Source organism: Prauserella sp. PE36, assembly GCF_003311655.1.
In the GTDB taxonomy this organism is placed as follows: Bacteria; Actinomycetota; Actinomycetes; order Mycobacteriales; family Pseudonocardiaceae; genus Prauserella_A; species Prauserella_A endophytica.
This window is the reverse complement of sequence record NZ_QEQT01000100.1, coordinates 1-54,523: the sequence shown is the minus strand read 5'-3', so window position 1 is coordinate 54,523 and position 54,523 is coordinate 1. Positions and strand designations below refer to the sequence as shown.

Below are 54,523 nucleotides of genomic sequence, written 5' to 3'. Positions count from 1 at the left end.
GCTGACGTTCGCGCAGCTGATGGTGGTCTCGGTGGTGGTCGCCTCGGCCGACATCGCGTTCCGGGCGGCGAGCGGCGCCTACCTGAAGACCCTCCTGCCATCGGAGCACCTGCTCGTCGCGAACGGGCGGTTCGAGGCGACGACGTGGACGGCGACCGCGCTCGGCCCTCCGCTCGGTGGCGCCTCACTCGGGCTGTTCGGCCCGATCACCACCGTGGTCGTCGACGCGGTCACCTACCTGCTCTCCGCAGCGGGGATCAGCGCGATCGGCGGGCGGGAGCCTCGCCCCGGGCGGCCGGTGTCGCGGCCGGGCGCGGGCGAGGTTCTCGAAGGGTGGCGGCACATCTTTCGCCACCCCGTGCTCCGCCCGCTGTTCTGCAACACGGTGCTCTTCAACGGCCTGCTGCTGGCGACCTCACCGCTGCTGGCGGTGCTCATGCTGGGAGAGCTGGGTTTCCCGCCGTGGCAGTACGCCCTCGCGCTCGCGGGGCCCTGCCTCGGCGGGCTCGTCGGCTCGTGGCTGGCCCCGCCCCTGGTCGCGCGGTTCGGGCGGCGCCCCGTCCTACTCGCCGCGGGGACGCTTCGCGTGTGCTGGCCCATCGGCCTCGCCTTCGCAGGCCCAGGGCTCGGAGGACTCGTGCTCGTGCTGACGCTCCAGCTCGTGATGATCACGTGCATCGGCGTGTTCAACCCGGTGTTCGCCACCTTCCGGCTCGACCACACCCCGGCGGATCGCGTGGCCCGCACGCTGTCCGCGTGGACGATCACGAGCAACGCCACCGTCGCCGCGCTGACCGCGCTCTGGGGTCTGCTGGCCGCGGCGACGAGCGTCCGCGCCGCCATCGCGATCGCGGGCGCCCTACTGCTGGCGACGCCGCTGCTGCTGCCGCGGCGCGCTACCACGCCTTCGACAGATCGGCGTGCTGCCGTATCCACGCGTGCATGACGATCCCGGCGGCGACGCCCGCGTTGATCGAGCGCGTGGTGCCGAACTGCGCGATGGACACCACGAGGTCGGCGGCCTCCTGCGCCTCCGGCGAGAGGCCCGGTCCCTCCTGGCCGAACAGCAGCACGCACTCGCGCGGCAGCTCGGCCGTCTCGACGGGCCGCGCCCCTGGGGTGTTGTCCACGGCCACGATCGCGAGCCCGTGCTCGACGGCGAACGCGGCCAGCTCGCCGACGCCCACGTGGTGGTGCAGGTGCTGGTAGCGGTCGGTCACCATCGCGCCACGCCGGTTCCACCGCCGCTTGCCCACGATGTGCACGGCGGCGGCCGCGAACGCGTTGGCGGTGCGCACGACCGTGCCGATGTTGTGGTCGTGCTGGAAGTTCTCGATCGCGACATGGAAGGGGAACCGACGGGCGTCGACGTCGGCCACGATCGCCTCGCGCCGCCAGTACCGGTAGGGGTCGACGACGTTGCGCCGGTCACCGTGTTCGAGCAGGTCCGGGTCGTAGCGATCGTCGTCGGGCCACGGACCCTGCCACGGGCCGACGCCGACCTCGTGCCTTCCGACCCACTCGGTCGGCCCGGTCTCCTCGATCACGCCTCCATTGTCGCCCGGCTCAGCCCAGCCTCACCGGACGCCCCGGCACGCCGCTCGGCTGCTGCTGGCGGTGCCGCCACAGCACGTACGCGCCGACGTAGGACCCGATCACTAGCAGGAGCGCGAGGATGCCGACCACCGGCAGGATCTCGCGCGGCACGAGGGTGTCGTAGATGTAGTGCTCGTTGAAGCCGCCGGGCAGCGGGCCTAGCCCGCGCTGCTCACGCAGGTAGTCCTCGGCCACGGTCAGCGGGCAGGGCAGCGGCAGGGCGTTGACGGCCACACCCCACAGCGCGAAGAAGATGTGCACGAAGATCGACTTCGGCCAGATCCACGCGAGAAAACCGCCGAGTCCGATATAAACCAACGCCAGGAAATGGACTGCTGTCGTGAGACCGGTCAGCAACCCCAGCATCGCCCCACCTACCCCGGTTACAACCCCCTGATCACTGACAACGGTACTCCCAAATACCTCATCCGTCGTCTTCGAAATGATCTGTCGGAAATCGCGAACGGCCCGTTACGAAGCCGAGACTTCGTAACGGGCCGCCGCTCACTCAGCGCGCCGGGTAAGTGGCCTGGACCTCCACCTCGATCAGCCATCCCGGTACCGCGAGCCCGGCCACCTCCGTCGTCGCGCGGGCGGGCCGCGCCGGGTTGACGACGTACGGCCGCACAGGCGGGGCGGTGCCGATCGGCATCGGGATCGGCTTGCCGGTGTCGAGGTCAGCGTTGGCGAAGAAGTGCCGGTACGCCCGGTTCCAGCCCGCGTAGTCGGCGTCGCTCGCCCCCGGGAGGCGTTTGAGGTAGCACTTCATGGTGATCACGTCCTGCGGCCTCGCCTGCATCGCCGTGAGGTTGTCGACGATGCGCTTGAGGGTGTTCCACGCCTGCGCCTCGGTGATCGTGACCCCGGCGGGCAGTGTGCCGCCGGGGAACAGCGAGAGGTCGACGTACCGCTCCGGCGATCCCGCCTGCGCCGAAGGGTTCGCTGCGGCGGGGCCGAGGCCGCTGCTGGTGTAGACCGCGACCGCGCAGCCGACGGCGACACCGTTCGCGATCGACGGGTTGTTGCCGCTGGGCATGTTGAAGCGGACCTCGGTGGGCCTCGGGCCCTTGCCGAGGCGGCCGCCTGCCGATGCCGTGCCCGCGCCCAGGCCGAACGCGACCGCCGTGCCGCCCGCGATGGCGCCGAGTGCGCGCCGGGAGAACCTGCTCATGTGGCTACCCTTCCGCCATGACGCGCTGGTGGATGTTGGTGACGGCGTGGCGGGCGGAGTCGAACGCGCCCGCCTGCCACGCGATGAAGTAGCTCAGCCAGTCGCCCGCGAAGTAGACGTGCCCGGCCGGTTCGTTGAGCAGCGCGTACTGCCCGCTCGTGCGAGAGGGCCAGCCGACCCAGGCGCCCTCGAGGAACGGCGTCCGCTGCCACGCGACGGAGAACGCCGACGCGAGTTCCGAGCGGTACTTCTCGCCGTGGATCTTCACGCCCTGCGCGAGGGCTCGCTCCGTTCGCGCCGAGGGGGCCAGGGCGCCGTAGGTGTTCGCGCTGCCGCCCGTGTTGTAGTAGCCGACCACGACCCCGCGTTTGCCGTGGAAACCCGCCGACGGGTACCAGATGTGCTGGAGGTCCATGTCGGTCTCGGTGATGCCGCCGTAGATCCGCTCGTCCGTCTCCCACCAGCGGCGCCGGTACTCCAGGCCGATCTTGCCCGCCGACGTGACGGTGGGGAAGCGCAGCGCAGCGGTGACGGCCGGGTCGAGGTTGGTGGGGATCTTCGCCATCAGGTGCGGTGGCAGCGTCGCGACGCAGTAGTCCGCGGTGACGAGCACCTCCTTGCCGCGCCGGTCGGTGTAGGTCACCTCGACGCCACGATCGGTGTCGGTGACCCCGGTGACGCGGGCGCCGAGCCGCACCTTGTCCCTGCCGACGGCGTCGTGGAGCGCCCTCGGAATCGCGTCCATGCCGCCCACCGGCTGCAACATGGTCATGGCCTGGTCGTAGCCGAACTCGAACGAGAAGTACCTGCCCACCTGGCTGGCCAGTACGGCCGAGAGCGAGGGTGGCGGGCCGAGCACCGTGCCGGCCTGGTCGGCCGCGCCCGGCTCGACCGAGTAGCCGCGCCTGCTCGTACCGGTGTAGGCGTACCCGGTGGCCTTGTTGCCGATGGCGCCGAAGCCGGAGAGGAACGTCAGCAGGGCGTCCTTGTCGGAGGCGGTAAGGCTCGCGTCGAGCGAACCCTGGTCCACGGCCTTGGCCAGCAGCTCGGAGACGTAGCCGTACATGTCGGCCTTGGCGGTGCGGTACTGCTGCGGCGCGACGCCGCTCCGCTCGTTGTAGATGAGCGCGTTGGCGTTGGCGTTGAGGAACACCTCCAGCGGGACGCCCAGTTCGCGGCAGTAGTCGAGAGTGATGTGCGACTGGGGCAGTCGCGCCGGTCCCGCGTTGAGGTAGACGTCCGGGTCCCGGCCGAACCGGGCCGTCTGGGTGTGCCCGTCGAGATCGGTCTCCGTGGTCCCCGCCCTGACAGTCCAATTGCGACCGCCGACACGGTCCTTGGCTTCGAGGATCGTGCATCGGTACCCGGCCTTGCCGAGCTCGTACGCGGCGGTGAGACCGGCGACGCCCGCGCCGAGCACCACCACCTTCTTGCCGCGTTTGCGGTCGTCGAGATCGCCGGTTCGGGGCGGGCGGAAGTCGGGGACGGCGAGCGCCTGGGGCGAGGCCATCAGGCCGAGCGCCCGCATCGACTCGAACATCACTCCGGCCCCGCCCGCGACGCCGATGGATCTGAGCAGGGTTCGACGTGTCACGTTGGATGCCATTCAAGCTCCCTTCGCCACGTGGCGAAGCAGAGCTTGATCGACGTGGTCACTCAGACGAGTGACGGCGTGATGTCGTTCTCGTTAGCAGACCTGAGCAGCGACTTTCGCCGGGGTAACCGGCCGTTGATCAGGCGAGGCCGAGGTCGTCGAGATCGAGCAGGTACCGGTACGGCAGGCCCTCCTTCTCGATGGCCTCCTTGGCGCCGGTGCCGCGATCGACCACTGTGGCCACGCCGACCACCGTGGCACCCGCCTCGCCAAGCGCCTCCACCGCCGTGAGCACGCTGCCCCCGGTGGTGGAGGTGTCCTCGACCGCGAGCACGCGCTGGCCGGCCACCCCCAAGCCCTCGATGCGCCGCTGCATGCCGTGTTCCTTGACGGCCTTGCGCACCACGAACGCGTCGAGCACCATCCCGTCGGCCGCGGCCGAGTGCAGCATCGCGGTGGCGACGGGGTCGGCTCCGAGGGTGAGCCCGCCGACGGCCACGTAGTCCCAGTCGGCCGTGAGCCTGCGCAGCAGGCGGCCGATGAGCGGAGCGGCGGCGTGGTGCAGGGTCGCCCGGCGCAGGTCGACGTAGTAGTCGGCCTCCTTGCCGGAGGAAAGCGTCACCTTGCCGCGCACCACGCACAGTTCGGCGACCAGCCTGGCCAGTTCGATCTTCGCCGCTTCGTCAGTCGAGGGGTTCGCCACGACCCGCAGTTTTACACACGGGCTCCGCTCAGGTCCGGTCGCGACCCGCGAACCGGCCGCCGAGCCTGCGCACGAGACCGCGCGGCAGCATGCGTCCCACGGTGGCGATGACCTTGTACTGCGGGCTCGGGATCGAGATCACCTTGCCCTTGCGCAGATCGGTGAGCGCGTCGGAGACCACTCGGTCGGCACTCAGCCAGAACGCCTTCGGCCCGGTCTTCTCCAGGCCGGCGCGGTCGTGGAACTCGGTCTCGGTGAACCCCGGGCACAGGGCCAGCACGCGTACCCCGGAGCCGTGCAGCGCCGAGGCGAGCCCGTCGGAGAACGACGTCACCCAGCTCTTGCTCGCGGTGTAGGTGGAGCCCCTGCCGGAGAAGAACCCGGCGACGCTGGAGACGTTGATCACGTCACCGGCGCCGCGCTCCAGCATCGCGGGCAGCGCGGCCCTCGTCAGCCGCAGCACGGCGGTGACGTTGACGTCGAGCTGGTGCTGCAGCTCGTCGGCCGAGGCTGTCCAGAACTCGCCGGCCAGGCCGAGCCCCGCGTTGTTCACGAGCAGGTCGACGGGCTGCTCGCGCAGGCGCTGCTCCACAGCCTCGCGGCCCTCGGCGGTGGCGAGGTCGGCCGGCAGGACGTCCGCGGTGATGCCGTACGCGGAGGCGAGCTCCTTCGCCCTGGCGCGCAGCTTCGGTTCGTTGCGGGCGACGAGCACGAGGTCGTAGCGTTCGGCGGCGAGCCTGCGGGCGAACGCGGCGCCGATACCGACCGTAGCGCCAGTGATCAAAGCGGTAGGCATGGGAACAACCTAGCGTCGCGAAGCGACTCCGTTCAGGTGGCGGCGGAAGCGGGGCCGGCCTTGACGCACCGCCCCGCTTGGGTCACGGAGAGCACAGGAAGTATCTTCGGAACGCCATTAGGGGTACACACTCACCCAGACGAGGATGAGCTCCAGATGGAGGACGGCGCCATCGACTACCTGTCGTTCGTCCGAGGCTTCCTCGCGGCGACCGACCCCGAGACATCCGACGGCGACGAACCGACCGTGCCGCCGGCGAACGGTCACGCCCTCGACCCCGATTCGTTCGCGGAGGGTTACGCCGTCGCGCGGACCCGTGAGTTCCCGGTGACCTACCGCGAACTGTCGGTGCGGGACGACGGCCGGTTCACCGGCACGCTCGACCTCGGCGAGGCGTCAGGCTTCCCCGCCGACGAGCGCCCGCACCTCTCGGGGACGCTCGACCTCTAGAAGCCCTGCTGACGCGCCCGCTCCTCGGTGGTCGTGGTGGGCTGGGCCGCGGAGGGCGGAGGTGCCGCCTGCTCCTGCTGCGCCTGGGCGAGGTCGTCATCGAAGGGGTCGACGATGTCGGCGATCTCGCCGAGATCGCGGAGCAGCCGCTCCAGACGGGACGGGCCGACGTTGGGGGCCACGCTCGCGAGCACCCACTCGTTCTCCAGCCACGCGACGCCGACGTCGCCGCCCAGCGCGTCGGCGGCGTCCACCAGCTCCTGCGTGATCATCGCGCGGGCGGTGTTCACCTCGTCGGCGAACGCGTAGCGCTGGCCCACCGGCCCGAGCAGCTCCGGCATCTCCGCGCGCTGGAACGGCACGCTCGCGAGCCACAGCTCCAGCAGCACCGGGTGGATCCGGTTGCAGCGCACGGCGACGATCACGGCGGGGATCAGGCTGTCGGCTTCGATGTCGAAGACGAACACCGGGCGCCTGCCGTCGGAGGTGAACGTGGAGCCCGCGACGACGTTGACCGCCGCCTCGGCCCCGAAGTACCCGATGGCGCCGCCCGCCCACTGCTGCGGGAGGCGTTCGTCCTCCTCGACGTACTGCCAGCCGCGCAGCTCGGCCCAGCGCGCGCGCTCGCGATTGCGCGAGCTCTCCCTGGCCTTGTCGGCGGTGAGCAGTGCGAGCCCGGCCACCGCGGCGACGGCCGCGATGACGAACCAGATCCACGCTGGAATACCCACGGCGACCAGGGTATCCCTCACGGCCCGCCGACCAAGATCAGCGGGCCGTGTCGCGGGTACCCGTTTGGTTACTGGACCGGTTGCCCGGCTCGGGTGACCACCAGGGAGCCGTTGCCGGAGTCCAGCTCCGGCACGTCGACGTTCACGGTGTCGCCGTCCCGGATGTCGCCGGCCAGCAGCTTGCGGGCCAGCTCGTCGCCGATCGCCGACTGCACGAGCCGCCGCAGCGGCCGGGCGCCGTAGATCGGGTCGTAGCCGTTGAGCGCCAGCCACTCGCGGGCCGCCGGCGACACCTCGAGCGTGAGCCTGCGCTGCGAGAGCCGCTGCGCCAGCCGCCCCACCTGGATGTCCACAATGGAGGCCAGCTGCTCGGTGTCGAGCGCGTGGAACACCACGATGTCGTCGAGCCGGTTCAGGAACTCCGGCTTGAAGTGCCGCTGCACCACCGAGAGCACGGCGTCGGTGCGCTGCCGCTCGTCCAGCGCGGCGGCGTCACTGGCGATCTCGTGCGAGCCGAGGTTCGACGTGAGCACCAGGATCGTGTTGCGGAAGTCGACCGTGCGGCCCTGGCCGTCGGTCAGCCTGCCGTCGTCGAGCACCTGCAGCAGCACGTCGAACACGTCGGGGTGGGCCTTCTCCACCTCGTCGAGCAGCACCACCGAGTACGGCCGCCTGCGCACCGACTCGGTGAGCTGGCCGCCCTGGTCGTAGCCCACATAGCCGGGCGGGGCGCCGACCAGCCGCGCGACGCTGTGCTTCTCGCTGTACTCGCTCATGTCGATGCGCAGCATCGCCCGCTCGTCGTCGAAGAGGAACTCGGCGAGCGCCTTCGCCAGCTCCGTCTTGCCGACCCCGGTGGGGCCGAGGAACAGGAACGAGCCCGTCGGCCGGTCGGGATCGGCGACGCCGGCCCTTGCCCTGCGCACCGCGTCGGAGACCACCTTCACGGCCTCCGACTGGCCGACGACGCGGCTGGTCAGCTCCTGCTCCATACGCAGCAGCTTGCCGGTCTCACCCTCCAGCAGGCGGCCCGCCGGGATTCCGGTCCACGCGCTCACCACGTCGGCCACGTCGTCGGCGCCGACCTCCTCCTTGAGCATCACGTCGGCCTTCGCCTCGGTGACCTCGGTGGCCTCGTCGAGCTCCTTCTCCAGCGCGGGGATGCGGCCGTAGCGCAGTTCGGCGGCGCGCCCGAGGTCGGCGTCGCGCTCGGCGCGGTCGGCCTCGCCACGCAACTGCTCCAGCTGCTCCTTGAGCTCGCGGACCTTCTCGATCGAGCCCTTCTCGTTCTGCCAGCGGGCGGTCAGCGCGGACAGCTCCTCGCGCTTCTCGGCCAGCTCGGCGCGCAGTGCGGTCAGGCGCTCGCGGGAGGCGGCGTCGTCCTCCTTCTCCAGCGCCATCTCCTCGATCTCCATGCGGCGCACGGCGCGCTCCACCTCGTCGATCTCGACGGGCCGGGAGTCGATCTCCATGCGCAGCCGCGACGCGGCCTCGTCGACGAGGTCGATGGCCTTGTCGGGCAGGAATCGCGCGGTGATGTAGCGGTCGGACAGCGTCGCGGCCGCAACCAGCGCCGCGTCGGTGATGCGCACACCGTGATGCACCTCGTAGCGCTCCTTGAGGCCACGCAGGATGCCGACGGCGTCCTCAACCGACGGCTCGCCGACGAGTACCTGCTGGAAGCGGCGCTCCAGCGCGGCGTCCTTCTCGATGTGCTTGCGGTACTCGTCGAGCGTCGTGGCGCCGACCATGCGCAGCTCGCCGCGCGCGAGCATCGGCTTGATCATGTTGCCCGCGTCCATGGCTCCACCTTCGCCGGTGCCGCCCGCGCCGACGATGGTGTGCAGCTCGTCGATGAACGTGACGACCTGGCCGTTGGACTCCTTGATCTCCTTGAGCACGGCCTTGAGCCGCTCCTCGAACTCGCCGCGGTACTTCGACCCGGCGACCATCGAGCCGAGGTCGAGCGACACGACGCGCTTGCCGCGCAACGACTCCGGCACGTCACCCGCGACGATGCGCTGGGCGAGGCCCTCGACGATGGCGGTCTTGCCGACGCCGGGCTCACCGATCAGCACCGGGTTGTTCTTGGTGCGGCGCGAGAGCACCTGCACGACGCGGCGGATCTCGGTGTCGCGGCCGATCACCGGGTCCAGTTCGCCCGCGCGCGCCGCGGCGGTGAGGTCGAGGCCGTACTTCTCGAGCGCCTGGTACGTGCCCTCTGGGTCCGGGTTGGTCACGCGGGCGGAGCCGCGGACCTTGGTGAACGCCTCGCGCAGCGCGTCCGGCGTCGCGCCGTGCCGCTTGAGCAGCCCGGCGACGGGACCTCCCTCGGCCGCGAGGCCGACGAGGACGTGCTCGGTGGAGACGTACTCGTCCCCGAGCTCGGTGGCCAGCTTCTGCGCGTGCGTCAGCGACTTGACGGCGTGGCCGTCGAACTGCGGCGTCGACACCGTCGCGCCGGTCGCGGACGGCAGGCCGGCGATGATCGGCTCCAGCTCCTTGTGCACCACGTCCGCGTCGGCCCCGACCGCGGTGAGCAGCGGCCCGGACAAGCCGTCACCCTGGGACAGCAGGGCACCGAGCAGGTGCGCGGGCGAGATCTCCGGGTTGCCCGCCATCGTGGCTGCCTGCGCCGCGGACGAGATCGCCTGCTGAGTCTTCGTGGTCGGGTTGAAAGAGTCCATCCCTCACCTCTGGTCGAAAGCTCCCTGGACCCAGCCTCTCGCAGAGGCCGTCGATATGCACAACGTCAGGAAAGTTGAGCGTGTTCCACTCAACCCATGGAATTTCGCAAAGTAACGACTACTGCGGACAGCTTGCGATCGCCCACCTGATGGGATGAACTACCGGACCATGTCAGTCATCACACCCGGGCCACTGGCCACGAGCTCACCGCCCGACATCGATGTCCTCGCCGCCGAGGGAGGCACCCTCGCCTCGATCGAGGAGTGGATCAACGACATATTCACGCCCATCTCGGATGGCCTGTCCAGTTTCGTGTTCGCCGAGCTCACGATCGGCAGCATCTCGTTCCCGTGGATCGTGGCCTGGCTCGTCCTGGCCGCCACGGTCTTCACGATCTACTTCGGCTTCGTGCAGTTCCGCAAGTTCAAGCTCGCGACAGAGATCGTCAGGGGCAAGTACACGCGGAAGGACGAGCCCGGCGAGATCAACCACTTCCAGGCGCTGAGCTCCGCCGTGTCGGGCACGGTCGGCCTCGGCAACATCGCCGGTGTCGGCGTGGCCGTCACCATCGGTGGCGCGGGCGCCACCTTCTGGATGATCCTCGCCGGACTGCTCGGCATGTGCACCAAGTTCGTCGAGTGCACGCTTGGTGTGAAGTACCGCGAGACGCACGAGGACGGCACCGTCTCCGGCGGCCCCATGCACTACCTGCGCAAGGGGCTGGCGGACCGGTTCCGTAACGGCTTCGGCAGGACGCTGGGCAAGGTGCTGGCCGTGCTCGCGGCGATCATGCTGCTGTTCTTCGCGCTGGCCGGCGGCAACATGTTCCAGGCGAACCAGACCTTCGCTCAGCTCCGCGACGTCACGGGCGGCGACGACGGCTTCCTCGGCAGTGACGGCGCCGCGTTCGTCTTCGGTGTCGTCCTCGCCGTGGTGGTCGGTGCGGTGATCATCGGTGGCATCAAGTCGATCGGCGCCGTGACCAGCCGCCTCGTCCCTTCCATGGCGATCATCTACATCGCCGCGTGCCTCATCGTGATCCTGGTGAACATCACCGACGTGCCGGGCGCGATCGGCGAGATCGTCACGGGTGCGTTCGCCCCGGAGAGCGTGGCCGGTGGAGCGATCGGCGCGCTGATCGTCGGCTTCCAGCGGGCCGCCTTCTCGAACGAGGCGGGTCTGGGCTCCGCGCCCATCGCGCACTCGGCGGTGAAGACGAAGAACCCCATCACCGAGGGATACGTCGCGCTGCTGGAGCCGTTCATCGACACGGTGATCGTCTGCACCATGACGGCGCTGACCATCGTGATCGCCAAGACTCAGTTCTGGGAGGACGCCAAGGCCACCGTGTTCGCGGGCGGGGAAACCCCGGACGGCGTCACCGTCACCTCGGAGTCGTTCGCGACGGTGCTGCCCTGGTTCCCCTACGTCCTGACCGTCGCCGTGGCACTCTTCGCCCTGTCGACGATGATCACCTGGGGCTACTACGGGCAGAAGGCCTGGACGTTCCTGTTCGGCAAGACCCAGGTCAGCGAGCGCGTCTACCAGGTGATCTTCTGCCTGTTCATCGTGGCGGGCTGCGTGCTGACGCTGGGCAGTGTGCTCAGCTTCGCCGACGCCGTGCTGTTCCTGCTCGCCCTGTTCAACATCATCGGCCTGTACCTGCTGGTGCCGGTGGTCAAGCGAGAGGTGAAGGACTTCACGGACAAGCTTCGCTCCGGCGAGGTGAAGAAGATCGAGAAGGTGCGCAGCTGATTCGCTGAGCACCACCGGCCGACGGCCCGCTACCCGGTCCCGTTCCGGGTGGCGGGCCGTTCCTGGTTCCGCGCTTGCGCGGAGACCATGGCGCGCAGGTCGTCGTTCACGGCCCGCAGCCTGTGGGCGAGGTCCTCGAGCTCCGACTCGTCCCACCCGGCGAGCGCGTTGCGGACGAAGTCGACATGCAGCCGCCGCCAGCGCTCCAGGTGGCGCTGTCCCTTCTCCGAGACCTTGACCAGCGTGACCCTGCCGTCCTCCGGCGATGGCCTGCGCTCGACGAGGTCGAACGACGCGAGCTGGCCGATCTGCCTGCTGACCACCGAGATGTCGACCATCCGGAGCTTCGCCAGCTCGGAGAGGCGCAGTTCGCCCTGCCGGTCGATCTCCGAGAGGAGCATGACGGCCGCTGGGTGCGGGCCGTCGCCGGTCTGCCAGAGCTGCATGACCCACGCCTGGTGCAACTGAGACGACGTGCGGATCTGCCGCATGAGATCGACGCAGACCTCGTCCGAGGGGTTCATGGGCCTCACCTGATCACAGTAAGTTACTTGCTCTATGCAAATTCTACTCGACCGGCGGCGACTCGAAACGGGATATCAGGTGAAATGGGGCACTAAGCGGACTGTAGTGCCACCCATCCGGAGCAACCGCAGGGGGACAACTCGCACAGTGACTACCGCCCAACTGCACGGGAACCTAATGTTGGGTGGTCGCATGCTCAGAAAGGTGGATTATTCATGGAGTCTCGGCACTGGACGTGGGTCACTGACCTGCTGGAGCAGCCGCAGCATCCACCATCACCCGTTCGTGAATAATCGCGACCACCTTTTCATTACTGTGCGTATCAATCACCCCGCTCGACGCGGACCAACTGGGGCAGACGAATGACAGCCGACGCGATCAGTCCAATACCGCGGGTGGCACCGGCCAGAGTTCCGCCACCCGCGGTGACCGCCATGGTCGAACTGATCCGGGACACCTGGCGCCAGGCCGAGCCCTACACCCCCGAGATCTCGCAGTTCTTCTACGGCATGCTCTTCACGCTCGCCCCCGCGACGCGTGACTTCTTCCCGATCAACATGGAGGCGCAGCGCGGCAGGCTCGTGCGCGCGCTGGTGCACATCGTGCAGATGGTCGACCGCCCCGACGACCTCGCGCCGTTCCTGCGCCAGCTCGGCCGCGACCACCGCAAGTTCGGCGTCATCCCCACTCACTACGAGGCCGTGGGCACCGCGCTGCTCGCCTCGCTCAAGCGCCACCTCGGTGAGGCGTGGACGCCGCAGGTCGAGCGCGCGTGGGCGGAGGCCTACACGATCATCGCCCGGTCCATGCAGGACGCGGCGGCGGCCAGCGACCACCCGCCGTCCTGGATCGGCACGGTCGCGGAGCACCGCAGACTCAGCTGGGACCTCGCGCTGATCCGGGTCGAGCCCGAGCAGCACGTGCCGTACCAGGCCGGCCAGTACCTGAGCATCGAGGTGCCACAGCGGCCCCGGCTCTGGCGCTACCTCTCACCGGCCAACGCGCCGCGCCCCGACGGCTCGCTGGAGTTCCACGTCCGCGCGGTCGAGGGCGGATGGGTGTCCCGCGCGATCGTCAGCCACACGCAGAGCGGCGACACCTGGCGCATCGGGCCGCCGATGGGCAGACTCGGCGTCAACCGCGAGTCCGGCCGGGACGTGCTGATGATCGCGGGCGGCACCGGCCTCGCCCCGCTGCGAGCCGTGCTGGACGACCTCGCCCAGTGGGGCACCAACCCGAAGGTCACGGTGTTCTACGGCGGCGCCACCCACGAGGACCTCTACGACCTCGAACAGCTGCGGGCGATGGCGTCCACCAACCCGTGGCTGACCGTGTGCCCCGTGGTGGAGCGTGCGGAGGGCCTGCCCGGTTTCGAGCACGGCACCCTCGCCGACGCCGTGACCAGGCACGGGGCCTGGCCGAACCACGACGTGCTCGTGTCCGGCTCGCCCGCGATGATCAGGGCCACCGTGTCGCGGATGCTCGTCGCGGGCACGGCACTCGACCAGATCCGCTACGACCCGTTCACCATCGACTGATGGAGACGTCGATCCCGGTCGCCGACGGCACCGTCAAGGGCTACCTCGCCCTGCCGCAACGCGAGATCTCCGGGCCGCCGCCGTGGCCGGGTGTCGTCGTGGTGCACGACGCGCTGGGACTCGGCCGCGACACATGCCGCATCGCCGACCGCTTCGCCACCGCGGGCTTCGTCGCGCTCGCGCCCGACCTGTACTCGCGCGGCGGCCTCCGCTGCGTCAAGTCGGTGTTCTCAGCGCTCATGGCCGCCAAGGGGCAGGCGTTCGACGACCTCGACGCGGCCAGGCGCACGCTGGCCGGCCGCGAGGACTGCACGGGCGATGTCGGCATCGTCGGCTTCTGCATGGGCGGCGGCTTCGCGCTCGCCGCCGCGAGCAGCGGCTTCGGCGCCGCGGCGCCGTACTACGGCCAGCTGCCGAAGGACCTCTCGGTGCTCGACGGCGCGTGCCCGATCGTGGCGAGCTTCGGCAGGAAGGACCCGTCGCTCAGGGGCAAGGCGGCGGTGCTCGAGGCCGAGCTGACCGCACGCGACATCCCGCACGACGTCAAGGAGTACCCGGCCGCCGGGCACAGCTTCGCCAACCAGCTCCCGCTCGGCCCGCTCAACCTGCTCGCCAAGGTCACCGGCTTCGGCTACCACCACGAGTCGAGCGAGGACGCCTGGCGGCGCGTCCTGGCCTTCTTCGCCGAGCACCTGAGGCGACCGGTCACCGGCGGGCGTTGAGCCGGGCGGCCTGTCGCGTCAGGTAGTCGCGTTCGGCCAGGTTGGGCGCCTTCTGTGCCGCCTCGGCGTAGAGCCGTGCCGCCGTCACCGGATCGCCGTCGCGCTCGTGGAGGTACGCCGCCACCGCCGCATGCCGGGGCAGCGAGTCGTCCAGTTCCGCGAGCGCCGCCAGCCCCGCCCGCGGCCCGTCGGCCTCGCCGACGGCCACCGCCCGGTTGAGCCGGACGACCGGGCTGTCGGTGAGACGCACGAGCTCGTCGTACCACTCGACGATCTGCACCCAGTCGGTCTCCTCGGCGGTCTGCGCGTCCGCGTGGAGCGCAGCGATAGCGGCCTGCGCCTGGAACTCGCCCAGCCGGTCACGTGCCAGCGCCGCCTGCAGGATCTCGACGCCCTCGGCGATCAACTTCGTGTCCCACCGGCTTCGGTCCTGCTCGGCGAGCGGCACCAGGCTGCCGTCGGGCGCGGTACGGGTGCCGCGTCGGGCGTGGTGGAGCAGCATGAGGGCGAGCAGCCCCGCCACTTCGGGATGGTCGATCCCGGCAGCGAGCTGCCGGGTGAGCCGGATGGCCTCGGCGGCCAGGTCGACGTCGCCGGAGTAGCCCTCGTTGAAGACCAGGTAGAGGACGCGAAGCACGGTCGCGACATCGCCGGGCTGGTCGAACCGCACACCGTTGACGGTGCGCTTGGCCCGGCTGATGCGCTGCGCCATGGTCGCCTCGGGCACGAGGTACGCCTGGGCGATCTGGCGGGTGGTGAGCCCGCCGACGGCCCGCAGCGTCAACGCGACCGCGGACGACGGCGTCAGCGAGGGGTGGGCGCACAGGAAGTAGAGCTGGAGCGTGTCGTCCACCGAGCGCGCCGGCCCCGGAGCCGGTTCCTCGTCGACGAGGTCCTCGCGCCTGCGGCGGGCCGTGTCCGACCTGGTCGCGTCGAGGAACTTGCGCCAGGCCACGGTGACCAGCCAGCCCTTGGGGTCACGGGGATGGTCGGCAGGCCAGACTCGGAGCGCCTCCACCAACGCGTCCTGCACGGCGTCCTCGGCCGCCGCGAAGTCGGCTCCGCGACGGACGAGGATCCCGAGCACATTCGGTGTGAGGCTCCTGAGCAGGGCCTCGTCCATCTCTGACGTCACTCCGTGACGGTCGGCGGCTCGGTCAGGAACGGGCGCAGCTCGAGCCACTCGTGGATCGGCTTGCCGCCCGCGCCGGGTGCGGCCGACAGCTCCCCGGCCAGCTCGACGGCGCGCTCGTAGCTGTCGACGTCGATCACCATCCAGCCTGCGATGAGGTCCTTGGTCTCGGCGAACGGGCCGTCGGTGACCGGCGGGCGCCCCTCGCCGTCGTACCGGACCCACGCCCCCTCGGGCGCGAGAGCCTGGCCATCCACGAACTCACCGGTCTCCTCGAGCCGGGCCGCGAAGTCGCTCATGTACTGCATGTGCGCCGAGATCTCCTCCGGCGTCCACTTGTCCATGGGCACGTCGTTGACGGCGGCCGGAGCGCCGCGGTAGTGCTTCAGCAGCAGGTACTTCGCCATGATGTCTCTCCTCGGTGCTGGTGACCCATTCTGGTCACGTTCACCCCGAGGACGGAGCCGTTTGCGGCTTCTCGACACGAACCCGCGAACTTTTTCGAACCAACCGCAGTGAAGGCCACCTTCACTGCAGATCGATGGGTGGGTGGCGGATGGGTGCGTGGGTCAGCCTCGGCGGCGGGGTTTCCACACCACCAGCGCGTTCTGCCTGCGAACCGGCACGAGGTCCTTGCGGTAGGAGGCGTGGACGGCGGCCGCCGCCTGCTCGGCGGCGGCGTAGGCGGCCGCCAGCTCCTCGGTCAGTTCCCGTACCCGGTGCTGCAACGCCTCGACCTGGTTCTCCAGCTCGATGATGCGCTTGATCCCGGCGAGGTTGACGCCCTCCTCCTGGGACAGCCGCTGCACCTCGCGCAGCAGCGCGATGTCCCGCATGGAGTAGCGCCTGCCACCGCCGGACGTCCGGCCGGGGCTCACGAGCCCCAACCGGTCGTACGAGCGCAACGTCTGCGCGTGCAGCCCGGACAGCTGCGCGGCGACCGAGATGACGAAGACCGGCGTGTCCTCGTCGGCGCCGTGCGGCAGCCCGCCCGGGAAACCGGAACCGAACATCATGCCCCCCTGTCTCGCAACAGCGCGGTGATCTCCGGTCGCGGATCGTGCTTCGCGACCGCCTCGGCGTAGGACTCCAGCGCGGCCTTGGCCTTGCCGTCGAGCTTGGCCGGGATCACGACCTGGAGGGTGACCAGCAGGTCGCCCTGGGTGCCGTCCCGCTTGGCGATGCCCTTGCCGCGCACCCGGAGCACCCGGCCGCTCGCGGTGCCCGAGGGCACCTTGACGGAGACCTTCGACTCCAGCGTGGGCACCGTGAGCGTGGTGCCGAGCACGAGCTCCGAGAACTCCACCGGCACCGTGATCGTCAGGTCGTTGCCCGAGCGGCCGAACACCGGGTGCGGGTTGACGTGCACGCGCACGTACAGGTCACCAGCGGCGGCGCCGCCCCGGCCGGGCTCTCCCTGGCCGGCGAGGCGGATCCGCTGGTTGTCGTCCACCCCGGCGGGGATCCGCACGGTCAGCGTCCTGGTCCTGGTGCTGATGCCCTCACCGACGCACTCCGGGCACGGGTCGTCGATGAGCGTGCCGCGGCCGCGACAGTCTCGGCACGGCTCCGAGAAGGCGAACGCGCCCTGGCTCCTGCTCACCAGACCCGAACCCGCACACGTCGGGCACGTCCTCGGCCTCGTGCCCGGCCGGGCACCGTTGCCGCCACACGTGCCGCACGTCGCGGGACTCGACAGCCGCAGCGGCAGGGTCGCGCCCTTGACCGCCTCGGCGAAGTCGATGCGGACATCGGTCTCCACGTCGGCGCCACGCTGGCCGCGCGCCGCCGTGGTGCCACCGCCGCCGCGGCGGCCGAACAGGTTGCCCAGCATGTCGCCGAGCCCCCCGAACCCGCCGCCGGCCGTGGACTGGCCGAAGAGGTCGTTGATGTCGAAGCCACCGGTGCCGGTGCCGCCTCCACCCGGGAAGCCGAAGCCGCCGGGGCCTCCGGAGCCGAACAGCCTCCTGGCCTCGTCGTACTCCTTACGCTTCGCCGTGTCGGACAGCACCCCGTAGGCCTCCGAGACCGCCTTGAACTTCGTCTCGGCCTCGGTGTTGCCGGGGTTGGCGTCGGGGTGGTTCTCCCTGGCCAGCTTCCGGTACGCCTTCTTGATCTCGTCCTGTGAGGCGTCGGAGGAGACGCCCAGCTCACGGTAGAAGTCCTTACCGATCCACTCCCGCGCGCTCATGCGGCGTCTCCTCCTTCCTCATGTTCGTGTTCAGCGTGCGTTCTCATCGACGTCGACGGGCAGCTCGCCGCCGACCGGCGGGTCGATCGGCTCCTCCGAAGGCGCGGCATCCGGCTCGTGGTCGGTGACACCCACGAGTGCCGCCCGTAGCACCCGGTCGGAGAACCGGTAGCCACGGCGCAGCACCATCGTCACGGTCGGCTCCGTCACGTCGGGCGAGGTGTCGTGCTGCACGGCCTCGTGCACGCTCGGGTCGAAGGGCTCGCCCTCCTTGCCGAACGACTCGAGCCCGGCCCGTTCCAGCGCGCCGACGAGCTTGTCGGCCACCGCCTTGAACGCACCCGTGAGGTCGCCGTGCTGCTCGGCCCGCTCCAGGTCGTCGAGCAGCGGCAGCAGGTCGTTGACGAGCGACGCCTTGCCGCTGGCGGCCACGACCTCGCGGTCGCGGTCCACCCGCCTGCGGTAGTTGGCGTACTCGGCCTGCACCCGCTGGAGGTCCGCCGTGCGCTCCTCGAGCTGCTTCTCGAGGTCCGACACGGGCGCGACGGCCTCGTCGACGGTCGCCTCGCCCGCAGCGGGGCCGGAGGCGCCCTGCTCGGCGGGCGCCTCCTGCGGCTGTTCGGTCACCGGCTGCCGCAGCTCGCCGGTCTCCGGGTCGATCTTCCGGCGATCCCGCACGACCACTGGCTCCTGGTACTCCTGTCGGTCGGATTCGTCGTAGCGTTCGGTCACTTCTTGTCGTCCTCATCGACGATCTCGGCGTCAACGACGTCGTCGGCCTTGGCCGACGAACCGGTGGAACCGGTGCCCGCGTCGCCTGCGCCCTCGGCGCCAGTGGCGCCCTGGGCCTGTGCGCCGGTGTTGGCGTACAGCGCGGTGGCCAGCTCCTGCGAGGCCGAGTTCAGCTTCTCGATCGACTCGCGGATCTTGGCCGTGTCGGTGCCCTTGAGCGACTCGTTGGCCTCGTCGATCGCGGTCTTCACCTTGCCCTTGAGCTCCTCGGGCAGCTTGTCGTCGTTGTCCTTGACGAACTTCTCGGTCTGGTAGACCAGCGTCTCCGCCTGGTTGCGGGTCTCGGCCTCCTCGCGGCGCTTCTTGTCCTCCTCGGCGTGCGCCTCGGCGTCCTTGACCATCCGGTCGATGTCCTCCTTCGGCAGCGCCGAGCCACCGGTGATGGTCATCGACTGCTCCTTGTTCGTGCCGAGGTCCTTCGCGGTCACGTGCACGATGCCGTTGGCGTCGATGTCGAACGTGACCTCGATCTGCGGCACGCCACGCGGAGCGGGCGGAAGGCCGGTCAGCTCGAACATGCCGAGCTTCTTGTTGTGCGCGGCGATCTCCCGCTCACCCTGGAACACCTGGATCTGCACCGAGGGCTGGTTGTCGTCCGCGGTGGAGAAGATCTCCGAGCGCTTGGTCGGAATCGTGGTGTTGCGCTCGATGAGCTTGGTGAACACGCCGCCCTTGGTCTCGATGCCGAGCGACAGCGGCGTGACGTCCAGCAGCAGGACGTCCTTGACCTCGCCACGGAGCACACCGGCCTGCAGGGCCGCGCCCACGGCGACGACCTCGTCCGGGTTCACGCCCTTGTTCGGCTCGCGGCCACCGGTCAGCTCCTTGACCAGGTCGGCGACGGCCGGCATCCGGGTCGAGCCGCCGACGAGCACCACGTGGTCGATCTGGCCGACCGAGATGCCCGCGTCGCGGATGACGTTGTTGAACGGCGCCTTGGTGCGGTCGAGCAGGTCGGAGGTGATCCGCTGGAACTCCGCGCGGGACAGAGTCTCGTCGAGGAACAGCGGGTTCTTGTCCGCGTCGACCGTGATGTAGGGCAGGTTGATGTTCGCGCTGCTGGAGCTGGAGAGCTCGATCTTGGCCTTCTCCGCGGCCTCCTTGATGCGCTGCATCGCCATGCGGTCCTTGGTCAGGTCGATGCCCTGCGAGGACTTGAACTTGTCGACCAGCCAGCTGACGATGCGCTCGTCCCAGTCGTCACCACCGAGGTGGTTGTCACCGCTGGTGGCGCGCACCTCGACGACGCCCTCGCCGATCTCGAGCAGCGAGACGTCGAACGTACCGCCACCGAGGTCGAAGACCAGGATGGTCTGCTCCTTCTCGCCCTTGTCGAGTCCGTAGGCCAGCGCGGCGGCGGTGGGCTCGTTGACGATGCGCAGCACGTTGAGGCCCGCGATCTGGCCCGCTTCCTTCGTGGCCTGCCGCTGGGCGTCCTCGAAGTAGGCGGGAACGGTGATCACCGCGTCGGTGATCTCCTCGCCGAGGTAGGACTCCGCGTCGCGCTTGAGCTTCATCAGCACGCGCGCGCTGATCTCCTGCGGCGTGTAGTTCTTGCCGTCGATCTCGGTCTTCCAGTCGGTGCCCATGTGCCGCTTCACGGACCTGATGGTCCGGTCGACGTTGGTCACGGCCTGGTTCTTCGCGGGCTGCCCGGTCAGCACCTCGCCGTTCTTGGCGAAGGCGACGACGGACGGGGTGGTCCGCGAACCCTCCGAGTTGGCGATGACCGTCGGCTCGCCGCCTTCCAGTACCGCGACGACCGAGTTGGTCGTGCCGAGGTCGATGCCGACCGCTCGCGCCATGGTGTTCCCTCCTGCGTACTTGCTTGGCGTGCCGGCCCTTGCCGGCGATGTCGCTTCTTCCACGTTGAGTGGGGTTCACTCAAGTTGTATCCGGAGCCCTTCGCGGCCGTCAACCAGGACTTGAGCCGGGCTCACTCAATCTTCCTGCCAGCACAACGACTGGCCTGCCGTTCTTGTTCCCGCGCGGGCTACGCGGCATGCACGGTGACGTCGCCGCTGTCGGTGTTCAGGTCGAGCACTGTCGACGCGGCCGGGTCCTGCGTCACGCCGATCTCGCGGTCGCCGGAGTCGGTGGTGCCGAGGACTCGGTACGAGCCGTCGGGCACGGTCACCTCCACGTCGCCGCTGTCGGCCGCGAGGCGCACGTCGCGCGGCTCGTCGAGGGTCACCCTGACGTCGCCGGAGTCGACGGACACGTCGACCGCGCCCCGCAGCCGCGTGCCGGTGAAGTCGCCGGAATCGGCCTCGACCTGGACATCGCTCACGCCGTCGAGGGTGAGGTCGCCGGAGTCGACCGACCCGCTCACGGTCGTCCCCTCGGGCACGATCACCTCGTAGTCCACCGAGCACCACGAGCCGCAGCCGGACAACGTCAGCGTGCCGTCGCGCACCTCGTACGCCTCGTCCGGCTCGCCCCAGCGGTACCTGAACCGCTGCCGGACGGTCGTGGTCTCCGCACTCTCGTCGGCGCGGACGAGCACGTCGCCGGAGTCGCCCGCCAGCTCGACCCTGCTGATCCGCTGCTCCACGGTCGCCGTCGCCTCCGCCGTCGCCGGCCAGAACCAGCCGAGCCCGAACGCGATCCCCACCCCGATCAACGCCACACCGCCGATGGCCAGTCCAGCGCGCCCCATGCTGAGTCCTCCCGCCGCAACATCTCTGCGCAGGCAACGCTATGACCCGGCGGGGCGCCGGGGCATCCGGGTGAACCCCGGTTCCTCCCTGAGGCTGTCCCTACCCCCGGACGGGGCAGCGGATCACTAGCCTTCCGGGAAGAAGCCACATCGAAACCGACGAGCTGGAGGAGGACCAGAGCCCATGACCCGAGCTCAGAACCCCTACGAATCGCTGCCGCCCGTGCCGTCCTTCACGCTGCGCAGCAACGACGTCGCCGAGGGGGAGACGCTCGCGACGCCGCATCTGAGCGGCATCTTCGGCGCGGGCGGGGAGGACCGCTCGCCGCACCTGGCGTGGGAGGGCTTCCCCGCCGAGACCAAGAGCTTCGCGGTGACCTGCTTCGACCCGGACGCCCCCACGGGCAGCGGCTTCTGGCACTGGGCGGTGTTCAACATCCCGGCGTCGGTCACCGAGCTGCCCTCCGGCGCGGGCGACGCGAGCGGCTCCGGCCTGCCCGAGGGCGCCAGGACGCTGGCGGGCGACGGCGGGGTGCGGCAGTTCCTCGGCGCCGCCCCGCCGCCGGGACACGGCCCGCACCGCTACATCTTCGCGGTGCACGCTCTCGACGTGGAGTCGCTCGACGTGGGCGAGGACGCGCGGCCGGCGTTCCTCGGCTTCAACATGTTCGGCCACACGCTGGCCAGGGCCACCCTCACGCCGGTCTACGAGAACAAGGGCTGAGACCTCCGGCGTAGACCGAGGTAACCGAGGGCCCCGAGCCCGAGCAGTCCGGCGGCGGTGAGGCGCGTGACGGTCCATCCGGCCAGTCCGTAGGCCGCCGCGCCCACCGCCGACCCTCGGTGGTGCCGCGGATCCGGCGGATGCTGCTCGGCCCCGACCCGGCCGAGCTGACGAGCGCGCTCCGCACGGCCGTCGAGCGGCTCACCCTGCCCTGAGTCAGCGGGGCTTGAGCAGGTAGTCCACGACGGGCCGCAGCTCCTCTGCCGTCGGTGGCTCGTCGTCGATGAGGCCCTGGATGAGCAACCCGTCGATCCCGGCGAGGAACACGCGGAAGGCCACCTCGTCGTCGTGGCGCACCATGGACGTCAGCACATCGAGCCAGCGCCGCGCCGCGGGCCGCAGCTCGGGGCGGCGTGCCGCGAGCAGGTACAACTCGTACTCGGCCATCGTGCGCCCCCGCCTCGGCCCGAGCGCCTCGGCGAGCAGGTTCGCCACCTCCTCGGCGCCCCGGCTGCCGCGCGAGCGCGCGCGGTCGATCATCCAGTAGACCTCGGTGGCCATGTCCCTCGCGCAGTCGATGAGGGTGGCGATGAGCAGGTCGTCGAGCGTCGCGAAGTGGTAGGTGGTCGACGTCGTCGGCACGCCGGCCTCCTTCGCCACGGTGCGGTGGGTGACGCCGGCGACGCCGTCGCGCTCGATCACCCGCAGCGTGGCCTCGATGATCTCCGTGCGCCGTTTCTCGCCGCGTACCTTGCGGCCGTCGACCCGCTGCCTCAATGCGCCGTCCTGCCCACCTCGAGCAACACCACACCGCCGATCACGAGCAGCAGTCCGGCGACCATCGTCAGGTTCATGGTCTCTCCCAGGAACAGCGTGCCGATGATCGCCACCAGCGCGACCCCGACCGCGGACCAGATCGCGTACACGACGGCGACCGGCATCCCCGCCTTGAGCACCTGCGCCAGCAACGTGAACGAGAGCGCGTAGCCGATGACGACGAGGATCGTCGGGCCCAGTTTGGTGAAGCCGTGTGAGAACTTCAGCGAGATGGTGGCCGTCACCTCGGTGAGGATCGCACCGGCGAAAAGAAGATACGCGCCCATGCGCCGAGAGTATCGGAACGATAGTCCCAATAGTAGCGAGTTTTCCACCACATCAGTGGGACTTCGCGCTGCGACATCGATTACTGATCAGTAAGAAGGGTTAGGCTCCCGAAACCCACCGCGAAGTCCCGAACCGAAAGGCCCGATCATGGGTGCACTGCAGATCACGCTCGGTGTGATCGGCGTTGCCGTCAGTGTTGTCGCTTGGGGTGTGTTCGTCGCCGGCGTCCTGCGCCAGATACGGATCATCCGACTCGGGCAGCCGGACGCGACGCGCAACGGTCCGTTCGTGCCACGCCTGAACACCCTGATCAAGGAGTTCGCGGCGCACACGAGGATGAACAAGCTCCGCCACGTCGGGCCATGGCACTGGCTGGTGATGTGGGGCTTCCTCCTCGGCTCGCTCGCACTGTTCGAGGCTTATGGGGAGACCTTCAACCCGCACTTCGCGTGGCCCATCATCGGGCACTGGGAGCCGTGGCAGCTGCTGCTCGAACTGCTCGGCCTCGGCACCGTGGTCGGCGGCGTCGCGCTCGCGATCATCCGCCAGGCCAACCACCCGCGCAGGGCCGACCGGCAGTCCCGGTTCGCGGGCTCCAACTTCAAGCAGGCCTACTTCGTCGAGGCTGTGGTGATCATCGAGGGCATCGGCATCCTCGGGGTCAAGGCGTTCAAGATCGCCAGCGGGATCGAGGACCCGGCCCTGTGGTCGAGCTTCGTCACCCAGCCGCTCGCCGAGCTTTTGCCCACGAGCACGGCGGCCGTGTCGATCATGGCGCTGATCAAGCTGCTATCGGGCATGATCTGGCTCTACGTCGTGGGCACCACGCTGACGATGGGTGTCGCCTGGCACCGGTTCAGCGCGTTCTTCAACATCTACTTCAAGCGCGAGGACAACGGCGGCGTCGCGCTCGGCAAGCTCAAGCCGATGATGAGCGGCGGCAAGCCGATCGACCTCGAGGAGGCCGACCCCGACGAGGACACCTTCGGCGTCGGCAAGGTCGAGGACTTCAGCTGGAAGGGCTGGCTCGACTTCTCCACCTGCACCGAGTGCGGCCGATGCCAGTCGCAGTGCCCCGCGTGGAACACCGGCAAGCCGCTGTCGCCGAAGCTCGTGATCACGCAGCTGCGCGACCACGCCTACGCCAAGGCGCCGTACCTGCTCGCCGGCGGCAAGAAGGACATGGCGGGCGACGAGGTGGGCCTCACCGGCGACAACCCGTACGCGGGCATCGACGTGCTCGCGATCGCGGAGGCCGAGCGCCCGCTCATCGGAGACGACGGCGGCGTGATCGACCCCGAGGTGCTGTGGTCGTGCACCACCTGCGGCGCGTGCGTCGAGCAGTGCCCCGTGGACATCGAGCACGTCGACCACATCGTCGACATGCGCCGCTACCAGGTGATGATCGAGTCGAACTTCCCGACCGAGCTGAACACGATGTTCAAGAACCTGGAGAACAAGGGCAACCCGTGGGGCCAGAACGCCAAGGACCGCATGGCCTGGGCCGATGATCTGGACTTCGAGGTGCCGGTGTTCGACGGGGACTTCGGCGACACCGAGTACCTGTTCTGGGTCGGCTGCGCGGGTGCGTTCGAGGACCGCGCGAAGAAGACCACCCGCGCCGTCGCCGAGCTCCTGCACATCGCGGGCGTCAAGTACACGGTGCTCGGCCCCGAGGAGACCTGCACCGGTGACCCGGCGCGGCGCGCCGGCAACGAGTTCGTGTTCCAGATGCTCGCGCAGCAGAACGTCGAGGTCCTCAACTCGGTGTTCGAGGATGTCGAACAGACCAAGCGCAAGATCGTCGTGACCTGTGCGCACTGCTTCAACACCCTCGCCAACGAGTACCCGGACCTCGGCGGCGACTACGAGGTCGTGCACCACACGCAGCTGCTCAACCGGCTCGTGCGGGAGAAGCGGCTCACCCCGGTGGCGCCGATCGCGGAGGACGTCACCTACCACGACCCGTGCTACCTGGGCAGGCACAACAAGGTGTACGAGGCTCCGCGTGAGCTGGTGGGCGCGTCCGGCGCGGCGCTGCGGGAGATGCCGAGGCACGGCGACCGGTCCATGTGCTGTGGCGCCGGTGGCGCCCGCATGTGGATGGAGGAGCGCATCGGCAAGCGGATCAACGTCGAGCGCGTGGACGAGGCGCTCGGCACCGCGCCCTCCAAGATCGCGACCGGCTGCCCGTTCTGCCGCGTGATGCTCACCGACGGCGTCACGTCGCGGCAGAACGACGGCAAGGCAAGCGAGAAGGTGGAGGTCGTCGACGTCGCCCAGCTGCTGCTCTCCGCGGTGAAGCGCGGCGAGCAGAAGGTGCCGGTGCCGGTCGGCGCCGCCACGAGCGGCGGGGAGGCCGAGGCCGACGGCCGCGCCGACGTGCCGACCGACGAGGCGCCGACGGGCACGGCGCAGGCCGAGGAGGACAAGTAACCGAATGAGTCGTCGCCGGAGGCGCCGCTAAGCAGCGTGGCGGTGGACATGCCGAGTAGCATGGTCCCTCCTCGCAGCCGACGTTGCCCGCGAGGTAAGCGAGATCTGCATGACTTCTGCAGGCAGGGCGGACAAGCGTAGGCATGGGCACCCCCGGCGACGACGAACCGGACGAGACCGACGAGACCGACGTCGGTCCCACCGGTGCGCGCTTTCCCTCGTCCCGGCAGCGTGCCCGGTTCGGTGACGACGAGCCCGAGCCCGTCGAGGAGACGCCGAAGCGAAAGCGCAAGGGCCGGAAGTCGACGAGGGTCGGCTACACCGGCGGCCGGTTTCCCTCCGCTTCCCGGCTGGAGAAGCTGGCGAAGGAGGAAGCGGGGGCCGCAACGGAGCCGGAGCCGGAGCCCGAGCCTCCTGCCGCGCCGGATCCGCCACCCGAGCCCGAGCCTCGTTTCCGTCCCGCCGGGAAACCGCCGCCGCGCAGCGAGCGCGTGTTCGCCACCGCGAAGGACTCCGACGAGGACGGCGTCGACCCGATGGAGGAGCACCGGCTGCGGGTGCGGCCGTACGTGCTCACGCGGGGCCGCACGCACGCGCGTCAGGACCTCGCCGTCGAGACCCTCATCTCCACCATCCCGGACGCGCCGTGGGGCGCCCAACAGCTCAGCTCCGAGTACCAGGCGGTTCGCAGGCTGTGCATGGAGCCGCGGTCGGTGGCAGAGGTCGCCGCGCTGTTGTCCGTGCCGCTGGGCGTCGCCCGTGTGCTGCTGAGCGACCTGGCCGAGGCGGGGCTCGTCCACGTGCACAGCAGCACGGCGAACTACGGCGGACGGCCCGACTTCACGCTGATGCAGCGCGTGCTCGAAGGGCTGCACAACCTCTGAACCAGCGCCGACGCTTGCCTGAAGAAGTGAATCGGTGCTTCACTTCTTGCATGGTGTACCGGCGCACTCCCCGGATCCAGGCCCGCATGGACTCCCAGCGGGCCGCGATCCTCGACGCAGCCATCGAGCTGCTCGCCGAGCGCGGCTACGCCGGGTGCTCCATGTCTGCCGTCGCCGCGCAGGCTGGCGTCGCCACCGGCAGCGTCTACCGGCACTTCCCCGGCAAGGCCGAGCTGGTCGCCGAGCTGTTCCGGCTCGTGGTGACGCGTGAGGTACAGGCCGTCGAGCTGGCCGCGGAGCAGCCCGGCACTGCGCCGGAGCGAGTGGTCGCCGTGGTGGAGACCTTCGCGAGCAGGGCGCTCAAGGCCCCGCGGCTGGCCTACGCGCTGCTCGCCGAACCGGTCGACGCGCCGGTGGAGGAGCAGCGGCTGGTCTTCCGCCGTGCCTTCCGCGACGTCGTGGCACGCCGGGTCGCCGAGGGCGTCCGCACCGGCATCCTCCCGCCGCAGGACGCCGAGATCACCGCCGCCGCCATCATCGGAGCCGGTGCCGAGGTGCTGACCGGCCCGCTCACCTCCGACAGCACGGACGCCGTGTCCGAGCTGTGCACGTTCACCCTTCGCGCGCTAGGAGCGACAGATGCCACCCACCCATGAGGTAACCAACCAGGTGCCGCTGCTGGCGGGTCACGACCTCGCCGAGGACCCCACGCTGCTGGAGGGCCTTCGCCGCGAAGGGGCGGGCTGGGCCGAGGCCGAGTTGCACGAGCTCGGCGTGCTCGCCGGCACCGAGCGGGTGCAGGAGTGGGGCAGGCTCGTCAACGAGAACCCGCCGAAGCTGCGCACCCACGACCGCGTGGGCAACCGCATCGACGAGGTGGAGTTCCACCCGCACTGGCACGAGCTGATGGACGTCGCCGTCTCGCACGGGCTGCACGCGGCGCCGTGGCGGCAGGACCGGCCTGGCGGACACGTCGCGCGCGCGGCCAAGTTCTACGTCTGGAGCCAGATCGAAGCGGGCCACACGTGTCCGATCTCGATGACCTACTCGGCCGTGCCCGCGCTGCGGCACAACCCCGACCTGGCCACGGCGTACGAGCCGCTGCTCGCCGCGAACGTCTACGACTTCGGCCTGCGCGAGCCGAGCACCAAACGCGGCCTCATCGCGGGCATGTCGATGACCGAGAAGCAGGGTGGTTCCGATGTGCGGGCGAACACCACCACCGCACGGCCCACAGGGGACGGCGGCTACGTGCTCACCGGACACAAGTGGTTCACCTCCGCGCCGATGTCGGACCTGTTCCTCACGCTCGCGCAGGCGCCGGGCGGGCTGTCGTGCTTCCTGCTGCCGCGCGTGCTGCCCGACGGCACCCGCAACCGCATCCACCTGCAGCGGCTCAAGGACAAGCTCGGTAACCGGTCCAACGCCTCGGCCGAGATCGAGTACGACGAGGCGGTGGGCTGGCTCGTCGGCGAGGAGGGCCGGGGCGTCCGCACGATCATCGAGATGGTCAACAACACGCGGCTCGACTGCGTGATCGGCGGCGCGGCCGGCCTGCGCTACGGCGCCCTGCGGGCAGCACACCACGCGCGGCACCGGCACACGTTCGGCCAGGCGCTCGACCGGCAGCCGCTGATGACCAACGTGCTAGCCGACCTCGCCGTCGAGTCGGAGGCCGCGACGATGGCGGCCCTGCGGCTGGCCGGGGCGAGCGACCGCGCCGCCGGGGGCGACCGGCAGGAGGAGGCGCTGCGGCGGCTCGCACTCGCGGTGACGAAGTACTGGGTGTGCAAGCGCGCGCCCGCGCATGCGGCCGAGGCGCTGGAGTGCCTCGGCGGCAACGGCTATGTCGAGGAGTCCGGCATGCCCCGGCTCTTCCGCGAGTCGCCGCTGTCCTCGATCTGGGAGGGCTCCGGCAACGTCGCCGCGCTCGACGCGTTGCGCGCGATGGGCAAGCAGCCCGACTCGGTGGAGGCGTTCTTCACGGAGGTCGAGCAGGCCGAGGGCGCCGATCCCCGGCTCGACGACGCGATCGGCCGGGTGCGCAAGGAGCTGGCCGACCTCTCTGACGTCGAGTTCCGCGCGCGGCGCGTGGTGGAGTTGCTCGCGCTGGTGTTCCAGGGCTCGCTGCTCGTGCGCCACGGCGACAAGGCCGTCGCCGACGCGTTCTGCGCCTCCCGCCTCGGCGGCGACTGGGGCATCGCCTTCGGCACGCTGCCCGCCGGTGTCGACACCCACGCCATCAACTCGAGGGTGTGGCCGTGAGCGTGCGAGTGGAGCGTGACGGCACCGTCACCACCGTGGTGCTGAGCAGGCCGCAGGCGCGTAACGCCGTCGACGGCCCGACCGCGGCGGCGCTGGCCGAAGCGTTTCGCGAGTTCGACGCCGACGACAGCGCGCACGTGGCCGTGCTGTGGGGCGAGGGCGGCACGTTCTGCGCGGGAGCCGACCTCAAGGCGCTCGGGACGCCCGAGTCGAACCAGGTGACCGAGGACGGCAACGGCCCGATGGGCCCGACCAGGCTCCGCCTTGGCAAGCCCGTGATCGCGGCCGTCTCCGGCTACGCGGTGGCCGGCGGGCTGGAGCTCGCGCTGTGGTGCGACCTGCGGGTGGCCGAGGAGGACGCCGTGTTCGGGGTGTTCTGCCGGCGCTGGGGCGTGCCGCTGATCGACGGCGGCACCGTGCGGCTGCCGAGGCTGATCGGCACGAGCCGGGCGCTGGACCTGGTGCTCACCGGCCGCCCGGTGCCCGCGCGGGAGGCGCTGGCGATGGGCCTTGCAAACCGCGTCGTGCCCACCGGGCAGGCGCGTGCGGCCGCCGAGGAGCTCGCCGCCCAGCTCGCCGCGTTCCCGCAGGTCTGCCTGCGCGAGGACAGGCTGTCGCTGCTGGAACAGGACGGCCTCACCGAGGAGGAGGCCATGGCCGGCGAGCTGCGGCACGGCTTCGTGTCGCTCGGCGCAGGGGCGCTCGACGGGGCCCGCCGATTCGCCTCCGGCGCCGGACGACACGGAGCCTTCTAGTAGCCGAAGTTCTGCGTCCAGTACCAGCCGTCGGAGTTCACGCCGACGCCGATGGTGGTGATGTCGCAGTTCAGGATGTTGCGGCGGTGGCCGTCGGAGGACATCCACGCGTCCATGACGGCCTCCGGGCTGGAAAGGCCCATCGCGATGTTCTCCGCGGCGGGCCTCGGGTGGCCCTCGTCGCGGATCCGCTCGTCGAAGGTGGTGCCGTCTGGTGAGGTGTGCGAGAGGTACTCGCGCTCGGCCATGTCGTCACTGTGCCTCTGCGCGGCCCTGGCCAGCCTGCTGTCGACGGTGACGGCCGCGCAGCCCACGTTCGCGCGCTCGTCGTTGACCAGGTCGACCACCCTCGCAGTGGACGACGGAGAGTTGCCGCCGGAGGACGACTCGGTCCTGGGACTCTGGGAGGAGGATTCGGGGTCGCTGGTGGTCGGGGCGGGTCGGTTCGGCGGGGAGTGCGGGGAGCGCGGGGGATTCGACGACTCGCTGGCGGACGAGGAGTCCGGGGTGGGGGATCGCGTCGTCTGCCCGTTGGCGGGCGCGGGTTGTCGCGTTTCGGGGGAGGTGGTGGTGCTGGAGGGCTGCGTGGGCGCCGCCGAGGTCGACTCCGTGACCGGAGCCGACGAGGCCGGGTTGGGGCCGGAACGTCGGATGGAACCGTTGAGGGGATCGTCCGCGGATCTGCCGGGCAGAGCGACGGGGGATTCGCCGCCCGGCGGACGCAACCACAACAGGTGACCACCCGCCGCAACCGCGACACCCACGAGCACACTCACCATCACTAAAAGTGATCGAATGCGTGAACTCGGGGTAGGCACAAGAGCGGAAGCTACCACCAAAGCGTGAGTTATTGAACCGTTATCTGTGCCGCATTTGCGTTGTAACCTGGCGTGATTTTCTCAGCGACGGGTGTCGATTCGGTCGAAGTTCTTGTAGGCGCGGCTGGGCGTCGGCCCGCGTTGCCCCTGGTAACGCGACCCGGCCTCGGCGGAGCCGTAGGGGAACTCGGCGGCGCTGGTGAGCCGGAACAGGCACAGCTGGCCGATCTTCATGCCGGGCCAGAGCGTGATGGGGAGGTTCGCCACGTTCGACAGCTCGAGCGTGATGTGCCCGGTGAAGCCGGGGTCGATGAACCCGGCGGTGGAATGGGTGAGCAGCCCGAGACGGCCGAGCGACGACTTGCCCTCGAGCCTGCCCGCGAGGTCGTCCGGCAGGGTGAACAGCTCGAACGTGGAGCCGAGCACGAACTCGCCGGGGTGCAGCACGAATGGGTCCTCGCCGGCCTTCTCGACGAGCGAGGTCAGCTCGTCCTGCTGCAGCTGCGGGTCGATGTGGGTGTACTTCGTGTTGTCGAACACGCGGAAGAAGCGATCGAGCCGCACGTCGATGCTCGACGGCTGGAGCATCTTCGGTGTGAAGGGCTCCACCCCGAGCCGCCCGGAGTCGAGCTCTTTGCGGAGGTCGCGATCACTCAGTAGCACGCGCCCACCCTATCCGGGCTCAGGCCGCGGGCTGGCTCTCGGTGCGCATGTGCCGCGCGTAGGTGGTGTCGACGCGGAAGATCTTGCCGAGGCGCTCCGCGTACCGCCGCCTCCCTGCGTCGCCGATCAGCTCCTGCAGCACCGTGGCGCCGGGCACCCACTGGCGAACGGTCTCCGCGGCGAAGTTGGTCGCGGCCGCCGCCAGCACCAGGCCCTGTGCGATGGGGTCGTTCGGCAGCCCGAGGAAGTCGGCGTTGGTCTTGCCGAGCACGAGTCGGCTGATCGAGGAATGGACGCGAACGGAGACATGGGAGAGCACCTTGCCGACGGCCCCGCGTCCGGCACCGACCTGGGCGTGCGAGGCCAGCAGTGCGGCGGCGAGGCGCTTCGAGTCGTCGTCGGGGATGAACTCGGTGGTCGCGAGCAGCCAGAGCAGGCGCCAGGCGTCCTCCTCGGTGGCGGGCAGGATCTCCTCGTCGACGCCCATGAGCCAGCCGACGTAGCGCCAGAGGTGGATGATGTCGGCGCGCTCGCGGTCGGTGTAGCGGACGCCGAGCAGCTGCATGCCGAGCACGTAGACGAGCGAGAAGAGCAACAGCGTGCCGACGGTCTGTACCTGGTTGACGGGCCGGTCCCAGGCGGCGTAGTCCCAGTCGGGCCGGCGGTTCATGGCGGCGCGGACGTGGGCGTGGACGAGCCGGACGCGCAGGGCGGAGGCGTAGCCGTGTGCGCCGAGCCGTAGCGCGCCGGGCGTGGTGACGTCGATCCACCAGTTGGCGGTCTCGACGAGGCGCCTGCTCGCCGTTCGCTCGATGGCACCGGTGCCGACCAGCGCCTTCGTCGCTCTGGACGCGAGGTACCCGCCCATGAGCGACATGTCGCCGAGCGGGAAGAGGCCGAGGATTCCGGTGCGGGCGATGGCGCGAGCACCCCGTTCGATCCGTTCCTGGTCGGCCCAGTACGGCGTGGCCTCGACGTCCCGGAAGAAGTCGGTCAACGCCGGAGGCGGATCGTCGAGGCTGTCGATGCCGTTCAGCAACGCCCGCTCGAACAGTCGTCGCCCCTCACCGGCGGGCAACTCGTGGATCATGGCGACGACGGCGTCGGCGAGGGGATCCTCGGCCTGTGCGTGCTCGCGCAACCGCCGCACCTGCCGCTCGGTGCCCCGCAGATCGCCCGGAGCGAACAACCTGGTGGCGAGCCGGAAACCCCCCTGCCGCAGCAACTCCGGATCCGGCAACCGCTCGTCCGCCATCGCACTCACCTACCCGCGCCGACTTCAGACAACAAGTGTTGTCACTTTGCGCCGAAGTAGTCAAGAAGGGGAAGGCGGTGGCGAGCGAGAGATCGGCACCGTGTATGCTTTCGGTGCTCTGCGGATGTAGTTCAATGGTAGAACATCAGCTTCCCAAGCTGAGAACGCGGGTTCGATTCCCGTCATCCGCTCCAAGTCGAAACCCCCAGGTCACACACCGTCTGATGTGGACCTGGGGGTTTTGCTTTCGGAGATCAACTCGTCGACTGGGCCATTAGCGAACCGGCACGACCGCGCCAGCCGCCCCATCGTCCGGGTCGTCATCGTCCTGTGAGTTGGCCGCGTCCGTGCCCTGCCGGTGCTTGTCCACCAGCTCCGACAACCGGTCGGCGATCCGCTCGTCGGCATCGCTCGTGGCCCGCTGGTAGATAAGCGCAGCCCGCAAGTCGTTGTGACCCATCCGCGCTTCGCGCGCCGCCGCCGGAAACCGCGCGGCCTCCCGCTGACGCTCCGGCCGGCGCACCCGCCGCACGCCACCAACCAGCGAGGCCCTTGGCACCAGCGCGTCATCTCGCAGGCCCCCTTCTCGCCCGGTGATCGTCTTACGCCGAGCCGCCCGCATCAAGGGCGCCTACGGCGTCGCTACGCGATGAGCTGCGCTCACCCTTGAACCGGCCGCCAGGGCAAAGGGGCCGGGGAGGAACGGGCGGGCCCAGCCTCAGACACCGAGCGCGGACCAATCGGTGGCTGCGATCGCTGCCTGTAGATCCCAGGTTGGCTCGCCTGGTGTCGCCGACCGGCCGTTTTCGTCCCGGGCGACGACAACAAGGCCGCGCTGCTCACCTCGGAGAACCTCAATCGTGATCTCGATGGTGGTGCCGTCTGCTCGTCTTCGGTGGGCGCGATATGAGTGAACTATCTGCCAGACATCTGCCTTGGTCACATCGGCCAGTAGTGCGGCGATCTTCTCGTAATCCTGAATGTGAAGCATGCACGTGAGCCTAGACTGCACGCGGGCCATTAGCGGGCCATTAAGGCCGGTCAACCACGGTCAACAGCGGCGCCCCGCGCACATACTCGCCCGCAGGTCAGGACCACTTTCCAGCATGATCACGCTGGTTCCAAGCTGCGAACGCGGGTTCGATTCCCGTCATCCGCTCTCGTAGCGAAGGCTTAGGTCAGAAGTTGTCTACTTCGGACCTGGGCCTTCGTCGTTTCGAGATCAACTCGGCTCGCGTGCCATTAACGTGCCATAGCGAACCGGCACGGGCGCATCAGCGGCGCCATCGGCCGGTCGTCATCGTTCTGCGAGTGGACGCCTCCTGACAATCGGCCGGCGATCCGCTAGTCGGTATCGCTCTTGACTCGCTGATAGATCAACGCCGCACGCATGTCGTCTCTGCCCATCCGCGCATCAGGTCCATGGTCGAAGACCCGGCCTTGGACGCTCAGATGTTCCCAGCGTGCGGAGGGCATGGAAGTGTGGCCCGGCGAAGCCCATATCCGCTGCGACCTTGGTCCACTTGGACCGCTGGTTGAAGTGGGCCGACGCAACGCGGTGCCGTCCCGAGCCCGGTGAACAGCAGCGACATGAGTCAAGGAGCGGCGCGCAAGCCCGCCGCTACCTACCAGCGAAGCCCTGGAACCCACGCGCGACCGGAAAGGCGTCAGGCGTCGATGCTCTCGTCGAACGGCACCCAGATACCGCGGGGATCAAGCAGGAGTATGAGGTCGTCGAGTGCTTCCGTAATCGCAGTCAGCCGTGGCCGCGCCCGCTCGAGGTCCGATATGTAGGCCGCGATGTCCTGCTTCAGGGACTGAAACCAGCGGGCAAACTTGGGGTCGTCGAGCCGGTCGACAAATTTGACGTAGCTGATGCAGCCGGGATCATCGGCCGGACGATCCGGATCGACCATCAGCTCACCCAGGGCCCACTGCTCGCCCCCGAGCAACATGAACGTGAGGTCACCGTCCCTGCTGGAGATCGCGCGCTGCACGGCGGCGAGCCGACGCACCAGCTGACGGTTCCGTTCCTCGTTACCCATATCGAGCACCCGGACGTGGCGCGATGTGATGTGCACCCAGCACAGATACCTGCCGATGCGGTACAGCGTCTCATTGATCGCGTAGCCGAGATATCGCTGGCCACGTTGTTCGTCCTCGGAGCTGAACTCTTTGACCTGCTCAGGATCCATAACATTGCGCAGCCGACTCGCCAAGGAGGAGGCGGCGGCCAGTAGCGGCCCGCTGTACCGGTCAGTGTGGTCCCGGCGTTCCTGCCGCCGCTGTTCGAGCAGCCTGCGACGCTCAAACCGGGCACCCAACACCACCGTGACGAGGGCGCCGCTGACCGACGTGAGCGCAGCAATGACGGCGAGCGCATTCCCCATCCGGGCAAGCGTACTGCACGGATCTAGCATGGACGTGCTGATTCGCCGATCCGTCCGGCGTGACAGCACAGCGGGGCGAGCATCGGCTTTAACAGCGCCATTCGCCCGCCACGTGCAGAATCGGCGGAGTCTCACCACACCCATCACGCCGGTGCCCCGACGAATTGGCGTGTCGTGCCATTCGCCGCGCCACGAACGGTCTCAAGCGCGCAGATGCGGCGGGAAGTCAAGCAACAGGTACTCCCTCGCACGCTTGTTGGTCTCGGCCCCGCCCGCATGCACCGAATGCAAGATCCCGTTGTAGACCAGGTCCCATAGCTCGTGGTTCTGCTGCAAAGCAAAGGTCTTCACGCGCACGGACCCGCCTTGTTTATCGGTCATGTCGATGACGTGCGCGGCGCCGTCAACAAATACTTTCACCGTGGTCAACTCATATGTCTTGATGAAGATATCCTTGCCGATGCCGAGCCAATCGGCCCCGGCGGACATTCTTCCAGTTCGCCCGGTCAGCAGGAACACGAATGGCCACGGTAGTAATATCAACCAGATCCACCAGTACCCAACCCAGCCAAATCCACCCTCCCTGATCACACAAAAGACAACGCCGATCAGGGTCAAGGTAAGACCCGCCATCAAACGTCCCGTGCGGTCCGGGTAGAACCATTCGAGCATTCGACCCTCGCCAGGCGGCGGCTGCATTACCTTCGAGATTGCGGCTCCCTGGCGGCGACCAGGTTTGGCGCCGTCCGCATCCAGTGGAGCACGAGGCGGGCGCGGCTCACCCGTCAGAAGGTCGGGTTTCGGGGGAAGGCTAGAGATATCCATACGAACGCCTAGAACAGGTCGCCAAAGAAGTCACCGACAGCCTTTCCCGCCTTGCCGATCATGTTGCCTGCGTCGGAGAGGCGATCTCCGGCCCAATCCACCGCGTCACCTGCCATGTCGGCGATATCGTCACCCCACTCTTCAATAACGAAGCCGACTCCCGCCGAGACCACTGCGCCACCTGCGACGGCCCAGCCTACTGGCCCTCCAGCGGCGGCGATCCCCGCGGTAGCCAACGAACCAGCAACGAAGCCACCAACACCGGAAGACACCGCGGTCGGCGCGTCCTTGCCACCTGCGATGTCGAGTCCGATCCCAAGACCGGTGATGACGCCGCCCACAATCGGAAGCTTACTTCCTACCTTTGTCGCTCCACGCAAAATAGGATTCGCAATTGGTTTCTGCGCCTGTTTGAAGTCAAGGTTTGTGGTCAATATGGATTTGACATTGGAGGGAAGTCTGTCGACCATACGGGCCGTTCGCGTCGCCACCGCCTTGTTCAGCTCCGCCTGCTTGGCGAGCCGCCGCTCGATCTCCAGGGCATCGGCGCGCACCTGCGCGAACGGATTCGTCCGACCGCTCTTGGCGTAGGCCGCAGCCCGCTCGATCGCCGGGTCCATGGCCCTCGCCGCGGCTCGGAAGTTGCTCGTGCGCTGCGCGACCGCGCCCGCGAGTCCGGTCGAGATGTCCGCGATGTTGATCGGCGCCTTCTCCGCGTACCCCTTCGCGAACTTGACGAAGGTGTTCTGCGAATCGATGAAGCTCTGGCGCGCCGGGGTCGCGACGCGTTCCGCTTCGACGTACGCCTTGACCTGCTGCGCATGAGCGGACTGCGCTTGCGTCGCCTGGTCGTGGATCTGCTGCTGACGTGGCGTCGGTTCCTTGTCGGTGGGCAGGGGAGCCGGAGCGGCCGGTGCCGGCCCGGGCTCCTCAATGATGTGGCCGTTGACGGTCAGGCCGCCCGCGCGGGCGATCTCGAGTGCCTGAGACATCCGCGACTTCGCCGTGTCGACGTCGTCGGCGTGCGAGTTCAGCGCGGCAGTGGTGCCGTTGAGGTCACCGACCAGTCCATCGATCTGCTGACCGAACCGAGTCATCGTCGACCGGAAGCCGTCCGACGCAGGCCCCAGTCCATGTCGACTCCGAGTCACCACGGGCTCCATAGACCTGCGAACCCGTTCCGTGCGCCTCACCGGCTCGGGTCGACAACCACTGCGCCACCGTGCGGATGCTCGCCGCATTCGACTTGATCTGGGTATCGATCGGCATCGCTGTCCCCCCAGAGACTTTCTCAGCGTCCGCCGGCCTTCTCGACATCGGCGCGGCTGTCCTGCTCGGCCGTTTCGTACGCCTCACGGCCCGAGTCGACGGCATCACCGGCGGCACCGCATCCTTCGACCACACCGGCGAGCGAGGTCGACAAGGCACCCACGAGCCCGTTGACAACTCCGCTGATCTCACCCGCGTCGGGAGGTGGCGGCGGCGAAGCCGCTCCTTCTTCCAAGGAGTTGGCGCCGTTGCGAAGCTTCGAGGCGATGCCGTCCAGGCCTCCAGGGTCGGCTGCGTATCCGTTCACGACTGTCCCCCTGAAACGGGCGCCTCCTGCCGTTGTTCGTCGGGCAGCACCGCGTTCCACAGCACTTCGGTCGCCCCGCTGCCACTGACGATCTGTTCCAGGTATTCGCTGCGCACCGAGAGCCACGGCTGCCGCTCGCCGCATCCTTCGACGAGCGCTTCCACTGACGTGTACGCGAGAACGACCAGCCGCCCGTCCTCGAGGCGCCGGAGCTCGACGGTCGCTTCCGCATCCCCCTGTCGCACCCGTTCGGACGGGAGGTAGACCAGGTCCGTCTCCGTAGCGCCCTCGTCCAAACCGATCACCGGCGGAGTCGGGACATTCCGTGCTGTCGAGTCGTCGCCGGGCACGTCGTCTCCCCTCGTCGTGTCCCAGTTCAGAGATACACACCCTGTGACCAGGCAACCTGATGCCCATGGTCTTCGGCGGGGGCTAACACGACGTGACGCAACGTGCCCGGGTCTTGACGAAAGGCGACCGAAGGGGCGACTGCGGTCAGCGGGCGCGATAAATCGACACGTGTTTCGTGCTCGTGGCGTCGAACGGTCGGCGGTCCCAGTCTCCGTGGCGGTGCCCGAGCCGGAGGCCCGCCAGCTGCGCCATCAGATCGAGTTCCGCAGGCCACGCGTAGCGCAGCGCCGCCGGGCGCAGCTGGTTTCCCTGTTCGGTCACGGTCACGTGCTGCGAGTCGACGCGCTGGTGCACCGGGTCGTGCCGCGCGATCTCATAGCTCGCCGATTCCCCTGTCACCGCCAGTGGCCGGACGTGGCGATCGAACCGTCCAGGGTCTGGGACGAAGCACTCCAGCACGAACGAGCCGCCGGGCTGCAGCACCCGGGCCACAGCGCGGAAGCAATCGACCTGCCTGGCCTGCGTGAGCAAGGCGAAGAAGCTGTTGGCCACCACGTAGACCAGCCGGAACGACCCCTCCACGGGCACATCGGCCATGTCGCCGACGGTGACGTGGATGGCCTGGCCGCCCGGCTTGTCGCGCATCCGCGCCACCATCGCCTCGGAGACATCGACGCCGGCCACCTCGACGCCACGCGCGGCGAGTGGCAGCGCCACCCGGCCGGTGCCGATCCCCAGCTCCAACGCCCGCCCGTCCTGCGCGAGGCTCGCCAGCAGCTCGACCGCGGGCGCCACGTCGGAACCCCCGAACCGATCGTCGTACACCGACGCCCACGCCTCGCCATAGGAAGCCGGATCCTCGAACCGGGGCACCGCTCAACCCCTCGGGCGCCAGCGGCCGAAGCCGCCCTCGGTGTTGATGACCTGACCCGTCACCCAACGGGCTTCGTCGGTCACCAACCAGCTGATCAGCCGCGCCGGGTCGTCCGGCTCGCCGTAACGGCCGAACGGGAACATCGGGGCCACCATGCGCCACATGTCCTCGGTCAGATAGCCCGTGTCGACCGGGCCGGGGTTGACCGTGTTGAGCCGGATTCCCTGATCCGCCAACTGATCGGCGAGCGTGACCGTGATGCCTTCGAGCGCGGCCTTCGCGGCCCCGTACGCGACCTCGCCCGGCAACGGGCCGAGGCTCTGCCCCGAGGTCAGGAAGATCGCAGCGCCGCCTTCGCGACCGTCGTGCTGGTTGGCGAAGGCCTGCGCGAGCAGGATGCAGGACCGGGCGTCGACGGCCCAGTGCCGGTCGAGCTCGACGGCGGACAGCTCGCCGAGCGGCCCGTCGGCACCGGTCAGCGCGTGATTGCACACCAGGATGTCCACGTGCCCGAACTCGGCGACGGCCGCGTCCACGATCCGTTGCGGTGACTCGGGTTCGGCGAGATCGGCGTGCCCGTGCGCGACCTTCGCGGCACTGCCGGTGAGGCACGAGCGCACGCCGTCCAGCACCGCGTCGAGATCGTCGGCGCCCCAGTCCTGCTCGCGATCGTGCGGCTGAAAGTGCTGCAGGAACACGCTCGCGCCGTAAACTGCCAGGCGGCGGGCGATCGCGTACCCGATGCCACCGCGCCTGCTCACCCCGGTCACCACCGCGACCCGGCCCTCCAGCGGACGGGGATCTCGTTCCAGTTCACTCATCGCCGCGATCATGACATGCGGCCGGCCGAATGGAGACCCGCTGAACGTGCACCCTGTCTGGGACTCGCTCGAGGTCGAGCTGAACCGGTTGCTCGACGAGAAGCCCTGCCCGCTGACCAGGTTTCCCGATACCCGCGTTGACGACCACCGGCTGCCGCCGTTCGGCGTTCAGCTCGCGCCTTGGGCGTTGAGCGTGGCCGAGGAGCTGCATGCCCGGTTCGGCGACGACGTCGAACTGACCGTTGGTGCGCTGTCCTTCCCACCGCGCGGCGCCCGGGTTCCGGTGCCGGTGCCCGATGCGCCGCTCGGGGATTCTGCCGAACTGACCGTTGAGCTGAACGGACCGCTGTCCATCAGGTCCGGCCACACGGGCAGGCACGGGCTGCGCCTCACCAACCACACCGACCAGAGTGTGACGGTCCGAACGGGCAGGCACCTGACGGCGGTGGTCGTTGATCCCGCAACCCATCACGTGGTCGGCGGGTTTGCCGGTGCGCACCGTGGACCGTACGTCCGCTTCAAGGTCCCCAGTGGGGCAACGCGGGTGATCCCGCTGCTCGTCGGCACGGCGAGCTTAGACCGGGCGCTCGGCTACGCCATCCCGCCGGGCGAGTGGGCCCTGCGCACCGTCGTCGCGCTGGACGACGGCCGCAGCCTGCTCACACCCGCCTTGCCGTTCACCGTCACCGAGTAGCTACGGCTCCACCCAGCCCAACCGGAGATGTCGAACATGAGTGACGCGGTCCCGTGCCCCAGATGCCACGGTCAGGGCGTTGTCCTTACGGCCAAGATCGTTCGAACGCAGGAACTGATCCGCATCTGCGACGAGTGCGACGCCGTGTGGCCGCCCGACGCTGACCTCGATGTCCGTCGTTTCGTCGATTTCGGCACCTACATGGAGCGCCAAGGATTTCCCGGACTCTGGGACGAGATCGTCGAGCTGTGACGCTACGGCTCCCGCCAGCCCGCCCTGGCGAGGATCTCGAAGATCACCGGGCGTTTGGCCTCGGCGTAGTAGTTGATGTCCCGCCATTCGCGCTGGGCCAGCTCGCGCTTGGTGGCCTCGTACAGTTCGCGGTCACCCGCGTCGGCGCGGAGCCGGTCACGGAAGGCCAGGTACCGGTGCACCTCGACGTGGTCGGGCGGGTAGCAGTGAAGGTTCACGGGCTCGTCGGGCTCGCCCGCGCGGAAGCAGCGGTGGCCTGGTTCCCGCACCCGCAGGTCGTAGCCCGCCGCTTCGAGAGCAGGCAGGTAGGCCGGTTCGTCGTCGGGATCGGCGATGCCCACCACGATGTCGATGATCGGTTTCGCCGCAAGCCCTGGCACGGACGTCGAGCCGATGTGCTCGATGAGCCTCGCCCGGTCGCCGAGGATCCTGCGCAGTTCCGCGGCGCGGGCCTCGTAGCGGGCAGGCCAGGCGGGGTCGTAGTCGGCGAGGGTGACCGTGGTCGGGCTGAGCCCGCGCACGAGCATGCCGGACAGCTTCTCGTCGTCGAGTTCTTCGGACATCGGTGTACCTCCAAGCAGGTTGAGATCATGTCCTGGCCGGTTTTCGGGCTCATCACAGTTCAGGGTGTAGCGCTGGTCCGCCGGCTGCTTTCGATTGCTTAGAACTGCGGCGACTCCTTCCAGGCGAACAACTCGGATGAATCGGCCCGGATCGCCAGTGCTTCTGGAAGCGGCAACGCGATCGCTCCGCTCGCGGATCGGCGCCGGCCGTCTCTCCTAACCTAGGTTCCTAGCATGCTAGCATCGCGACGTGAGCACCGATGAGGTCAAGCAGTTCAACGTGTACCTGCCGGTGGAGCTGATCAAGCGCGTCAAGCACCACGCAGTCGAATCGGAGCGATCGCTGAGCTCGATCGTGACTGAGGCACTGGCGACCTATCTGGACCAAGCAGACGGCTCACAACCCGGATCCAGCGAGAGGATGAAGAACTGACATGGTGAGCGAGGGCATTGAGGCTCTGTTCCTGGAGACGCACAACTGGGGCAAGGCGGCCCGGTTCTTCCAGGCATTGGGGTACGAGATCGAGTTCGAGACCGATCATCAGTCCGGCCAACTGCGCAGCAAGGTCGGGCCGCCGGTGTTCATCGCCGAGATTCCCGAGGACCGCACTCCGGGCATGCAACTAGTGCTGAGGATCGCCGACGCCGAAGCAGCCGAGCAGCAACTGAAGGACCTTGGCCTCGAAGGCCCGTTCGAGCCGACGCACTTCGGAACCATGATGACCACCCTGCGCGATCCCGACGGGCGCGTGTGGGGCCTCCAGGCGCCGCTAAGCGGCCACACATCGGAACAGGCCTGAGGGCGTGTCCGAGGAACCCGACTCCACCGCAGTGCGTACGGCGCTGTGGCGAGGGCTGCACACGCTGGTGGACGATCCACCGCACGTTCTCGACGACGCGATCGGGGCCGAGATCGCGGGGGTGGATGAAACGTGGCGGGCACGTCCAGACATGGACCCTGCACGGACGCGCGCCAACCGCGCTTCGATCGTCGCCCGAGCCAGGGCCGTCGAGGACACGGTGATCGCCTCTGGTGCGGGCCAGTACGTCATCCTTGGCGCCGGCCTCGACACCTTCGCTCAGCGACACAAGGGCCCTGTGCGTGTCTTCGAGATCGACGCGGCCGCGACCCAGGCATGGAAGAGGGCGCGGCTCGTGCAGCTCGGGCTTTTCGACTCGACGCGGCTGCACCTGGTGCCTGTCGATTTTGAAGCCGGTGAATCGTGGCTCGACAAAGCGGTCGAGGCCGGACTGGATCCCGCAGTGCCAACGGTTGTCTCGATGCTCGGTGTGACCATGTACCTCACACCGGAGGCGATCTCGACGACGCTACGCCAGCCTGCTTCGCTGGCAGCGGGTTCGATCATGGTGTTCAGCTACTCACGACCGATCGAGATGGCACCGCCCGAGGTCCGCCCCATCCTCGAAGGCGCCGCGAAGGGCGCCGCCGCCTCCGGGCATCCCTGGCTGAGCCTGTTGACACCTGACCAGGCCGCCGGTCTTGCCCGCCAGGCGGGGTTCGCCGAGGTCGAAGTCGTGACCTCGACCGCGCTGCACGAGCGCTACTTCGCCCACCGCCGCGATGGCCTCAGCCCGGTCGGAGGAGAAGACCTCGTGATCGCCACAGCCGGTGGGGATCACCTCAGTCCAGAGTAGAAGTCCAGATTTCCCGAGGATCTCGAACTGCCCATCCAGAAGACCTCGACTTGCCTGGCGCTACTTTTGCACGCCTCGAACCCGACCGAGCCGTCCTCAGGTGCGGGGTCGTCGAGCCCGATCAGTGGTTCCGACGCTGCGGCTGCGAGGGAAGCCCACGCGACACCGTGACCCGCCGGTTGGCACACGAGCCGCTGGGCTGGCGTCCGACGATGTTGGTGGTGCTCGTGCGCCGCTACCGGTGCACCGGCTGTGGGCATGTGTTGCGGCAGGACACGGCCTTGGCGGCCGAGGCGACAAGTACGTCACCGTGATCATCGACCTGACCGGCATCCGCAACGGCTCCGGCCCCGCCCGGCTGCTCCACATGGTCGAAGGCCGCTCCAAGCACGCCTTCAAGACCTGGCTCGCCGAACGTCCCACCGCGTGGCGCGACACGGTCGAAGTCGTCGCGATGGACGGCTTCACCGGCTTCAAGACCGCCACCACCGAGGAGCTCCCCGACGCAGTCGCGGTCATGGACCCCTTCCACGTCGTCCGCCTGGCCGGCGACGCACTCGACCGCTGCCGACGGCACGTCCAACTTGCCATCCACGGCCACCGCGGCCTAAACCGCCGCTACGGCCTCCACCTCGACCAGCTGGTCGTCGTAGCCCAGCGCCGCGACGCCCAGCAGAGTGCTCGGCGCGTCGTGCTCGCCGAAACGGTCACGCACCACCTCCCACGCCGCGACCAGGTCGGCCTGGCGCGCCGAAGCCACGTACACGGTGGTCTTGACGACGTCGCCGAGCTTCGCGCCGGCCTCCGCGAGCGCGATCTCGAGGTTGTCCATCACCTGGCGGGCCTGACCGGCGAAGTCACCGGGTGCGACGGTGTTGCCCTCGGCGTCAAGCGGGCACGCGCCCGCGGCGAAGATCAGGCGATCGGCCTTGAGGGACACCGCGGAGGCGTAGGCGTACTCGGCAACGGACGACAACCGGGCACTACGGATGAGTCGGACGGCAGCTGTCACGGTTGGAACGCTATCGGCGGCCGCAACCGAATTCGGGCCGCGCATCGTTGCCTGCGTCTTCCGGCATTTCTCATAATCGGGACATGGCGAGCGCGGCACTGATCGGCGCGACCCGGCTGCCGGACGGCGTCTGGGTTCGCGGGCGAGGCCTCGGCAAGGCCTGGCCCGGCGGCCCGCCGCCCGAGTTCGGCCTCTACCTCGGCGCCCATATCCTGCGCCGCCGCCACGGCGCCTCGCTGCCCTGGGAACACGAGTGGGTGCAGTGGGTGGACGGGTGGTTGCCCTCGGACTGGCGCGCTGCGGCCGCGAGCATCGTCTCCCTGCACGAGCGCGCCAAGTCGGGCGCCGCCGTAGAGGTCGCCTGCCACGGCGGCATCGGCCGCACCGGCACCGCCATCGCCTGCATGGCGACCCTCGGCGGGCTGACCCCGCGCGAGGCGTTCATGTGGACGCGCAAGCACTACCACCGCTGGGCCGTAGAGGCGCCATGGCAACGCGCTTGGATCGGCTGGTTCGCCCGCAACGCCGAACTCAGCCGCCGTCCAGGGCCTTCCGCAACCGGGCCGGGGCTTTGAGCCGCCAGGACTCCTCGATCAGCTCGGTCAGCTGACCGGCGTCGACGAGCTCGAGGTTCACCAGGATCGCCCCGTACCCGTCGTAGTGCGGGGTCGTGTAGAACGCCGGGTCGCCGGACTCCAGCAGGGCGGCCTTCTCGTCGAGCCCGCACATCAGCACCAATCCGCCCTCCGCCTCGGCGCGAAGGCGGGCGAAACCCTTGCCCGCGACCTTCAGCGAGGGCGTGCGGTACCACGTCGACTCCTCGACTTCCGGCAGTTTCATGGCGATGGCGACCACGTCTTCCCACGTCGGCATGCGCCGATTCTCCGCCGGTTCCCTCACCGGGTCTTGGTGAAATGGGAACTCGCCATCCGGCCGGACGGCCATCGGCCGAATGGCCGACGCGGCAGTAGATCAGCGGCCCTTCGACCGAGGTCAACGCAGGTCAGCGCGCCATAGCTTGAGATCATGACTTGGGCACAGCAAACGGCACTCGGATACGGGCTGCTCGGCTTTCTCGTGGTGTGGGGCACTCTGCTCGTTCCACAGGTGCTGACGCAGTACGCGCGCTTCGGCCGCGTGTTGCCCAAGCGCATCGCCGTGACGGCGGGGGTGACGCTCTACGCGTGCCTCGCCGTCGCGGTGGTGCTGCTCCCGCTGCCCGGCCCCGGCACCCCGCCGCTCGCGCAGACGGTGCAGCTCGTGCCCTTCCAATGGGTCACCGACATCGGCACGGAGCTGGCGAAACACCACGAGCCCGCCTCGGCCGCCCTGCTCACGCAGACCTTCCAGCAGCTGGCGATGAACGTGCTGCTGTTCGTGCCGCTCGGGATCTTCGCCAGGATGCTGTGGCGCCAGGGCGCCGCCCGCACGGTGCTGCTCGGTTTCGGCGCCTCACTGCTGATCGAGTTCACGCAGGTGACGGCCAACTTCGGTACCGCGCCGCAGGCCTACCGGATCTTCGACGTCGACGACCTCATGAGCAACACGGCCGGCGCGCTGCTCGGCTGGATCGCCGCCGCGCTGTTCGTAGCGCTGCGCGGGCCGTCGCGCACCGTCAGCTCTGCGGGCGCTGCCCCAGCCGAGCCTGCAACCGTGCCGGTGCGAGCGGGTCGACCTCACCGAGCCGGGCCAACCTCGCCTGCCTACGCTGCGCGTGCCGTCGCGCGGCCCGGCGGTCTTCGAGCGCGACAGTGAAGGCGGCGGCCGTGAGGAACAGCACCGCGAGGCCGATGACCCATGCCAGTTGCACGCCATCCCCCTTGATGCGTCGTGTGCGGCGGATCACACAGAGTACGCAATCAAGTGTGGTTCGCGCCACCCTCGCTGGTCAGCGGCGCGGCAGGACGCAGAACTCGTTGCCCTCGGGGTCGGCGAGCACCACCCACGGATGGCGTTCCTCGTCGGCCAGCACGGTGGCTCCGAGGCCGATGAGCCGCTCGACCTCGACGTACTGATCACCCTCCGCGGGCGCCAGATCGAGGTGCAGCCGGTTCTTGCCCGCTTTTTCCTCGGGCACCGGCTGGAAGACCAACGGCGGGTCGCCGTCGAGCTCCACGTACTCCACACCGTCGGCGTCGCGCCAGCGGCGCGGCTCCGGATAGGCGAGCGCCTCGCGCCAGAAGGCGGCGAGGCGCTCCGCGTCGGCACAGTCAACAGCGATGGCGAGCACCCGCGCAGGCATGGCGACTGAGTACCACAGCGCCCAAGCGGTCACACTCCTTTTCATGCCGCAACGGCCGACGAGGGAGCAGCTCGCCGCGGCGCATGGCCGCACCATCGACGATGTCATCGCGCCGGGTCTGCGTGTGCTGTTCTGCGGGATCAACCCGGGCCTGTACTCGGGGGCGACCGGCTACCACTTCGCCAGGCCGGGCAACCGCTTCTGGCCCGCCCTGCATCGCAGCGGCTTCACGCCCCGCCTGCTCGCGCCGAGCGAGCAGGCCGAGCTGCTCGGATTTCGCCTCGGCATCACCAACCTCGTAGCGCGAACCACGGCGCGGGCCGACGAGCTCACCGCTGAGGAACTGCGCGCGGGTGGCATAGATCTCACCAGGAAGGTAGCCCGCTACCGCCCCGGCTGGCTCGCGGTCGTCGGAATCACCGCGTACCGGGCCGCGTTCGGCAGGCCCAAGGCCGTGGTCGGCCCACAGGAAGAGCAGGTCAGCGGCGTGCCGGTGTGGCTACTGCCCAACCCGAGCGGGCTCAACGCGCACTGGACGCCCGCCAAGCTCGCCGAGGAGTTCGCGCGACTGCGCGCCGCCGCGCGGTGACCCAGGGTCGCGTGCACCAGGCGGCACATAGGCGCAGCTCAGCCAAGTGAGAGCCCCCCGACTGGGGGAAACTCCGTCATGGATTAATTGAATGGTCGTCCAAAGCGTCACGAGGTTGTTATCAACGCGTCCCAGCACCGGAGGACACGGGGCGACCTCAAGGGGGGCCGTGTTCACGGCAAGCGAGCGCGTTCCAGAAGCGGGGCGCGTTGGAGACGGAGTACGAATGACGCACAGCATGGACAGGGGCAGGCCAGGCCCGGCGCTCGGCGCGGCGGGGACCCGCGCGCTGACCGTCGCGGCACTGGATCCGGTGCCGATCTTCCGCGAGGGGCTCAACGCGCTGATCAGTCGCACACCGGGTCTGCGCTGGGTCGGCTACGCCACCAACCACCACGCCTCGTTGCAGCTGTGCGAGCAGCTCCGCCCCAACATCGTGATCGTCGACTCGGGGTTCGACCCGCACTGCCACCTGATCCGGCTACTGAGCGACGGCGACCCGACGCTGGTCATCGTCGTGCTGGTGCGCGAGGCGCAGCGGACGGCCCAGTTCCTCTCCACAGCGGTCTCGGCCGGGGCGCACGGGGTGCTGCTGCGATCGGCCGAGCCGAGGCGGCTGGCCGAGGCGATCCGCAGGGCGCACGTCGACCGCCGCTACATCGACCCATCACTGGCGGCGCTGACCGCGCGGCCCAAGCGGCAGCCGCCGACCACGAACGGGCAGGCCATGAGTGCGGCGCACCGGCCGCAGATGCCGCTGTCGCGCCGGGAGTACCAGGTGCTGCAGCTCGTGGCGGAAGGGCTGGAGAACTCCGCCATCGCGAAGGTCCTGTTCCTGTCGGTGGAGACCGTGCGCACTCACGTCAAGAGCATCCTGCGGAAGCTGTCGGCCAAGGATCGCACCCATGCCGTGACCACGGCTTTTCGCAGCGGAATCCTGATCGCCAAGGCCGACGACTCACTCGGCGCGTCCCGCGAGGTCCTCTCGCCACCCGTCCAGAACGGACCTACCTAGTGCCCCCCCCCGGCGGAAGGCACTAGGCGATCTCTTCGTCACAAATGGGCGAGCTGCCTTGCCGAGGGTTACTTGCAGGTAATATTCTTGATGTTACCGGCGAGTAGGGCAGTGATGTCCGATCGAGGAGTGCCCAGCCGGAAACCCGAACGACCCGTACGGAGCGACGACATGGGCCACTACAAGAGCAACGTCCGAGACCTGGAGTTCAACCTCTTCGAGGTGCTCGGCGTACAGGAACGCCTCGGTAAGGGCGTGCTGGCGGAGTCCGACGAGGAGACCGCCCGCGGCGTGCTGTCCGAGCTGAACAACCTCGCCGTCGGACCGCTCGCCGAGTCCTTCGCCGACGCCGACCGCAACCCGCCGGTCTACGACCCCAAGACCTTCTCCGCGACCCTGCCGGAGTCCTTCAAGAAGAGCTACCAGGCGCTGTGGGACGGCGAGTGGTGGCGCATCGGCCTCACCAACGACCTCGGCGGCTTCGGCCTGCCCCCGACGGTGCAGTGGGCGGCTTCCGAGCTGATCCTCGGCGCCAACCCGGCGCTGTTCATGTACATGGCGGGCCCGAACTTCGCCATGATCGTCGACAAGAACGGCACCGAGGAGCAGAAGCGCTGGGCGCGCATCATGATCGAGCGCGCGTGGGGCGCCACGATGGTGCTGACCGAGCCCGACGCGGGCTCCGACGTCGGCGCGGGCCGCACCAAGGCCGTTAAGCAGGAGGACGGCTCCTGGCACCTCGAGGGCGTCAAGCGCTTCATCACCTCCGCCGACCAGGACATGACCGAGAACATCATGCACCTGGTGCTCGCCCGCCCCGAGGGCCCCGGCATCGAGACCAAGCCGGGCACCAAGGGCCTCTCGCTGTTCCTCGTGCCGAAGTTCCACTTCGACTCCGAGACCGGCGAGCTGGGTGAGCGCAACGGCGCCTTCGTGACGAACGTCGAGCACAAGATGGGCCTCAAGGTCTCCACGACCTGCGAGCTGACCTTCGGCCAGCACGGCACGCCCGCCAAGGGCTGGCTGCTCGGCGAGGTGCACGACGGCATCGCGCAGATGTTCCAGGTCATCGAGTACGCCCGCATGATGGTGGGCACCAAGGCCATCGCGACGCTGTCCACCGGCTACCTCAACGCTCTCGAGTACGCCAAGGAGCGCGTGCAGGGCGCCGATCTGACGCAGATGCTCGACAAGACCGCTCCGCGCGTCACCATCACGCACCACCCCGACGTGCGCCGGTCGCTCATGCTGCAGAAGGCCTACGCCGAGGGCCTGCGAGCGGTGTACCTCTACACCGCGTCGTTCCAGGACCAGATCTGGACCGGCGAGGGCGATGAGGAGTCGCTGAACCTGGCCGAGCGCGTCAACGACCTGCTGCTGCCGATCGTCAAAGGCGTCGGCTCCGAGCGGGCGACCGAGCAGCTCGTGCAGTCGCTCCAGACGCTCGGTGGCTCCGGCTTCCTGCAGGACTACCCGATCGAGCAGTACATCCGCGACGCGAAGATCGACTCGCTGTACGAGGGCACCACGGCCATCCAGTCGATGGACTTCTTCTTCCGCAAGATCGTCCGCGACAAGGGCAAGGCCCTCACCTACATCGCGGGGGAGATCACGAAGTTCATCGAGTCGGAAGCGGGCAACGGCAGGCTCAAGAACGAGCGCGCGCTGCTCAAGCAGGCGCTGGACGACGTGCAGGGCATGCTGGGCTCGATGATCGGCTACCTGACGGCCTCGCAGGAGGACGTCCGCAACACCTACAAGGTGGGCCAGCACACCGTGCGGCTGCTGCTCTCGGCCGGTGATCTGCTCGTCGGCTGGCAGCTGCTCAAGCAGGCCGAGATCGCGCTGGCCAAGCTCGACGGCGGTGCGTCGGCCAAGGACACCGCGTTCTACCAGGGCAAGGTGGCGGTGGCGTCGTTCTTCGCCAAGAGCGTGCTGCCGGAGCTGACCGCTCGCCGCGCGGTGGTCGAGGCCGCCGACAACGACCTGATGGACGTTCCCGAAGCCGCGTTCTGACGGGAACGCTCCCCAAGGCCACCTTTGGTGCGTTGAACGCACCAAAGGTGGCCTTGGGTGCGTTTACGGGCGGTTACCAGGGGATCAGTTGGGTACTCCTGTGTGGTCATTCGTTGACACGGAACAGGAGTGGAGACCATGGCTGTCTCGGGAATCATCTCCGCGATACTGGTCGGCCTGCTACTCGGAGTGCTGGGCCGGCTGATCGCTCCCGGTAAGCAGGGCATCCCCATCTGGCTGACGATCCTCGTCGGCATCGCCGCGGCGTTCCTCGGTACCGCGATCGCGCGCGGGATCGGCTACGCCGACACCGATGGATGGGACTGGCTTGAGTTCATCACCCAGCTCGGCATCGCCGCGATCGGCGTCTCGCTGGTTGCCGGCCTGTACGGCAAGAACAGGAAACGCCTGCGTACCTAGCTAGAGTGGTCCATCGTGGAGACGCACGCGCTGGACCTCGCGGGCAAGGGACTCAGCCGGCTTCCCGACTCGGTCAGGGAACTCACCGGGCTCAGGGAGCTGAACGTCTACCGCAACCGCCTCACGACGGTTCCGGACTGGCTGTGGGACCTCCGCGAGCTGCGCGTGCTGATCCTCGCTGACAACGATCTGACCGACCTGTCCCCACGGATCAGCCGGTTGTCGCGGGTACACACACTCGACATCGGCCACAACGCCATCACGTCGTTGCCCGACGAGATCGGCGAGCTGCCGAACCTCACCGAGTACCTGTACCTCAGCGACAACCGGCTGGTCTCGCTTCCGGAGTCCCTGTTCAAGCTCCACAGGCTTCGCTACCTCGGCGCCACAGACAACGCGCTCACCGAGCTGCCCGAGGCCGTCAGCGGCCTGACCGCGCTGCGGGAGCTGCGCCTCTACCACAACCGGCTCGCCGCGCTGCCGGAGTCGATCGGCGAGCTCACCGCTCTGCGGGAGCTGCACCTGCGCGGCAACCGCATCAGCAGGCTGCCCGACACCATCGGCAAGCTCACCGACCTACGAACGCTCGACCTGCGCGACAACGGGCTGCGCGAGCTGCCCGAATCGCTGCTCGGCCTGCCCAAGCTCGCCAAACTCGACCTGCGCTGGAACCGGGACCTGCGGGAACCCGGCTGGCTGCCGGAGCTGGAGGCGAACGACTGCGTGGTGCTCCGCTAGCGGCGGTCCCGGTCGGGCGGTGGCAGGCAGATCACCACCGGCCTCGGGGCGTAACGGACCTCCGTTGTCTCGCGGCCGGCCTCCCGGTTGGTCGCGACGTCGTAGCGCACCCGCGTGTCCGACACCGTGAAGCCGAACTCGCCGTCCGAGGGCACGCAGCCCTCTCGCCGCTCGCGCAGCACCTCGGGCCGCTCGAAGTCGGTCCGATCAGCGGTGGAGCTCTCGACGCGGTACTGCCGGGTGCCCCAGATCTTCACGGTGACGCCCGATCCGCCCGCGGTCGCGGTGATGCCCACGGCCTTGCGCAGGTTGTTGGTGAACGCGAAGTCGACCCGGGAGCCGTCCGAGCGCAGGGTGATCGCGTCGCGCGCGAGCGGGTAGCGGTCGTCGAAGTGCTCGTGCGCGGTGTGCCCGGCGTCGGCGAGGCCCGCGAGGTAGACGGCGTTGTAGAGCGTGCTCGTGAACTGGGAGACACCGCCGCCGAGCACGTCGGCGCCCGTGCCGTCCTCGTTCGCGGGCGCGAGCACATAGCCCTTCGACGCCGTGAGGGCGCCCGTGTGCGCGTTGAGGCTGAACGTCTCGCCCGGGCGCACGAGTGTCCCGTGCACGGCCTCGACCATCGCCGCGACGTTGCGCGCGGCGGGCCCGGAGACGCCGCTGGTGCTGAACTCGCCGATGACCTCCTTGACGCCGAGCCCCCGCACCGCCTCGGTGGTCACCTCCGGTTCGCGCACGTCGTAGACCACGGGCAGGTCCCGTCCCTCGCGCTTGCCCGCGACGTCGAGGAACGGCGCGAAGGTGCGCTCCCAGTTGATCCGCGTGCCCTGTTCGGACGGCTCGATCTCCGGCGAGGTGCCCACGAAGCGCAGCTCGGCGTCCCGTGCCTCCCTCTCGGTGCCGGCGAGCTGGGGCCGCACCACCTCCTGCAGCGGCGCGCGGTCGAGGGTCATGCTCAGCCCACCGCCCTCGGCGGGGGTGAAGCGCAGGGCCGCGCTGACGTTCCTCGGTGTGAGCACGGCCGTCCTGCCCTCGCCGCGCAGCGTCACCGGGCCGGATACCAGCGGGCGCGTCCGCTCCAGCGCGGCCTGCACGCCGGCCATCGTCGCCCGCGGAGACGTGACCGCAACCGGCAGCTCAACGACGCGATCGTTGAGCCAGCCCTTCTTCACGATCGCCATGGCGCCGTCGACGTCCGCGAGCCGCTGGCCCGCCTGCGGCCGGACGACGAACGGGCGGACCCCGCCCTCGTCGTCGCCGCCGACGCGGTGGAAGCCGATGTCGCCCTCCACCACCGGATAGTCGATCCGCTTGTCGGCGAGTGCGTGCAGCGCCTCCCGTAGCGTCTGGTCGTCGGCCTTGCTGACCACGCCGACCTCGCGAGAGGTGAAGAACGACGCGATGCGCGTGAAGGGGTTCAGCGGCTGGCTGCCCGCCCGGTCGACGGTCGCCCGCCAGTCCAGGCTGAGCCCGGCGCTCTCCGGCTCCAGCGTGGTCTCCACGTCGCCGGCCCGCACCGTCAGCGGCTCGGTGAGGCGTGGTTCGAGCTCCCGCCGGAGCGTGTCCTCCGCGGCGGACGGCGTCAGCCCGCCGACGTCCACGCCGCTGACGGTGACCCCGCGAGGCACGTCGCCCGCGCTGAGGAAGAGGTCCGCCGCGTACAGCAGCACGAACACCACGGCGGCGCCCCCGACCAGCATGAAGGCCCTGCCGAGGCCGCGCCGGACCCGCTTGCCGGTGGTGGGTGGCGGCGGCCTGCGCGGCTCGTCGGGCTGGAGGAGCTCCTCGATGAGCTCGTCGTCGTTGCCCACCTGGGGGTACGCAGAGAAGGCCTGGTGTGCCGCCTTGGGCATGGGATCGGTGTCCCAGTCAGGCCAGAAGTGTTCCTCCCGCACTCGACCCCCTCCACCGACGTACGCCTACAAGTACAAGCCTGTACCGTGCTCCGCCCGCTCGCTGGCCATGGCGTGGATGTCGCGCTCCCGCATCACCAGGTACGCGTCACCCTGGATCTCCACCTCCAGCTGGTCCTCCTGGTTGAACAGCACCCGGTCGCCGACCTTCACATTCCGTACATTGTTCCCCACGCCGAGCACGTTTCCCCAGGAGAGACGGCGAGCGACCTGAGCCGTTGCCGGAATCACGATGCCGCTGCTGCTGCGGCGCTCGCCCTCGTCCACCGGGACCCGGACGAGCACCCGATCGTGCAACATCTGAATCTCGAGCTTGGCATCCGGCGCGACGGGGTTCCTGCTGTCTGACACGGAGCTAATGCTACGTCCGTCAGGTGGCCGGGTTTCCGGCCATCACCAGGCGCAGGCTGCGCTCTCCGTCCGGATCGATGCGGATCGGGACGCCCCAGTCCTGCCGGGTGACGCGGCACGCCGGGTGCTCCGCGTCGCTGTCGCAGCTGGCCGCCTGAGCGACGACCTGCAGCACGCCCTCACCGAAGCCCTCCGCGAGCTTGATGGTGCGGGTCAGCTCGGTGCCGCTGCCCTGGCCCTCGGCGAGCAGGCCCGGAGGCGAAGCGCTCACCTCCAGCCGCGTGGACGGGCCGAAGCGGTCGTCGAGCCGCTCGCCGGGCGGTGGCACGAACACCACGGAGAAGTCCAGCGCACCGGGCGCGAGCACCGTCGGGGGCCTGCGCACGGCGAGCGCCTCGCCGTCCACCTGGCCCGCCGCCGAGGCGTCGAGCGGCCGCAGCCGGTGCGCCGCGGTCTCGACCACGAGCACCCCGGCGTCGGTGACGACCAGCCCGGCCGGCTCGGCCAGGCCGCTCGCCAGCGTGCTGACCTCGCCGGAAGCGGGGTCGTAGCGGCGGATCGCGCCGTTGTAGGTGTCGGCGATCGCCACCGAGCCGTCGCCGAGCACGGCGAGACCGAGCGGGTGCTGCAGCAGTGCCTGCGCGGCCTTGCCGTCGCGGTGGCCGAACGAGAACAGATCGGTGCCGACGGCCGTGTAGACCGTGAAGTCGTCACCCGACGGCTCGATCCAGCGCAGCGCGGAGGTCTCGGCGTCGACGAACCACAGCCGGTCCCTGCCCACGGCGAGGCCGGAGGTCTGGGCGAGGAACGCCTCGGTGGACTTGCCGTCGCGCAGGCCCTCCACCGTGGTGCCCGCGAAGCGGCTCACGGTGCCCGCGACCGGATCGAACAGCCCCAGCGTGTGGTTGCCCGCCATGGCCACCACGACGCCGCCCGCGGCGTCCCACCAGCGCACATCCCACGGGCTGGTCAGGTCCACGTCCAGCGCGCGGCCGGAGTCCGAGCCGTCCCGCCACTGCGCGCCGGTGCCCGCCACCGTGATGACGCCGCCGGTGCGCAGGTCGACGCCGCGCAGGCGGTGGTTGGCGGTGTCGGCGACGACGAGGTGGTAGCCGACCTGCTCGGCCACCTCCTCGGGCAGCAGCGCCAAGCCGGACGGCTCCGCGAAGGAGGCGACGTCGAACGCGCCGTCGGCCGCGCCGCGCTCGCCGCTGCCGAAGCGGCGCACGAGCGTCTCGGCGTCGGAGGCGAACTCGGCGATCGAATGGTTGGCGGTGTCGGCGACCAGGACACGGCCCGCTGCGGTGACCACGGCCTTGCTCGGGAACCGCAGCTCGGTGCTCTCGACCTCGGCGGGCACGTACGGGCTACCGCCTCGGCGCAGCGTGCCCTTGGCCTCGTGGGAGGCGACGAGCTCGGTGACCACGCGGCGCAGCGCCTCGGCGTGACCCTCGCCCGCCGCGACGTGCACGACGTAACCCTCGGGGTCGACCACGACGAGCGTCGGCCACGCCTTCACGGCGTACTGCTGCCAGTTGGTCATGTCCGGGTCGTTCAGCACGGGGTGGTGCACGCCGTAGCGCTCGACGGCGGCCTCGATGGCGGCGGTCTCGCCCTCGTGCAGGAACTTCGGGGAGTGCACGCCGATGGTCACGAGCACGTCGGCGAACTCCTGCTCCAGCGGGCGGAGCTCGTCGAGGACGTGCAGGCAGTTGATGCAGCCGGAGGTCCAGAAGTCGAGCAGGACGATCCGGCCGCGCAGTTCGGCGAGCTTGATCTTCTTGCCACCCGTGTTCAGCCAGGTGTCACCGGCGAGCTCGGGTGCGCGCACGTTCTGGCGCAGCGTCGGGGCACTCACACCTCAAGTGAACGCGACACGCGTTGCCCAGCTTCCGTCCGGGGGGTGTGATCCACCCGAGCGGGGTATGTAATAAGAGACCGTTTCAGATGGTCGTTCGCGCACCTCAGGTGCGATCTCGAGTGGGTCCGCCCGCCGGTTCGGTGAGCGTGACGGTTGGCGTGCGGGTACCGGTCTGCCAGACCTTCGGCGACGACGTGTCGGGGCTCTCGCCCCCGCAGCCGGCGACCATGGCCGCGAAGGCGACCGCGGTGACGCTCGAAACGGCGATCGAGGTGGCGATTCGCATGATGCTGTCTTCCGCTGGGGACTGGGACGACACCCCCACATCGCCCCCGAACACGCCCGCGTTACGCGCCGCCCGCCCGCAGTGAAGGCCACCTTCACTGCGTGGAATCAAACGCAGCGGCGCGGAGCGCCTCC

General features: G+C 69.2%; 62 protein-coding genes, 1 tRNA gene and 1 pseudogene (1 of these 64 cut by a window edge). 26 read left to right on the top strand and 38 right to left on the bottom strand.

Annotation, left to right across the window (positions count from 1 at the left end):
* Positions 1-946: the 3' portion of an MFS transporter gene (locus tag DI005_RS31240; RefSeq protein WP_113644508.1), read on the top strand. 296 nt of this gene lie to the left of the window's left edge; the window shows 946 of its 1,242 coding nt (coding positions 297-1,242); its start codon lies beyond the left edge, outside the window; its stop codon occupies positions 944-946.
* On the opposite strand, the gene DI005_RS31235 is transcribed toward DI005_RS31240, so the two are convergent.
* The 6 genes from DI005_RS31235 to DI005_RS31210 form a co-directional block, all read right to left on the bottom strand.
* A complete protein-coding gene (locus DI005_RS31235; protein ID WP_113644600.1) occupies positions 897-1,544 on the bottom strand; it encodes an RNA methyltransferase in 648 nt (215 codons plus the stop codon). The two genes, DI005_RS31240 and DI005_RS31235, sit on opposite strands and share 50 nt — an antisense overlap.
* 22 nt (positions 1,545-1,566) lie before the next feature.
* Positions 1,567-1,962 carry a DUF2784 domain-containing protein gene (locus DI005_RS31230; protein WP_112265541.1) on the bottom strand — a complete coding sequence of 132 codons (396 nt, stop codon included), beginning with the start codon at positions 1,960-1,962 and terminating at the stop codon, positions 1,567-1,569.
* Positions 1,963-2,104: 142 nt separating this feature from the next.
* The gene (locus DI005_RS31225) at positions 2,105-2,767 is read right to left on the bottom strand and encodes a Rid family hydrolase (RefSeq protein WP_113644507.1); all 663 of its coding nucleotides are present in this window, start codon (positions 2,765-2,767) and stop codon (positions 2,105-2,107) included.
* Between the two features lie 4 nt (positions 2,768-2,771).
* A complete protein-coding gene (locus tag DI005_RS31220; protein ID WP_112265545.1) occupies positions 2,772-4,373 on the bottom strand; it encodes a flavin monoamine oxidase family protein in 1,602 nt (533 codons plus the stop codon).
* 127 nt (positions 4,374-4,500) lie between these two features.
* Positions 4,501-5,064: an orotate phosphoribosyltransferase gene (pyrE, locus tag DI005_RS31215; RefSeq protein ID WP_199543377.1), complete on the bottom strand. Its 564-nt coding sequence runs from the start codon at positions 5,062-5,064 to the stop codon at positions 4,501-4,503.
* A 28-nt stretch (positions 5,065-5,092) separates the two neighbouring features.
* Positions 5,093-5,860, bottom strand: a complete 768-nt coding sequence (locus DI005_RS31210; protein WP_112265549.1) for an SDR family oxidoreductase — start codon at positions 5,858-5,860, stop codon at positions 5,093-5,095.
* Positions 5,861-6,016: 156 nt separating this feature from the next.
* On the opposite strand from DI005_RS31210, the gene DI005_RS31205 reads away from it, so the two are divergent.
* Positions 6,017-6,310 (top strand): hypothetical protein, encoded by a 294-nt coding sequence (locus DI005_RS31205; protein WP_112265551.1) that lies wholly within the window; start codon positions 6,017-6,019, stop codon positions 6,308-6,310.
* Here the strand turns inward: DI005_RS31205 and DI005_RS31200 are convergent.
* Together DI005_RS31200 and clpB are read right to left on the bottom strand one after the other, a co-directional pair.
* Positions 6,307-7,041 carry a hypothetical protein gene (locus DI005_RS31200; RefSeq protein ID WP_228713542.1) on the bottom strand — a complete coding sequence of 245 codons (735 nt, stop codon included), beginning with the start codon at positions 7,039-7,041 and terminating at the stop codon, positions 6,307-6,309. The genes DI005_RS31205 and DI005_RS31200 overlap by 4 nt on opposite strands.
* Before the next feature lie 68 nt (positions 7,042-7,109).
* Positions 7,110-9,728, bottom strand: coding sequence for an ATP-dependent chaperone ClpB (clpB, locus tag DI005_RS31195; protein ID WP_112265553.1), 2,619 nt, complete (start codon positions 9,726-9,728; stop codon positions 7,110-7,112).
* A gap of 169 nt (positions 9,729-9,897) precedes the next feature.
* Here clpB and DI005_RS31190 point away from each other — a divergent pair, with 169 nt between their 5' ends.
* Positions 9,898-11,484, top strand: coding sequence for a sodium:alanine symporter family protein (locus DI005_RS31190; protein ID WP_112266693.1), 1,587 nt, complete (start codon positions 9,898-9,900; stop codon positions 11,482-11,484).
* 29 nt (positions 11,485-11,513) lie between these two features.
* Here DI005_RS31190 and DI005_RS31185 read toward each other — a convergent pair whose 3' ends face one another.
* Positions 11,514-12,008 carry a MarR family winged helix-turn-helix transcriptional regulator gene (locus DI005_RS31185; RefSeq protein WP_112265555.1) on the bottom strand — a complete coding sequence of 165 codons (495 nt, stop codon included), beginning with the start codon at positions 12,006-12,008 and terminating at the stop codon, positions 11,514-11,516.
* A 363-nt stretch (positions 12,009-12,371) separates the two neighbouring features.
* On the opposite strand from DI005_RS31185, the gene DI005_RS31180 reads away from it, so the two are divergent.
* Together DI005_RS31180 and DI005_RS31175 are read left to right on the top strand one after the other, a co-directional pair.
* On the top strand, positions 12,372-13,547 hold the full coding sequence (locus tag DI005_RS31180) for a globin domain-containing protein (protein WP_199543375.1): 1,176 nt from the start codon (positions 12,372-12,374) through the stop codon (positions 13,545-13,547).
* Complete coding sequence (locus DI005_RS31175; protein WP_112265559.1) at positions 13,547-14,269, top strand: dienelactone hydrolase family protein; 723 nt, start codon at positions 13,547-13,549, stop codon at positions 14,267-14,269. The genes DI005_RS31180 and DI005_RS31175 overlap by 1 nt, the downstream gene beginning before the upstream one ends.
* On the opposite strand, the gene DI005_RS31170 is transcribed toward DI005_RS31175, so the two are convergent.
* From DI005_RS31170 to DI005_RS31140, 7 genes are all read right to left on the bottom strand, one after another.
* Complete coding sequence (locus tag DI005_RS31170) at positions 14,253-15,392, bottom strand: RNA polymerase sigma factor (protein WP_112265561.1); 1,140 nt, start codon at positions 15,390-15,392, stop codon at positions 14,253-14,255. The genes DI005_RS31175 and DI005_RS31170 overlap by 17 nt on opposite strands.
* An 8-nt stretch (positions 15,393-15,400) precedes the next feature.
* On the bottom strand, positions 15,401-15,808 hold the full coding sequence (locus DI005_RS31165; RefSeq protein ID WP_112265563.1) for a YciI family protein: 408 nt from the start codon (positions 15,806-15,808) through the stop codon (positions 15,401-15,403).
* A gap of 162 nt (positions 15,809-15,970) precedes the next feature.
* The gene (locus tag DI005_RS31160) at positions 15,971-16,414 is read right to left on the bottom strand and encodes a heat shock protein transcriptional repressor HspR (RefSeq protein ID WP_112265565.1); all 444 of its coding nucleotides are present in this window, start codon (positions 16,412-16,414) and stop codon (positions 15,971-15,973) included.
* Complete coding sequence (dnaJ, locus tag DI005_RS31155; RefSeq protein WP_112265567.1) at positions 16,414-17,592, bottom strand: molecular chaperone DnaJ; 1,179 nt, start codon at positions 17,590-17,592, stop codon at positions 16,414-16,416. Before dnaJ ends, DI005_RS31160 begins: the two co-directional genes overlap by 1 nt.
* Positions 17,593-17,622: 30 nt before the next feature.
* Positions 17,623-18,324, bottom strand: a complete 702-nt coding sequence (grpE, locus tag DI005_RS31150; RefSeq protein ID WP_113644505.1) for a nucleotide exchange factor GrpE — start codon at positions 18,322-18,324, stop codon at positions 17,623-17,625.
* Positions 18,321-20,189 (bottom strand): molecular chaperone DnaK, encoded by a 1,869-nt coding sequence (gene dnaK, locus DI005_RS31145; protein WP_112265570.1) that lies wholly within the window; start codon positions 20,187-20,189, stop codon positions 18,321-18,323. The genes grpE and dnaK overlap by 4 nt, the downstream gene beginning before the upstream one ends.
* 188 nt (positions 20,190-20,377) lie before the next feature.
* Positions 20,378-21,043 carry a DUF4097 family beta strand repeat-containing protein gene (locus tag DI005_RS31140; RefSeq protein WP_113644504.1) on the bottom strand — a complete coding sequence of 222 codons (666 nt, stop codon included), beginning with the start codon at positions 21,041-21,043 and terminating at the stop codon, positions 20,378-20,380.
* A gap of 184 nt (positions 21,044-21,227) precedes the next feature.
* On the opposite strand from DI005_RS31140, the gene DI005_RS31135 reads away from it, so the two are divergent.
* Positions 21,228-21,767 carry a YbhB/YbcL family Raf kinase inhibitor-like protein gene (locus tag DI005_RS31135; RefSeq protein ID WP_112265574.1) on the top strand — a complete coding sequence of 180 codons (540 nt, stop codon included), beginning with the start codon at positions 21,228-21,230 and terminating at the stop codon, positions 21,765-21,767.
* Between the two features lie 216 nt (positions 21,768-21,983).
* On the opposite strand, the gene DI005_RS31130 is transcribed toward DI005_RS31135, so the two are convergent.
* Positions 21,984-22,544 carry a TetR/AcrR family transcriptional regulator gene (locus tag DI005_RS31130; protein WP_110334131.1) on the bottom strand — a complete coding sequence of 187 codons (561 nt, stop codon included), beginning with the start codon at positions 22,542-22,544 and terminating at the stop codon, positions 21,984-21,986.
* Positions 22,541-22,870: a multidrug efflux SMR transporter gene (locus DI005_RS31125; protein WP_112265576.1), complete on the bottom strand. Its 330-nt coding sequence runs from the start codon at positions 22,868-22,870 to the stop codon at positions 22,541-22,543. Before DI005_RS31125 ends, DI005_RS31130 begins: the two co-directional genes overlap by 4 nt.
* Positions 22,871-23,018: 148 nt before the next feature.
* On the opposite strand from DI005_RS31125, the gene DI005_RS31120 reads away from it, so the two are divergent.
* The 5 genes from DI005_RS31120 to DI005_RS31100 all read left to right on the top strand — a co-directional run bounded on the left by DI005_RS31120 (position 23,019) and on the right by DI005_RS31100 (position 29,211).
* Positions 23,019-25,307: a (Fe-S)-binding protein gene (locus tag DI005_RS31120; RefSeq protein WP_112265578.1), complete on the top strand. Its 2,289-nt coding sequence runs from the start codon at positions 23,019-23,021 to the stop codon at positions 25,305-25,307.
* A gap of 143 nt (positions 25,308-25,450) precedes the next feature.
* The gene (locus DI005_RS39280) at positions 25,451-26,191 is read left to right on the top strand and encodes a DUF742 domain-containing protein (protein ID WP_228713544.1); all 741 of its coding nucleotides are present in this window, start codon (positions 25,451-25,453) and stop codon (positions 26,189-26,191) included.
* 50 nt (positions 26,192-26,241) lie between these two features.
* Positions 26,242-26,847 (top strand): TetR/AcrR family transcriptional regulator, encoded by a 606-nt coding sequence (locus DI005_RS31110; protein ID WP_112265580.1) that lies wholly within the window; start codon positions 26,242-26,244, stop codon positions 26,845-26,847.
* The gene (locus tag DI005_RS31105; RefSeq protein ID WP_113644503.1) at positions 26,831-28,456 is read left to right on the top strand and encodes an acyl-CoA dehydrogenase family protein; all 1,626 of its coding nucleotides are present in this window, start codon (positions 26,831-26,833) and stop codon (positions 28,454-28,456) included. Before DI005_RS31110 ends, DI005_RS31105 begins: the two co-directional genes overlap by 17 nt.
* Entirely contained in the window at positions 28,447-29,211 is a 765-nt protein-coding gene (locus DI005_RS31100) for a crotonase/enoyl-CoA hydratase family protein (protein WP_113644502.1), read from the top strand. The genes DI005_RS31105 and DI005_RS31100 overlap by 10 nt, the downstream gene beginning before the upstream one ends.
* Here DI005_RS31100 and DI005_RS39795 read toward each other — a convergent pair.
* The gene (locus DI005_RS39795) at positions 29,208-29,558 is read right to left on the bottom strand and encodes a CAP domain-containing protein (protein ID WP_369973636.1); all 351 of its coding nucleotides are present in this window, start codon (positions 29,556-29,558) and stop codon (positions 29,208-29,210) included. The two genes, DI005_RS31100 and DI005_RS39795, sit on opposite strands and share 4 nt — an antisense overlap.
* A 7-nt stretch (positions 29,559-29,565) precedes the next feature.
* Here DI005_RS39795 and DI005_RS39790 point away from each other — a divergent pair, with 7 nt between their 5' ends.
* The gene (locus tag DI005_RS39790) at positions 29,566-29,949 is read left to right on the top strand and encodes a hypothetical protein (protein ID WP_323808341.1); all 384 of its coding nucleotides are present in this window, start codon (positions 29,566-29,568) and stop codon (positions 29,947-29,949) included.
* A 161-nt stretch (positions 29,950-30,110) separates the two neighbouring features.
* Here DI005_RS39790 and dcd read toward each other — a convergent pair whose 3' ends face one another.
* Positions 30,111-30,692 carry a dCTP deaminase gene (gene dcd, locus DI005_RS31090; protein ID WP_112265588.1) on the bottom strand — a complete coding sequence of 194 codons (582 nt, stop codon included), beginning with the start codon at positions 30,690-30,692 and terminating at the stop codon, positions 30,111-30,113.
* Between the two features lie 19 nt (positions 30,693-30,711).
* Entirely contained in the window at positions 30,712-31,947 is a 1,236-nt protein-coding gene (locus DI005_RS31085; protein ID WP_113644500.1) for an oxygenase MpaB family protein, read from the bottom strand.
* Positions 31,948-32,067: 120 nt separating this feature from the next.
* On the opposite strand from DI005_RS31085, the gene DI005_RS31080 reads away from it, so the two are divergent.
* A tRNA-Gly gene (locus DI005_RS31080) sits at positions 32,068-32,141 on the top strand.
* 80 nt (positions 32,142-32,221) lie between these two features.
* Here the strand turns inward: DI005_RS31080 and DI005_RS38750 are convergent.
* The 9 genes from DI005_RS38750 to DI005_RS31035 form a co-directional block, all read right to left on the bottom strand.
* The gene (locus tag DI005_RS38750) at positions 32,222-32,407 is read right to left on the bottom strand and encodes a hypothetical protein (protein ID WP_206077781.1); all 186 of its coding nucleotides are present in this window, start codon (positions 32,405-32,407) and stop codon (positions 32,222-32,224) included.
* Between the two features lie 258 nt (positions 32,408-32,665).
* Complete coding sequence (locus DI005_RS38055) at positions 32,666-32,938, bottom strand: hypothetical protein (RefSeq protein ID WP_137092797.1); 273 nt, start codon at positions 32,936-32,938, stop codon at positions 32,666-32,668.
* 676 nt (positions 32,939-33,614) lie between these two features.
* The gene (locus tag DI005_RS31065; protein ID WP_137092799.1) at positions 33,615-34,337 is read right to left on the bottom strand and encodes a hypothetical protein; all 723 of its coding nucleotides are present in this window, start codon (positions 34,335-34,337) and stop codon (positions 33,615-33,617) included.
* Positions 34,338-34,538: 201 nt separating this feature from the next.
* Positions 34,539-35,009: a hypothetical protein gene (locus DI005_RS31060; RefSeq protein ID WP_112265607.1), complete on the bottom strand. Its 471-nt coding sequence runs from the start codon at positions 35,007-35,009 to the stop codon at positions 34,539-34,541.
* Positions 35,010-35,170: 161 nt separating this feature from the next.
* Positions 35,171-36,259 carry a hypothetical protein gene (locus DI005_RS31055; protein ID WP_113644499.1) on the bottom strand — a complete coding sequence of 363 codons (1,089 nt, stop codon included), beginning with the start codon at positions 36,257-36,259 and terminating at the stop codon, positions 35,171-35,173.
* Positions 36,260-36,453: 194 nt separating this feature from the next.
* Complete coding sequence (locus DI005_RS31050; protein ID WP_112265611.1) at positions 36,454-36,738, bottom strand: hypothetical protein; 285 nt, start codon at positions 36,736-36,738, stop codon at positions 36,454-36,456.
* Positions 36,735-37,088, bottom strand: a complete 354-nt coding sequence (locus DI005_RS31045) for an SAV_915 family protein (RefSeq protein ID WP_137092803.1) — start codon at positions 37,086-37,088, stop codon at positions 36,735-36,737. Before DI005_RS31045 ends, DI005_RS31050 begins: the two co-directional genes overlap by 4 nt.
* A 145-nt stretch (positions 37,089-37,233) precedes the next feature.
* On the bottom strand, positions 37,234-37,962 hold the full coding sequence (locus DI005_RS31040) for a class I SAM-dependent methyltransferase (RefSeq protein ID WP_113644498.1): 729 nt from the start codon (positions 37,960-37,962) through the stop codon (positions 37,234-37,236).
* A 3-nt stretch (positions 37,963-37,965) separates the two neighbouring features.
* Positions 37,966-38,784, bottom strand: coding sequence for an SDR family oxidoreductase (locus DI005_RS31035; protein ID WP_112266701.1), 819 nt, complete (start codon positions 38,782-38,784; stop codon positions 37,966-37,968).
* Between the two features lie 46 nt (positions 38,785-38,830).
* Here DI005_RS31035 and DI005_RS31030 point away from each other — a divergent pair, with 46 nt between their 5' ends.
* Positions 38,831-39,478, top strand: coding sequence for a hypothetical protein (locus DI005_RS31030; protein ID WP_113644497.1), 648 nt, complete (start codon positions 38,831-38,833; stop codon positions 39,476-39,478).
* Between the two features lie 36 nt (positions 39,479-39,514).
* A complete protein-coding gene (locus DI005_RS31025) occupies positions 39,515-39,730 on the top strand; it encodes a hypothetical protein (protein ID WP_137092808.1) in 216 nt (71 codons plus the stop codon).
* Positions 39,731-39,732: 2 nt separating this feature from the next.
* On the opposite strand, the gene DI005_RS31020 is transcribed toward DI005_RS31025, so the two are convergent.
* The gene (locus DI005_RS31020; protein WP_112265621.1) at positions 39,733-40,293 is read right to left on the bottom strand and encodes a GrpB family protein; all 561 of its coding nucleotides are present in this window, start codon (positions 40,291-40,293) and stop codon (positions 39,733-39,735) included.
* Positions 40,294-40,543: 250 nt separating this feature from the next.
* Here DI005_RS31020 and DI005_RS31015 point away from each other — a divergent pair, with 250 nt between their 5' ends.
* The 4 genes and pseudogenes from DI005_RS31015 to DI005_RS31000 all read left to right on the top strand — a co-directional run.
* Complete coding sequence (locus DI005_RS31015; protein ID WP_112265623.1) at positions 40,544-40,726, top strand: ribbon-helix-helix domain-containing protein; 183 nt, start codon at positions 40,544-40,546, stop codon at positions 40,724-40,726.
* 1 nt (position 40,727) lies between these two features.
* Entirely contained in the window at positions 40,728-41,093 is a 366-nt protein-coding gene (locus DI005_RS31010) for a VOC family protein (RefSeq protein WP_112265625.1), read from the top strand.
* A 4-nt stretch (positions 41,094-41,097) separates the two neighbouring features.
* Positions 41,098-41,949, top strand: a complete 852-nt coding sequence (locus tag DI005_RS31005; RefSeq protein WP_113644496.1) for a class I SAM-dependent methyltransferase — start codon at positions 41,098-41,100, stop codon at positions 41,947-41,949.
* Positions 41,950-41,999: 50 nt separating this feature from the next.
* Positions 42,000-42,556 (top strand): annotated as a pseudogene (locus tag DI005_RS31000) (transposase); the annotation flags it as partial.
* Here DI005_RS31000 and DI005_RS30995 read toward each other — a convergent pair.
* Positions 42,557-42,961 (bottom strand): RidA family protein, encoded by a 405-nt coding sequence (locus DI005_RS30995; RefSeq protein WP_113644495.1) that lies wholly within the window; start codon positions 42,959-42,961, stop codon positions 42,557-42,559.
* An 83-nt stretch (positions 42,962-43,044) separates the two neighbouring features.
* On the opposite strand from DI005_RS30995, the gene DI005_RS30990 reads away from it, so the two are divergent.
* Positions 43,045-43,536: a protein-tyrosine phosphatase family protein gene (locus DI005_RS30990; RefSeq protein ID WP_112265631.1), complete on the top strand. Its 492-nt coding sequence runs from the start codon at positions 43,045-43,047 to the stop codon at positions 43,534-43,536.
* Here DI005_RS30990 and DI005_RS30985 read toward each other — a convergent pair.
* Complete coding sequence (locus DI005_RS30985) at positions 43,493-43,834, bottom strand: MmcQ/YjbR family DNA-binding protein (protein WP_112265633.1); 342 nt, start codon at positions 43,832-43,834, stop codon at positions 43,493-43,495. The two genes, DI005_RS30990 and DI005_RS30985, sit on opposite strands and share 44 nt — an antisense overlap.
* Before the next feature lie 153 nt (positions 43,835-43,987).
* Here DI005_RS30985 and DI005_RS30980 point away from each other — a divergent pair, with 153 nt between their 5' ends.
* Positions 43,988-44,716, top strand: coding sequence for a VanZ family protein (locus tag DI005_RS30980; RefSeq protein WP_113644494.1), 729 nt, complete (start codon positions 43,988-43,990; stop codon positions 44,714-44,716).
* A gap of 133 nt (positions 44,717-44,849) precedes the next feature.
* Here the strand turns inward: DI005_RS30980 and DI005_RS30975 are convergent, their stop codons facing one another.
* A complete protein-coding gene (locus DI005_RS30975; protein WP_112265637.1) occupies positions 44,850-45,203 on the bottom strand; it encodes a VOC family protein in 354 nt (117 codons plus the stop codon).
* A gap of 43 nt (positions 45,204-45,246) precedes the next feature.
* On the opposite strand from DI005_RS30975, the gene mug reads away from it, so the two are divergent.
* The 5 genes from mug to DI005_RS30950 all read left to right on the top strand — a co-directional run bounded on the left by mug (position 45,247) and on the right by DI005_RS30950 (position 49,981).
* On the top strand, positions 45,247-45,792 hold the full coding sequence (gene mug / locus DI005_RS30970) for a G/U mismatch-specific DNA glycosylase (RefSeq protein ID WP_112265639.1): 546 nt from the start codon (positions 45,247-45,249) through the stop codon (positions 45,790-45,792).
* 226 nt (positions 45,793-46,018) lie between these two features.
* A complete protein-coding gene (locus DI005_RS30965) occupies positions 46,019-46,807 on the top strand; it encodes a response regulator transcription factor (protein ID WP_112265641.1) in 789 nt (262 codons plus the stop codon).
* 171 nt (positions 46,808-46,978) lie between these two features.
* The gene (locus DI005_RS30960; protein WP_112265643.1) at positions 46,979-48,823 is read left to right on the top strand and encodes an acyl-CoA dehydrogenase; all 1,845 of its coding nucleotides are present in this window, start codon (positions 46,979-46,981) and stop codon (positions 48,821-48,823) included.
* 138 nt (positions 48,824-48,961) lie between these two features.
* Positions 48,962-49,243 (top strand): GlsB/YeaQ/YmgE family stress response membrane protein, encoded by a 282-nt coding sequence (locus DI005_RS30955; protein WP_112266703.1) that lies wholly within the window; start codon positions 48,962-48,964, stop codon positions 49,241-49,243.
* A 15-nt stretch (positions 49,244-49,258) separates the two neighbouring features.
* The gene (locus DI005_RS30950; protein WP_112265645.1) at positions 49,259-49,981 is read left to right on the top strand and encodes a leucine-rich repeat domain-containing protein; all 723 of its coding nucleotides are present in this window, start codon (positions 49,259-49,261) and stop codon (positions 49,979-49,981) included.
* On the opposite strand, the gene DI005_RS30945 is transcribed toward DI005_RS30950, so the two are convergent.
* The 4 genes from DI005_RS30945 to DI005_RS39275 all read right to left on the bottom strand — a co-directional run.
* Positions 49,978-51,873, bottom strand: coding sequence for a VanW family protein (locus tag DI005_RS30945; RefSeq protein WP_233520384.1), 1,896 nt, complete (start codon positions 51,871-51,873; stop codon positions 49,978-49,980). The genes DI005_RS30950 and DI005_RS30945 overlap by 4 nt on opposite strands.
* A gap of 24 nt (positions 51,874-51,897) precedes the next feature.
* Positions 51,898-52,191, bottom strand: a complete 294-nt coding sequence (locus DI005_RS30940; RefSeq protein ID WP_199543389.1) for a co-chaperone GroES — start codon at positions 52,189-52,191, stop codon at positions 51,898-51,900.
* A 70-nt stretch (positions 52,192-52,261) separates the two neighbouring features.
* Positions 52,262-54,073, bottom strand: a complete 1,812-nt coding sequence (locus tag DI005_RS30935) for an NHL domain-containing thioredoxin family protein (protein WP_113644598.1) — start codon at positions 54,071-54,073, stop codon at positions 52,262-52,264.
* Positions 54,074-54,206: 133 nt separating this feature from the next.
* On the bottom strand, positions 54,207-54,523 hold a 317-nt coding region (locus tag DI005_RS39275), incomplete at its 5' end, for a hypothetical protein (RefSeq protein ID WP_233520383.1).

Excerpts from the sequence above, each read along its gene's own strand:
- DI005_RS31230 (WP_112265541.1), bottom strand. The coding sequence starts at position 1,962 with ATGCTGGGGTTGCTGACCGGTCTCACGACAGCAGTCCATTTCCTGGCG.
- DI005_RS31225 (WP_113644507.1), bottom strand. The coding sequence starts at position 2,767 with ATGAGCAGGTTCTCCCGGCGCGCACTCGGCGCCATCGCGGGCGGCACG.
- DI005_RS31220 (WP_112265545.1), bottom strand. The coding sequence starts at position 4,373 with ATGGCATCCAACGTGACACGTCGAACCCTGCTCAGATCCATCGGCGTC.
- DI005_RS31210 (WP_112265549.1), bottom strand. The coding sequence starts at position 5,860 with ATGCCTACCGCTTTGATCACTGGCGCTACGGTCGGTATCGGCGCCGCG.
- DI005_RS31205 (WP_112265551.1), top strand. The coding sequence starts at position 6,017 with ATGGAGGACGGCGCCATCGACTACCTGTCGTTCGTCCGAGGCTTCCTC.
- clpB (WP_112265553.1), bottom strand. The coding sequence starts at position 9,728 with ATGGACTCTTTCAACCCGACCACGAAGACTCAGCAGGCGATCTCGTCC.
- DI005_RS31190 (WP_112266693.1), top strand. The coding sequence starts at position 9,898 with ATGTCAGTCATCACACCCGGGCCACTGGCCACGAGCTCACCGCCCGAC.
- DI005_RS31185 (WP_112265555.1), bottom strand. The coding sequence starts at position 12,008 with ATGAACCCCTCGGACGAGGTCTGCGTCGATCTCATGCGGCAGATCCGC.
- DI005_RS31180 (WP_199543375.1), top strand. The coding sequence starts at position 12,372 with ATGACAGCCGACGCGATCAGTCCAATACCGCGGGTGGCACCGGCCAGA.
- DI005_RS31175 (WP_112265559.1), top strand. The coding sequence starts at position 13,547 with ATGGAGACGTCGATCCCGGTCGCCGACGGCACCGTCAAGGGCTACCTC.
- DI005_RS31170 (WP_112265561.1), bottom strand. The coding sequence starts at position 15,392 with ATGGACGAGGCCCTGCTCAGGAGCCTCACACCGAATGTGCTCGGGATC.
- DI005_RS31165 (WP_112265563.1), bottom strand. The coding sequence starts at position 15,808 with ATGGCGAAGTACCTGCTGCTGAAGCACTACCGCGGCGCTCCGGCCGCC.
- DI005_RS31160 (WP_112265565.1), bottom strand. The coding sequence starts at position 16,414 with ATGTTCGGTTCCGGTTTCCCGGGCGGGCTGCCGCACGGCGCCGACGAG.
- dnaJ (WP_112265567.1), bottom strand. The coding sequence starts at position 17,592 with ATGAGCGCGCGGGAGTGGATCGGTAAGGACTTCTACCGTGAGCTGGGC.
- dnaK (WP_112265570.1), bottom strand. The coding sequence starts at position 20,189 with ATGGCGCGAGCGGTCGGCATCGACCTCGGCACGACCAACTCGGTCGTC.
- DI005_RS31140 (WP_113644504.1), bottom strand. The coding sequence starts at position 21,043 with ATGGGGCGCGCTGGACTGGCCATCGGCGGTGTGGCGTTGATCGGGGTG.
- DI005_RS31135 (WP_112265574.1), top strand. The coding sequence starts at position 21,228 with ATGACCCGAGCTCAGAACCCCTACGAATCGCTGCCGCCCGTGCCGTCC.
- DI005_RS31125 (WP_112265576.1), bottom strand. The coding sequence starts at position 22,870 with ATGGGCGCGTATCTTCTTTTCGCCGGTGCGATCCTCACCGAGGTGACG.
- DI005_RS31120 (WP_112265578.1), top strand. The coding sequence starts at position 23,019 with ATGGGTGCACTGCAGATCACGCTCGGTGTGATCGGCGTTGCCGTCAGT.
- DI005_RS39280 (WP_228713544.1), top strand. The coding sequence starts at position 25,451 with ATGGGCACCCCCGGCGACGACGAACCGGACGAGACCGACGAGACCGAC.
- DI005_RS31110 (WP_112265580.1), top strand. The coding sequence starts at position 26,242 with ATGGTGTACCGGCGCACTCCCCGGATCCAGGCCCGCATGGACTCCCAG.
- DI005_RS31105 (WP_113644503.1), top strand. The coding sequence starts at position 26,831 with ATGCCACCCACCCATGAGGTAACCAACCAGGTGCCGCTGCTGGCGGGT.
- DI005_RS31085 (WP_113644500.1), bottom strand. The coding sequence starts at position 31,947 with ATGGCGGACGAGCGGTTGCCGGATCCGGAGTTGCTGCGGCAGGGGGGT.
- DI005_RS38750 (WP_206077781.1), bottom strand. The coding sequence starts at position 32,407 with ATGGGTCACAACGACTTGCGGGCTGCGCTTATCTACCAGCGGGCCACG.
- DI005_RS38055 (WP_137092797.1), bottom strand. The coding sequence starts at position 32,938 with ATGCTTCACATTCAGGATTACGAGAAGATCGCCGCACTACTGGCCGAT.
- DI005_RS31065 (WP_137092799.1), bottom strand. The coding sequence starts at position 34,337 with ATGGGGAATGCGCTCGCCGTCATTGCTGCGCTCACGTCGGTCAGCGGC.
- DI005_RS31060 (WP_112265607.1), bottom strand. The coding sequence starts at position 35,009 with ATGCTCGAATGGTTCTACCCGGACCGCACGGGACGTTTGATGGCGGGT.
- DI005_RS31055 (WP_113644499.1), bottom strand. The coding sequence starts at position 36,259 with ATGACTCGGTTCGGTCAGCAGATCGATGGACTGGTCGGTGACCTCAAC.
- DI005_RS31035 (WP_112266701.1), bottom strand. The coding sequence starts at position 38,784 with ATGAGTGAACTGGAACGAGATCCCCGTCCGCTGGAGGGCCGGGTCGCG.
- DI005_RS31025 (WP_137092808.1), top strand. The coding sequence starts at position 39,515 with ATGAGTGACGCGGTCCCGTGCCCCAGATGCCACGGTCAGGGCGTTGTC.
- DI005_RS31020 (WP_112265621.1), bottom strand. The coding sequence starts at position 40,293 with ATGTCCGAAGAACTCGACGACGAGAAGCTGTCCGGCATGCTCGTGCGC.
- DI005_RS31010 (WP_112265625.1), top strand. The coding sequence starts at position 40,728 with ATGGTGAGCGAGGGCATTGAGGCTCTGTTCCTGGAGACGCACAACTGG.
- DI005_RS30990 (WP_112265631.1), top strand. The coding sequence starts at position 43,045 with ATGGCGAGCGCGGCACTGATCGGCGCGACCCGGCTGCCGGACGGCGTC.
- DI005_RS30985 (WP_112265633.1), bottom strand. The coding sequence starts at position 43,834 with ATGCCGACGTGGGAAGACGTGGTCGCCATCGCCATGAAACTGCCGGAA.
- DI005_RS30980 (WP_113644494.1), top strand. The coding sequence starts at position 43,988 with ATGACTTGGGCACAGCAAACGGCACTCGGATACGGGCTGCTCGGCTTT.
- DI005_RS30975 (WP_112265637.1), bottom strand. The coding sequence starts at position 45,203 with ATGCCTGCGCGGGTGCTCGCCATCGCTGTTGACTGTGCCGACGCGGAG.
- mug (WP_112265639.1), top strand. The coding sequence starts at position 45,247 with ATGCCGCAACGGCCGACGAGGGAGCAGCTCGCCGCGGCGCATGGCCGC.
- DI005_RS30965 (WP_112265641.1), top strand. The coding sequence starts at position 46,019 with ATGACGCACAGCATGGACAGGGGCAGGCCAGGCCCGGCGCTCGGCGCG.
- DI005_RS30960 (WP_112265643.1), top strand. The coding sequence starts at position 46,979 with ATGGGCCACTACAAGAGCAACGTCCGAGACCTGGAGTTCAACCTCTTC.
- DI005_RS30955 (WP_112266703.1), top strand. The coding sequence starts at position 48,962 with ATGGCTGTCTCGGGAATCATCTCCGCGATACTGGTCGGCCTGCTACTC.
- DI005_RS30940 (WP_199543389.1), bottom strand. The coding sequence starts at position 52,191 with ATGTTGCACGATCGGGTGCTCGTCCGGGTCCCGGTGGACGAGGGCGAG.